Here is a 41497-nt window from a genome sequence, read left to right as displayed (position 1 = left end):
CCGGGCGATAGCCCTCGATCTCCAGGCGATGGGCCAGTGTGCCGCCGATGATCGCGTCGTCCTCGACGATTCCGATCGGAAGGTTGCTAGGCTGCATGATCGACCGGTCTCCGTGGCTGGAGCGGGATCGCGACGATGACCTGCGATCCATGCTCGTGGCGTCCGAGGGTGATGCTGCCGTCCAGCCGCGCGACGAGGCGGGCGGTGGTCCACAGGCCGAGGCCGCTGGTCCCCTTGGGCGGGGTCTCGGCGGGCTGGCCGGTGAGAATGTCGGCCATCGGGGCCGGCAGGCCCGGCCCTTCGTCGGCAATGACGAACACCAGGGCATCCTGGTCGTCCAGCCGCGCGGTCAGCCTGACCAGGCCGCCGGTCGGCGATGCGGCGCAGGCATTGAGCAGAAGGTTGAGCAGGATCTGGCGGATGGTGCCGCCTTCGGCCTCGACGCTGTCCGGCAGGCTGCTCTGCCAGGCGATGCGCAGCCGCCGGGCCTCGGCTTCGTGCTGAATCAGGAAGGGCAGATCCTCCAGGTCGCCGCCGGTCAGCCGGGAGGGATCGCCGCCGCCCTTGTAGCTGACGAGCGTGGCGCGCACGACGTTGCGGATGCCCGCCAGCCCGCGATGCAGGAAATCGAGCGACCGCCGACGGATCTCCGGGTCATGGCCATGGGCCTGCAGCGTGTCGATCGCGTTCAGCATGCCGCCCAACGGGTTGTTCACCTCGTGGGCCATACCGGAGGCGAGCTTGCCCAGCAGCGCCAGCTTCTCCTCATCGGCCAGCCGCGCCGCCAGGTTCTTGCGTTCCTCCAGCGCCCGGACCAGGTCGTTGAACTGGAGGAAGGCGTCGCTGAACTCGGCCCCGACCCGCCTGAATTCCGGTTCGGCGATGGCGACCACCTCGCCGTCCCTGGCCCGGCGCAGATGGCGCGCCAGGATGCCAAGGGGATGAACCATGCGGCCGACCAGCAGGTAGCCGACCGCGCCGAAGGCGACCGTCAGCGCGGCGTTGACCAGTAGCAGCGTCAGGGCGACCTCGCGCCGCACCGCCAGCAGGTCGGTGATGTCGATCTCGGCGAACAACCGGCCGATCAGGATGCCGCCTTCGCGTAGGTCGCGCGCGGCCCAGGCCCGGCCGGCACGCTCGTCGATGGTCAGGCTGCCCGGCACGAACCGGTTCTCCAGGGCGGACGGCATCGCCGTCTGGGTGGGGAAGCGATCGGGGTCGGACGAGGCAAGGATCTGGCCGTCGGGCGTGGTGACGACGGTGTAGAGGGCGCGCAGGCCGGAATACTGGCCCCGCGCCCGATCCAGCCCGTCGAACACTTCCCAGACGTCGCGCCGGATCACCGCCGGCATCGTCGCCGTCGACAGGCCGTCGAGGAAGGCGCCGGCCAGGCTCTGCAGATGGTTTTCCTGCTCGGTCGACAGGCGGGACAGCACCGCCTGCGACAGCCCCATGGCCGCGGCGACCACGATCAGCACGACGCTGAGCGGGACTTTGACCGCCAGGGGCCAGGCCGCGATGCCGCCCCTGAGCCGCCCGGGCATCACAGGCTCTCCCGCACCTGGGCATATTTGGCGGCGATGCCGTCAAACAGCGCCGGCTCGGCCGCGCTGAAGCCGTCCAGGCGCAGTTCCGCCAGCACCGTGCGGCCGAGCGGGTCACCGGCCATGCCCTGCAGCGCCGCGGCGAGCGCCGAGACACCCGGCTGGCCAGCGGCCGAGCGCAGGCAGGCGACGGGCGGGAAGCCCAGCCATTCCGAGCGGCGCAGCACCCGGGTGGCACCGACGAGGCCCGGCTCGGTCTCCTTCATCACCTCCCAGACATAGCCGTCGACCGACCCGCTCTGGGCCAGGCCCGCGGCCACGGCGCGGATTACGTTGCGATGGCCGTAGGTGAAGAACACCCGGCTGAAGAAACTGTCGGGCGTCGCGCCGAGATCGGCCAGCAGGCAGCGGGTGACGAGAAACCCGGAGTTGCTTTCCGGGTCCGAGAACGCATGGATGCCGCCGCGCAGGTCGGCAAAGTCACGGGCGGGCGCGCCCTCCCGCACGATGACGTAGGACTGGTAGAGCGGCCGGCCGCGGAACAGCGGCACCCCGACCAGGGCCAGGCGGTCGGCGTGCTGGACGAAGGGAAAACCGCAAATCCAGGCGGCGTCGAGCTGGCCGGTCAGCAGCAGCGCGGTGATCTCCTGGTAGGTGCGCCGCTTGACCAGCGCGACCGGCCCGCCGGTGGCCCGCTCGAGATAGGCCTCGAGGTTCGCCAGGAGCTGGATGTCGGAATCGAGGAAGACCGGGGTCAGGCCGAAGCTCAGCCCGCCGGCGGCGGCCGCCGGCCTCTGCCGGGCGATGGATAGCGCGCAGGCCACCACCCCGGCGGCCATCATGGCGCGACGGGTCAAGCCTGGCCCTGGTCGGGCTGCGGGTTTCTGCATCGCCCGCTCCGTTTCCTACCCCGGTCATGCCCGCTGTCACGGAACTGTCTTTTGACAGCCCTCGGACACGCGGCTATGCATGATCCATCATTTCTGTGATTATTGAAATATGGAAACGAAACAGGTCATCGCAGCGCTTGCCGCTCTCGCCCAGGAAAACCGCCTCGCGGTCTATCGCCTTCTGGTCGAACGCGGCCCCGCCGGGGAATCGGCTGGCACGATCGCCGCGGCGCTCGAGCTGCCGGCGTCGTCGCTGTCCTTCCACCTGGCGCAACTGCGCCATGCCGGGCTGGTGACGCAGCGCCGCCAGAGCCGGCAACTGATCTACGCCGCGGATATTACAGCCATGAACGCGCTGGTCGGATATCTGACGGCCAATTGCTGCGGCAATCCCACCACGGCCGCGCCGGTCTGTTGTCCCGTGCCGGCGGTCGCCGAACCCGTCGCCACCAAACGCGCCCGAGGCCGATCGTGAGCAACCACTACAACGTCCTCTTCCTCTGCACCGGCAACTCCGCCCGGTCGATCCTGGCCGAGAGCCTGCTGAACAGCATGGGCGGCGACCGGTTCACCGGCTACAGCGCGGGCAGCTACCCCAAGGGGCAGGTCCATCCGCTCGCGCTCGAACTGTTGGATGGCCTGCACCTGCCGACGGCCGGCCTGCGCAGCAAGAGCTGGGACGAATTCGCCAAGGCGGGGGCGCCGCCGATCGACTTTATCTTCACCGTCTGCGACTCCGCCGCCGGCGAGGTCTGCCCGGTCTGGCCAGGCAAGCCGGTCACGGCGCATTGGGGCATTCCGGATCCGGCCGCGGTCGAAGGCCCCGACGAGGTGCGCCGGAAGGCCTTCAAGGATGCCTTCTCGGCCATGCAGGCCCGCCTGCGGCTGTTCGTCAATCTGCGCCTCGAAGCGCTCGACGGCATGTCGCTGCAGCACGAGCTCGACGCCATCGGCAAGACCACGGCACCGACATGAGCGGCGCGGCCGACACGATCGGCACCCCGGCGCGCCCTGGCCTCGGCGTTTTCGAACGCTATCTGACGATCTGGGTTGGCCTGTGCATCGTCGCCGGCATCGCGCTGGGCCATTGGTTTCCGGCCGCGTTCCAGGCGGTCGGCCGGCTTGAGGTGGCCCAGGTCAACCTGCCGGTGGCGGTGCTGATCTGGCTGATGATCGTGCCGATGCTGCTGAAGATCGATTTCACGGCGCTGGGGCATGTCGCCGGCCAGTGGCGCGGCATCGGGGTGACGCTGTTCATCAACTGGGCGGTCAAGCCGTTCTCGATGGCGTTGCTCGGCTGGCTGTTCATCGGCTGGCTGTTCCGGCCGCTGCTGCCCGAGGCGCAGATCGACAGCTACATCGCCGGGCTGATCCTGCTGGCCGCGGCGCCCTGCACCGCGATGGTCTTCGTCTGGTCGAACCTGTGCGACGGCGAGCCGCATTTCACCCTGAGCCAGGTGGCCGTCAACGACGCCATCATGGTGGTGGCCTTCGCCCCGATCGTCGGCCTGCTGCTCGGCCTGTCGGCGATCACCGTGCCCTGGTCGACGCTGCTCCTGTCGGTCGCGCTCTACATCGTCATCCCCGTCGCGGTCGCGCAAGCCTGGCGCCGCGGGCTGATCGCCGCCGGCGGCCATGCCGCCCTCGACCGGCTGCTTGCCCGCCTCGGGCCGCTGTCGCTCGGCGCGCTGCTGCTGACCCTGGTCCTGCTGTTCGGTTTCCAGGGCGAGCAGATCATCGCCCAGCCCGGCGTGATCCTGCTGCTGGCCGTGCCGATCCTGATCCAGGTCTATTTCAACTCGGGCCTCGCCTATCTGCTGAACCGCTATTTCGGCGTGCCCCACTGCGTCGCCGGGCCCTCGGCCCTGATCGGCGCCTCCAACTTCTTCGAGCTGGCGGTCGCCGCGGCGATCAGCCTGTTCGGGTTCAATTCCGGTGCCGCGCTCGCCACCGTCGTCGGCGTGCTGATCGAGGTGCCGGTCATGCTGTCGGTCGTGCGCATCGTCAACGCCAGCAGAGCTTGGTACGAGCGCACGCCCCGCTAGGGGCCGACACCTCGCCACCCACGCAACACGATAATGAGGGGAACATGCGTCTGCTAGCCGCCACCCTGCTTGCTGTCTCGCTTCTGGTCGGCACCTCGGCCTGCGCGACCGATACGAAATCGTCGGCCTACGACAAGCCGGGCTTCACCACCAAGGTCGTCGACGGCCGGCTCTGGGTCTTCCGCAGCGACTCCAAGGAGCTTCAAAACTTCGAGAAGGGCGTCGAGCCCAGCCAGCTCGTGACCCGGATCGCGGCCGGCCCGGGCGGCATGACTCTCAAGTCCCCGGACGCCAAGATCCTGGACGAGTACCTCGCGAAGTAACCTGCGCCCGGGCCGGAGGCAGCCGGCATCGGCAATCCGCGATGCCCGTTGCCCCCGCAGCCCGGCCTGGCGGAGAATTCGCCTGAAGACAGTCAGGCGAGGACGAGACGTTGAAGATTCGCGTGGCCGAAACGGCCGATGCCGCGGCGATCCAGACCATCTATGCGCCGATCGTGCGCGAGACGGCGATTTCCTTCGAGGATGAACCGCCGATCGTCGCGGAGATGGCGCGCCGGATCCAGGACACCCTGGCCGTCTACCCCTACTTGGTCGCCGAGGATGGCGACCACCTGCTTGGCTATGTCTACGCCAGCCCCCATCGGGCGCGTGCCGCCTATCGCTGGTCGGTCGACGTGACGGCCTATGTCACCGAGGGCGCTCGCCGCGGCGGCGTCGGCCGGGCGCTCTACGGCGCCCTGCTCGAGATCCTGACCCGGCAGGGTTTCCATTCGGCCTATGCCGGCATCGCCCTGCCCAACGATGCCAGCGTCGCGCTGCACGAGGCAGTCGGGTTCGAGGCGCCCGGGCGTCTACCGTGAGGTCGGCTTCAAGCACGGCCGCTGGCACGACGTCGGCTGGTGGCGCCGGGCGCTAGCCCAGGCGACGCCACCGAGCGAGCCGGTGAGGTTTTCTGAGCTCGGCCGATGATTTCGGGGTTCAGCAGGGAGACCGGGGTAGCCCGGCGTTGCGCCTGATCTGGCGGGCGGCAATCGTATAGGCAGCGACGGCATTCATCAGCTACGGGCGCGTCCGAGGTTCAGGACATGCAGCAGGCCCGGGCGATAGTCGGCGGCTGGCACGACTGTCGCGCGCAAGCTGGGGTGCTTTTCAAAAAGTGCTAGCCGCTCCGTTTCGCTTTCGCCGTGAAGTCCCGCGAACAGCAGCTGGCATGCGGCTTCGGTGGCACTCTCACTGGCGGCAAGCGATGTTCTTCCGGCGTAGCGATTGACCAGCGTGTCCGCATCGTCGATCAGGGTTAGGGTTTCGAGGCTCAAGTGCATGAAGTCCTCGACATACGGGGCTCGCTGTTCTGGCTTGGGTCGCGGATCGAATTGCCAATGTGCCAGACGCTCGTTTCGGAACTTTGTGATTGCCTTGCAGGACTCAGACGCCCCCAGTGCGACGATGCGTTTTCGTAGCAGCGCTGCATCTACCTTGGTCTGTTCAGCCTCGGTCGCACCCCCCATGAATTCGGTGAATATATGCAGTTCGCGCTGGACCTCGGTATTGCCCATTGTCCGATGCAGCTCTGGCAGCGATGCGGTTCCTCTTGTAGTGTCCCAAAGCCTGGCGAGCAGCTGGTTTGATCCGATAATTTCGAGATAAATGAGGCGACGCAGGGTGTCGGCGGCAAGCGTCTTGTCCAGCGCTGGCGACGAGAACTTATCGCTTATCGCAACAAGCATGCCTCGCGCTTGTGCGAGCCAGCTTGCGCTGAGACGGATAGTAGCCAACAGATTGACCAGCCGACCCATTCCCCTCAACGGATTGCTACTTGATCCGGGTCGCGACGGCGTTTCAGCTTCGAACTCTTGTCGCGGGTCGTCGGCTTCATGGTCGCTTTGGGCACCTGCTTCGTCCCGGACTGTGGCCCCTGCGGTCGCCAGAAGCCGCGCCAGCAAGGCACCCATTTCCTGATCAATCAGGGCCAGATCCGTTGCCGGCGCCAGCAACCGCGGTGCCGGAGGTGCCGCGCGGTTCAACTCGCGCAGCCGCGCCACCTCGTCATAGGTGGGAGCACGATGAGCCTTCTCGGTATTGCAGGGCGAGCAGGCGAAAACCTTGTTGGACCAATCCTTCCGGCCGCCTCGCGCAATCGGAAAGACGTGCTCCTTCGTATAGAAGCGCCCGTCACCCTTGGGGTGACCTTTGCCGGCTGCCTGCCGAAGCAACGGTTTCTGGCAATAGAAACATTGGCCACCTTGCGCGTCGAAGCGCGCCGCCACCGCCTTGTCATCCAGTGCATTGCTGCGACTGCTGCCGTTTTTCTTCATGCCCCCTCTGGCCGCACATTCGGTGTCATAGAATCAGTTTTTACCGGCCGTTCGGGCTGACCACGTCGATACGAGAAACATTGAAATCGACCCCGCTAAATTGACCGCAAGTTCAGCATGTCGTGCCAAGGGCCTCACTGGCTTCTTTCCCTGGCCGTGGGAATCTCCAAGTTGGTTTCGAACGGCCGCCAGACCCCCGACCACAGCCTGGCAGCCGCCGAGGATCGTCTTGAAAACGGCTTCCGAATGCTGGTTCGGAGCCAGTCTCAGCGATTCCGCGGCCTTGGCATAGAGTTTCGGTAGGTCATCCCTCGACCCGTACGTCCCACCCCCCTCTTCGATGATGTGCTTGCAGACGGATTCCAGTAGCGATTTTGCCGCGGTGATCGCGCCGTCCGGATCGTTCCGCCGGCGCGCCAGCGCTTTTTCCCAAGCAGCGTGGACGCCACCCTCATCGAAGGACTTCAGCGCTTTTGAAATATCAGGGTCGGCCGGAGGTGTTCCGGTCGGCATCGACTGAACACCGTATGATGGATATCCGGACACCTGTCGTGTCACTACCAAGTGAAACCCATCGCGCTCCAGGATCGGGTTCAGGGCTTGGATAATGGCATCTTGCTCATTCTGGTTTCGGCGTTTCGGGTCAACCACGTCAGCCAAAAAGGCAAAAATCGTAGCTTGGGAGCAGTTCCGAAATCCTACGGCATCCAGGGTATCGCGATTGCTCCAGTCATCATGGTCAACAGCGTGCCGCCAGATTTTTTCCGCAAGCGATTCACCGAAATCGATAGGCCTTTCTATGCCCGGCCAGTGGGAACGCATCATCTCCACCAGCTCGAGGTCGCCTGATAGCGAGAAAGGTTCCAGGGCTTTCATCAGGTGCAGTCGCGTCAAGTCGGTCACAAGGCCGCCCTCGTTCCTGAGTTGTGCGACGGCAGCCTGCAGCTTGTCGGACCGGTGATCCGCCAGGACCCGCTCGGCGATCACGAGCACCTGCTCGTCGGAAAGATTTTTCAGGCGCGACAGGACATAGGTTTTCTTGCTTGCAAATGCCTCCTGGTCGTTCCCGGGCGCCAAGCCGTACCTCTCGCACGCTGCGGGCAACTCGTAAGACTTGGTCGGATAAAGTGCTTCTGCGACCAGATGCCTAATCTGGGATTTCATCCTTCGCCCCCCTTTTGCCGGCCGCGCGGCTTTTTATTATGCGGCACCCGTCTCGTTCGGCGGCAATCTAAAGGCCGGCGGCTTTTGTCATATTTACTCTGAACCGGCCGCGGCGGCGCTGATAGCGCCGCGTCATCTCCGCCGACGCATGCCCCATCTGTTTCTGGGCATAACGTTCGTCAATATCTGATGACGCAAAGCCAGCGCGAAGCGAATGACCGGCAAACATGGCTGATCGCTCGCCCTCCGACGCGTCGCCACGGATGCCGGCGGCGAGCGCCGTGCGCTTTACCAGGCGAGCGACGTGACGCCCGCTCAGGCGGTCGGGCAAGGCACGCATGCCGTCCTGCGAGATGCGCCGGAACACCGGCCCATGGGCAATCCGGCCAAGATGCAGCCAGGTCTCCAGCGCGCGAACAGGGCAGCTCAACTCGCTCGAGCCGCGGCCGATCTCGACCTCGCGCCAGCGCTCCCCCTTGCCCTTGATGGTGAGGAGCATCCCCTCCTCCAGGAGGGCCAACCAGCCGACGCCTTCTTCAGTCTCGCCGCGGCCGACATCCAGTCCGACGATCTCGCTGCGGCGAAGACCGCCGGCGTATCCCAGCAGCAAGATGCTGCGATCGCGCAGACCACGCAGATCGCGGCCGTCAATCTCAGCCATACGGATGACGTCTTCCGCCAGCACCGGCTCCTTGCCGACGGACGGGCGCGCGTAGGTGCGGCGGATGCCGGCAAGGACCTGGGCGATATGCGGGTCTCGCCGATCGATCACGAGGCCGCGCTGGGTGTAGTGCCAGCTCAGCCCGGCTAGGCGGCGCTCCAGGGTGCCTACGGATATCTGTTCGCCGGCGCGACCCGTGGCGCAAGCCGTGAGGTAGAGGCCGATCGTCGGCGGCGACGGCGGCAGGGCCGACAGCCCCTTGGAAGCACACCAGGCGGAGAAATGGCGCCAGTCAGCCCCGTACGCGCGCCGGGTGTTGGCCGATTGTGCTCGACGGGCGAACTCGCGGGCCTTCTCGGCGAGGGTCTCCAGATGGGAGAGCTCTGTCGGTGTCGCCGCCAGGGCGGGGAGGGTCTCGTCGGTCACCGAGAGGGTTCCGGGGCTGTTTTCGGCCTTTTCAGCCTATCCGAATAGGCTGCGGAAATCATGTCCGATAATTGAAACTTATCGGACATGTTCAGCTAGGAAATCGCAGGGCGGTTTGTCGTATATTTTTCACCTCAAAGCGCCCTCGACTTGCTACGATTCGAGCCGCCTTCCTTCTTGAAGTCGTTGCTGATGGATTTGCCGCATCCCCCGCCCTGGCTCCGTAGCTCCGGCGCCGGCGATCACGAACTCGATGCCGCATGCGTCGCCGGAGCAGCCCTGGCGCTGCTTCATGGCGCGGCAGGCGCCGATCTGCCGGGGCGCGGCGTCTGGCTCGATCGCCAGGCGCTGCGCGCTGCCGTCTGCTGTTGCGCGGCCGCCGGCCGGCGCGAGGGCGAGCCGGATATCCGTGATGCCGTGCATATGACGCCGACGGGCGAAAACCCGGGCCCGGCCGGCCGGCTCTACGGTTTCTGGCGCGAGGCGGCGCGGCGATCGCCCGAGCTCGATGACGACAAAGTCTCTGCAGGGCGGCGATTGCTCGGCCTCAGCCCATCCACCGCGGAGGATCTGGTCTCTATCGCGCGAGAGCTGGCGACCGGTGACCGGGTCGGGATGGTTGCGGCGGTCGAACTGACCGCTCGATTCGCCGCGCTGCCGGCTGAGGCCGAGCCTTTTGCTCTTTGGCTCGCCGATATCGTGCTGGCCCGTCGGTCGGGTTGGCCTGTCACCGTGCCGCTGTTCGCCTGCGCGCTCCAGCGACCGCGGGGCGGTGTTGGCCGCCTGGTTCGTCAGGAACGCGACACGTGGCGCCGCGAGGTGCTTGCCGGCGTCGCGGCGGCGGCCCTGGAGGGCCTTGCCCAGGCCCAGGACCTCGCGGCCCGGGCCAGCCGGCTTACGGCCGCCGTTCCCCGTCTGCGGGCCAAGGGGGCCGAACCGTTGCTCGCCGCCGTGCTGGAGCGGGATGCCGTCGCTCCGGCAGCCCCCATGCTGACGATGACGGCCCGCAGCCGGCGCCGGCTGTTCGACCGTCTTGTCGGCCTGGGTCTCGTTCGCGAGCTGACCGGGCGTCCGACCTTCCGCCTCTATGGGTTATGACTGCCATGAAAAAACCGGCCGTAGGTCGCCCGGCCCTCGATCGAGATCTCGCGCACCTTCCTGCCGAGCTGCGCTGGCGCGAATGGATGGGACGGGTCGAAGTCGTTATTTTCGCCGCCGGCGAACCGGTCCCCCGGCAGATCCTGACAGGGCTCGTGGGCGACGGCTGCAATCTCGACCTGCTGATCGACGACATCCGGGCTGAGCTGCAGCCTCGGCCGTTCGATATCGTGCCCGTCGCCGGCGGAGCCTGGCAGTACCGGACCCGGCCCGCCTTCGCCGATGTGATCGCGGCCGCGGCGATAGTGCGGCAAGCGGCCGAGCTTCCCGAGCTTGACGGGTTGGCGCTCATCACCGTGGCCTATCATCAGCCGGTTACCCGGGCGGAAGTGGGCCGGATCCTCGGTAAGGACATTCCCCGGGAAGTCTTCGCCCGGCTGCGCGCCCTCGATCTGATTGGCCCAGGCCCCCGCAGTCCATCGCCTGGTGCCCCCTATACCTTCGTCACGACCGACCGATTCCTGACGGTCTACGGCCTCGAAACCCTGCATGATCTTCCTGACATCGAGCGTCTACGCGATGCCGGCCTGCTTTCCAACGAGGACGTGCTTGCCGATCTCCTACCGCCGGACGACGACCCCGATCATGCCGGCGTCGACGACGAGGACGACGACAACTGATCAGGTTTCCAAATCTTTCTGACCCATTACGAATTCCCTATAGGCCTTGAGCAGGTCGTAGATGTTGCTAGGGCCGCTGGGCTTGGCCTTACGGCGCACTGGTGCTTTCGGACGTGGCCAGGAATCGTCGCTATCCGATGTTCGTCCATGGCTCTCGAGCAGATGGCGAAGATGCAGCTGCCATGGCAAAGGCGGCGCGCTCATCGGTAGTGTCACGGCAGGGCGTCGGCCCGTGCCACGGCGATGGTAAAGTGCGCGGCGAGCGTCCCAGCTCATGGTCGTCAACCGCACCGCTCGTCCGGGAAGTTGCAACAGCTGCTCCCGCAACCTGACAGAGTCCAGCATGCAGCTGCTCCTGCCTTGCCACGAGCTCGTTTCAACGACGGTCGCATTGAAATCGACCAGCGCCTTGATCGAGTGACTGAGCCGGCTCGCCGGCAAGCCAAGCCGATCGACCGGCGCAGACCTCAGATTCCAGCCGCATTGCCGGCAGAGATGGACCGGGTGGATCTCCTCTCCTTCCGGAATACCGACAGGTGCCATGCACAGCGGGCAATTGTCCCGCAGCGCAGTGTGGTGGATGCCGCAATGAAGGAGAGTTGCGAGGCGCCAGCTTCGCCGGAAATACGGACGTTCATCCTCGCGCCAGCAAGCGGGGCAAAACTGGAGCCAGCCTGGCTCCCGTTGATTTCCGTCATGTGGAACGTTGAGCGCCAGCGGCGTAAGCCAGTCTTGCATCATCAAGCTGTACAATGCTTGCGGCGTACGCCCGGTCTGATGGGAGAGGGAGTGGATCAACCAATCGGGGCAAGCATGATCGACTTGCCTGAGAGCTGGAAAATTCCGCACGCCGAGCGCTTTGCCGAGCTGCGGCAGAGATATACCATTCGCGAGGGCAACCGCATGCAGCCAGCTCGACAGCAATTCGTAGGACCGGGGACTAACCTTGATCGGCCAGCCGTAGGGCAAGACACTTTCGTAGCCGGACTCGAGAACCTCAACCACAAAATTTGCCATTATCCCCGCTCGCCATAGGAAGTTTCCCCGTGTCGCTCGTGGTGAACCACGGCGATCAGCTCATCCACCCATAGTGCCGCGGAGAGGGTTCAAGTTCGGCTAGGAAAAGGGCCGCCGCGCCGTACTAAAAAGTCCCCGTAGCTCTTCAGCAAATCGTACATACTGGTGTTGATCTCGATGTGGACGAATTTCTTGGTGAACGGCTGCGTAAGCAGCTGACGCTGTCGGGCCGGTCGCGGCCTTTCGTCTTCGGGATCGACCATCTCGATCATCTTGCCGGCGCGACCAGCGTTATCGAGCAGAAAGCGCCGCCATTCTCGCGCGGGCTCGTCCGCCGATGTCGGTAGGTACTGATTCAGGCTGAACATGATTTCCCGATAAAGAACACTGCGGCCCTGTACGCTCAACCTCGTCAGGTGTCCGGAGCCATAGCCAAAAACGCTGGTCGGCAAGTACAGCAGTTGCTCGCGCAGCCGTGTTCTTTCGATGATCTCGCCATTCAGTTCATACAGGAGAAGATCATCGATCGCGCGGCTGGATCGCTCGGCAAGCCGATCGAGCAGGCTCGGTCGCGCCCGGGATAGATCGTAACCGCACCGGCGGCAAAGGTGGATTTCATGCAGGACGTCGCCTTGGGGAAACCCGATGCCGAAGCGGCAGCGGGGGCATTGATCCTTGAGGGCTTTGTAATGCTGTCGGCAATGCAGCAGCGTCGCCAGCCGCCAGTGCCGCCGGAAGTAGGGGCGGGTGTCCTCCGACCAACATGCCGGGCAGTACTGCAGCCAGGTAATTCCACCGTGTTGCGGCGCGCGAGGCTCTTGCAGCAAAAGGGTTTCAAGCCGTTCGTCGACTAGCAATGCTGCTGCTAGGTGCTCTGGCAACCTCATCTCGCCGACCAGTAGATGCCACATCCAATCCGGACAGTCGTAGTCGAGCGTTCTCAGACGGGGGGCGCCGTTCAATCCCAAGAACCGCCCGAACTGGAGTAGCGAGATGCCATTTGCCAGCGTTACCGCATGCAACCAGCTCGACAGCAACTCGTCGGGTTGCAGCTTGAAGCGAACTGGCCAATCGCTGTCGACAACGTCCTCATATCCCTGTTCCAGGACCTCAATTGCAAAGCGGTCGCGATTTTCCACGTCAGACCAGCAGGTCGCGCACCGCGGCCGTGCGCCGTGCCGTCAGCAGTATGTACGACAACTCATCGAGGAGAGCCGGCGTAATACGCTCTTTGCCCGATCTGATCGCCCGGATTGCCGCCATTCCGAGGATCGATACGGTCTCGCCGATCAAGCCTTCCGAGAGCCTAAAAATTCGGGACGCCAACGGTTCATCCGAGATGTCGGAAGGCTCGGCCAGGGGGAGCGCCGACTCAAGGCTATTGAGCAGCTGGAGGTACTCTTCGTTGAACATCCAGCGGGGAACCGAACAAAGCGGGATGCGGCTCGCCATCTCCGAGGTGCTGTTGACGTAGTCGTAGATCTGGACCTCTCCGACCAGCACTGACGAGATATCATATTCCCGGCCCAGCCGGCGGAGATACGCGAAGATGCTCTCCACGTCCTGTCGTCGACCGCGCAATGCGTTGTGGAATTCGTCGAAGATCAGGATCCTCGGCTCAAGATGGGTCAGGAGCCGGTGAACCTGTTCGGCACGCCTTGCGACGCTCGCCGGCGCCTGGATGCCGATTGGCGCTGAGGGGGCCCGAAATGCGGTGATGATGCTGCCGTAGAAATGAGCGAGGCCGGCGCCCTCGCGGGTTTGCACGATCCACACTTTCTGTGGCGCGCGCGTCGCTTCGTTGCTCCGGATATGCTGAATGGCGAAGCGCTCGATCAGCATGGTCTTACCATTCGCATAGGGACCGACCAGCATCAGTCCCGCCATTCGTAGCGACGGAGGCCGTCTGATCAGCTCTTCGAGTTCAGCATGTGTTTTTATTGCGGCTTGATAGCCCACCCAACGGGGTGAGCGGATGAAGTAGACGCGTTCCTCGATCGATCGATTGAGATACTCGATCGCCTGATCGGAGAGGTGCTCGGTGAAAGACATTTCACCATTCCTCCATGGGAAGCCGCTTCTTGCTGGGCCGCGGTGACGGCAGCGCGGCCGGCGTTTCTGACTCCATGGCTTGGTAGGGCTTCGCCGCGGCAGCAGCATGTTGAGCGCGAACCTTATTGCGAACCTCTATTTTTTTTGCCGCGATGTTACGCGCATGCGCGGAATCGCTGATCGCCCAAATCTGGCGTTGGAACCGGACCTTGTCTTGTTCAGTCGTTCCTGATCGCAACCGGCGATCGCGGCGGTGCAGCGCATATTCCCAGAGAGTGATCTTTTCCACTGAGCCATCGCGGCGACCGACGGGAACGAACTCCTTCGTGTGCGGGTGATGTAGGTAGACTCGGCTGATATCTCTCGGATCATACCGGAAGTCGAGCTTGCCCAGCCGGTCGCGGTCTGGCACGAGGGGCCTGAGGACATCCCCGTAGTAATCTATCGCATTGATACTCACGCCCTGCGGCGTCAGCGAGCGTCGTTCGTTCGGCAAGAAATGCAGCAAGACGCGAGTTGGATCGTCGTTGTGCCGTGACGCATTGCCGATCGCTTCGAGCCAGGTCGCCTGGGGCACCATCAGGGTCTTTGCCGGGCAGCGGTGGTTATGGTGCAGGATCGCCAGCGCTACGCATCGTTCGAGTTCTTCGAACGTCAGGCATGCCTGGGTCGAGGCGGGATAGTCGCCTCGGTCGGCGACCGAATTACCGGTCCGCCCATAGAGCCCGCCGAGTATGCCATTCAGGATGCCTAGCAAACGCTCGATGATTCCACCGGTGTGGACATTCCCCCGGTTTCGCAGCCGGACCTTGATGCCGAAGTCCTCGCAGGCCTGTTTGAATAGCGCCGATCTGAATTCCGCTCCCATATCGACCAGCAGCACTTTGGGGCGGCCAAACATCGGCCAGTCTTTCGCCGCCATCCCCCGGGCCTCGAGCCAATCATCCTTCCGGCAAAGTGCGTGGGCCAGGCACAGCGCGACCGAGAGCCGGCTGGGCCGCTCGAGGGTGAGACAAAAACCGAGGACAGCGTGTGAGTACACGTCGGTAGCCACCGTCAAGTACGCGCGGCCGATATAGCGAGCGCCGCCGTCGACGACCTGAATGAAATTGATATCGCTGGGAGTATGGTCGGCTTGGACCACCGCAAGCGGTCGGGGCGCGGTGATATATCCAGGTCGCGGGATCAGGCGCCGCACCGCTGCTTCACCCCCGCGATGCTTCGCTATTTCCATGCTGCTGAAGACCACGGAGATACGCTTCGTGATCGAGTTATAGGCTGGCGGACGACAGCCTGCCTCTTCCGCGCAAGCGCGAATCTCAGCAACCACCGCTGCCAGCTTGCCACTTGCTGCCAGCTTGCCACTTTCCTGCGTCAACCATCTCTGACGCAGGGTCGCCTCGATGATGCCTTCAACCTTCGGATCCAGCCGCTGCCCTCGGGCAGAGGTCTTTCGAACCAGCGCAGACGCCATCCTGCCCGCCTTGTAGCGGCCGAGCAGCGTATAAACTTGGCGCGTGCTGATGCCCAGAGCTGCCGCGGCTCGCTGGATCAGCGGCGCTCGGGCACCCGTCCCCTCCAGGACTTCTTCCAGAACACGGGCGGTATGCTGCGCCCGAACCCGAGCATCGTCGGCAAGAGCGACGACGCGAACACCAGGCTTGTGCGCCATGGATGCCGCCTTCGGTAGCTCCGATGCGCCATTTTACCATCAAATTTCTTGAAGTCTTTAGCTGAAAAATTGAAGTTTATTAGTGAAAAATCGACCGAATAATCTGTCTAACAGGCTGATTTTCCTATGGTTTCATTGATTGAAGTTTTTAGCTGAAACCGACAACCTGCCGGACGACCCCTATGGGGATGACGATGACGAGCCCGCCTTCGGGCGGCTGGAACTCGATCCGGAAATCGCAACTATTCTGCCTCAAGATATCGAGCCTGTCGAGTTGGGCCGGCTGGTCGACGCGCTGGCGCGGCGCGACCAGATCCTCGAGGACGAGGCGATCGGAGACACCGCGACCTCCGGCGGCCTGGCTTCCTGCTACCTCGCCGACCTCTGCCGGCGCGAAGCGGCCGCGTCCGCGAGCCTCGACGGGCCGGTGGTGAGCCCGGCGTTGCTGGCTCTCGCGCGCTACGATCGCGCCGCCAAGCCGGTGACACGGGCGGTGAGCGCTGCGCTGGGCCTGGAGCAGGCCTGCCTCGCCGCGTCCTCGCCGATCGCCAGCAGGGATGTCGAGTGGGTCGCACGTCTGCTGCGCCTGGCGGTCGCGGCCGATGCCAGCTGGGACCAGCCAACGGTCGTGCGGCTGTCGCCGCCGCAACAGCTCGAAGTCGCCTCTTGGCTGGCCACCCTGCCCTCCCAGCCTCGGCCCGGCGATATCCGCGGCCTGGCCGACTGGCTGCTGCAGATCGAGCGCACCGGCGCCTTCACCGAGCTGAATGCCGAGCGCATCGCGCGGATCGAGCGTAGCCGGGACGACTACGATCCGCCGTCCCGGGCCATAGCCGACGAGCACCTCACATGGACGGAAGACGGCCGGCCGGTGCGGGAGCGACTGGCGCGGCTGCTGCTCCCGCTCGGCGCCGCGCGCATCCTCGGCAGCCGGCATGCGCCGCTGTTCGTGAGCTCGGCGCTGACGACCGGCATGGACCTGGTCGACTGGCGCCAGGCCGCGCGGCTGGAAGCGGACCCAGCGGAAAGGCGCCGGCTCGGCCGCACCGTGGGGCAGAGGGCCCTGCCCGTCTGGACCCGCCAGGTATTCTCGGCACTGGAACGATCGGCTGTCGCCGAGCTCCATCGGCTGCAGTTGATCCGCGGCCTCCGCCGACGCTGGACCGAGCGGCTGCTGGCCCGCCGCCGGAGCGCGGATGCGGCCGCGATCGTCGACCTCATCCTCAAGCGCCAGGTCTTCGCCGGCAACACGCTCGAAAGCGAAGTAGGCATGACCCGCCGCAATGCCAATCTGTGGATCGAGCTGCTCGTGGACGAGGGCATGGCTAGGCCCAACAGCCCGCGCGGGTTTCCGATTTACCGTGTGGAGCGCCTGCTCGGGGACAGACTCGTCCAGGCCACCTGATCGAGCGGGTTTGCCCCCGTGCTCCCAGATTGCCGGCGATCAGTGGCGCGATGTGCGACGTCGCACGAAACCGACCTCGAATCATCGACCTGCCCGTTGCACAAATTCACGTCGCGTAACTGAGATAGAATCCGAATGCCGTTTTGGCATCCTACAGCAATCAAATGGGGGGATTTGTAATGCGCAAGCGCTTTGCGGTATTACCGATGCTTCTTGTTTGCTTCGCGGCGGGCGCGGCCCGCCCAGCCAGTGCGCAGCAGGAAGTCTGCGAAATCCTGGCACGAAATCTCCAGCCGGAGATCCTTCACCAAGGCAGCTTCCTCGAGCGGCTCACGTGGCTCAAGTCGCTTGTTGCACGCGACGAGTTTTCCTTGAGCAACGAGCTTGCAGCGCTGCGAGAGAGCCAGGATCTGTTTGTGAAACAGACATCGATCGGCGCGATGGCAACGATCGTCAAGTGCGCGGAGGTTATAGCCGCAGGCAAGAAAGAAGGCGTGTTCGCGTTCCTCGAATTTGTCAACGACGCCTCGGACTACTTCGTGATCCGGGTCCAACGACGCACCCAAGGCAACGCAACATGGACAATTTCCGACATGGCCTTCAGCAGTCCCAAGGACCCGTTTCTTGAATGCCGGCCAGCGATCAACGTTGCGACCCCGCTGACGACGAGCCTGCAGACCGTGACGATAACCTGCCGGAAGTCGCCTGAGCTGTCGATGGCCGTGACTCTAACGAGCGACGCCGGCGGCTTGGATACCATCAAGGTCCGCTCCCGCGAGGATGAGCTGCGCCGGCTCACCGCCCAAGTCGGGGAGCTGGAAGCCCGCCTCGCGCAAGTGTACCGGGCGGGCGACATCGTCGCTTCGGTAATGACCGCCCGGCAGTTCACCGATCTGCACGGCCCAGGCTGGCAATTGTGCAACGGTGACGCCGCGGGCGGAAGCTTGATGGCGAGCACGGGGACTCCACGGCTTCCTGCCATGGCGGGACGCTATCTTCGAGGCGCAACCGCAAGTGATCTCGGGACTGAGCTTGAACGAAACGTTCAGACTATCCCCGTCCTGATGCACTACAGTGGTACCGACTGGGTCCGAGCAGTCAGTTCGAGCACAGGAGATCGGGAGTTCCTTGCGATCCACAACGGCAGTTTGAAAACGAAGGACATTGACATCGGAGGAGACGAAACCCGACCCAGAAGCTACATCGTGAACTTCTTCTGCCGGACTATGTGACCTGTTTCAGCGAAGACCGCAGCGACGGAGGGGCCCCTCGGGGCCCTTCATGTCGGGCACAGGCTATGTTGTGCGACGTCGCACGTTAAGTTGCGACTTTGTCAGCCATTGCGGCATGCGCGATACGGCACCGCGACTGAAGGAGAGCTCAGCGCCCCGGTAGAGCAGTTGGGGGACAGCCGCGTTTATGAGGACCTGCGTCTCCTTATCCGATTGTGCGACGTCGCCCAACGCCGACGGGGCCGCCCAACGTGTTCCGAATGTGGAGGAGCCTCACTTCGTGGGAAGCGCGGCCTTGCCGGTAACGCTTACGGTCTCGCGCCGTCATGCGTCCAGCGCTCCCGACCTGCGCCCTTCTCCCAGCCCACGCCTTGCATAGACCACCTGGTCTCACGACCGGCTCCGACATCGAAAGTGCGCGGTGATGCAGTTCAGCTGTAATCGATGCCCCGGGGGCGGACGGGCTTACCCATTGGGCCGATATAATCCGTTTCTGGGATGACCGCATATATCTGCGGAGAACGGCATTTCACGTGAAATGATCCGTGCGAGTTCCCGTTCCGCTGCTACACCGCGTCCGGGTCAGTGACCGGCCACGTGAGGTCGCAAATTGATAATTTGTCTTTTGAGTATCGCCAACGTGACCTTGCTCGCTGCCATAGCGAATAAGGGCAAAAGCGCGATAAGGATTATCAGAATCACCCCCGGGATGGTCATAAAATCTTCGTCACCATCCCTGACCGTGATGCTGATGAGGGTGCCCAGCGCATAGGCGAAAAGCACCACGGTAAGAGTCACATCCATCGTCACACCGTCTCGCGCCCGGAGTAGCCGGTCCCGAATTTTTCGCTCGCCATCCCCATTGCCATTGCCATTGCCATTGCCATTGCCATTGCCATTCGGCTTGGCTGCGATCGCAGCAGCGAGTTCCCGCTCCATGTTGTCAAGTGGCTCGAACCGCCGCAGAGAGATAACAGTGCTGAAGATCACCCACCCAACCAGCAGCTGACAAATCGATTGCCAGGCACTCATTTTCCCAAGGTGGTTTGCATCTAGCCGAATCAGCCCAGGGACATAAGTAAAGGCTCCGAAGGGGTTAAACCCTGCACAATAGATGCACCCGAAGAGCACAGTCACTAGAAAGAGGAGAAGCGCAAATCCAGGCCTACGGCATAGCCTTTGCCAACCAGCAATTATTTTTTTTAGGCACCAACGTAAGAACTCCATAGCCTCTTCAAAGGCCCGCAGAATCGAGTTGTCCATTGAACACCTGCCCCATCGCTTCACGTGAGATGACCAACTTCAAAAGATATTATCGTATCTCTGTCTGGCAACCAAAAAATGTGCTGAAAAATACCGTTTGGTGCGGCCACCAAACACTCCCTTAAAGACCCTCCTTGGCGGCATGCGGGGCTGGCCGCTTTATGTCCTTGCCTCACTCTACAACGCTAATCGCGCGATCCTTAGCTGACCCCATGCCCCGACTTCATTGGAGACAAAGCGGCATCATTTCACGTGAAATGAAGAGGATCGGGTGTGCTCTCCCCATGAAATTCCCTAGCAGAGAAGCGGTTTGCCGCCACTTATCGGGGCCGCAAAAAAAGAGGGGGCGCGTAGGCCCCCTTTTCACGTGAAATGATCGCCCCAGCTATTTGAGGAGATCATCAATAAGGGCGCGCGTGGCAACCAAGCGGGCCCGGTCCTGATCCGTGAGCGAGGCACCGCCAGCCTTACGCTCCCGAAGCAGGGTGAGCCCCTTTTCCGACGCTTTGGCGAATTTGTTGATCAGTTTCGCGAAAGTCAGTTCCCCCGACCGGTTCGCGGTCCCCGCCGCTCCACCCGGAGTCTTTCCTGCCTTCATCGCCTCGAGTTGCCGCACCGTCGAACCATCGATGGCAGCGCTCCACATCTTGAGCTGCAGCTCGACGTCACCCGCGTCGGCGATCGCGCGAAGTGCGGACGCGCTAACATCGCGATTGTGTTCGATCCCATCGAGGACCTCCTGAGGAAGCCGGAGAAGGGCGAGCGTTCGCGTAATATGCCCCTGGCTCTTGCCCACCATCGTCCCAAGTTGCTCGTGGGTGAGCCCCCGCGCCTGCTGGAGCTTTGCCAACGCCCGCGCCTCCTCGACCGGGGACAGATCCTCACGTTGCAGGTTCTCGATCACCGCAACCTCCGCGGGATCCAGGTCGTCACTGACGACGATGACCGGCACCAGCTCTAGCCCGGCGATCCCGGCGGCCCGCCACCGCCGTTCGCCGGCGATAATCGTGTACCGGCCTCCATCGCCCTCACGGACCAGGAGCGGCTCCAGTACCCCCAGCCCGCGTACCGTTGCGGCCAGCTCTTGGAGAGCGCCCTCGTCGAAATAGGTTCGCGGCTGCCCAGGATTAGGATCGAGAAGGTCCACTCTCACCTCGCGGTAGGACCGGCTTTCGTCGACCGCGAAAATGGAACTGGCACGGGCAACCGCTCCCTTCATGAGGCTCAGATTGCCGGTCTGCAGCTTACGCGACATGCTTTGAACCTTCCTGCTGGGGCAGGGCGGCGACCAGGGCCGCCACCACTTCCCGATAGGCTTCAATCCCGGCAATGTCCGGATCGAGCTGGATCGCGGGTTTGCCCGCGAGCGCCCCCTTGGGATAGCCCGCGGAGTTGCGCACCGGAGAGAAAAGGCGGCAGCGCGAGACAGCCGCCAACTCGGTCAGCTCCTCGAGAATCTTCTTGTCCTGCTGCCGTCTGGGCTGATGCGATGTCGGCAGGATACCCAGGACCTTGAGCTTGGGGTTGACCCTGCGCTGGACCTTGGAGATCGTCTCCATGAGCATCGTGAGCCCCATGAACGAAAGAACCTCAGTCTGCGAGGGGATCAGGACAAGATCCGCCGCATTCAGCGAACTGACGGTGAGCTGCCCCATGTTGGGCGGGCAGTCCAGGAGGATCACGTCATACGCGGTCCGGCATTCGCCGAGCTTTTCTCGCAACAGCAGCGTGCCATTGGGTTCCGCGAGGATTTCCGCGTCGGCATTCGCCAGCGAGATGTGGGACGGAAGGATGTCGATCATGCCTGCGCCGGCATCGATGTGGAGAATCGAATCGACCATCGCCCCGCTGCCGAAGAGAGCGTGGGTGAGGGTCAGCTTGGCGCGCTCTCGCTCGTTGACGTCGACCCCGAGATGAATCGACGCGTTCGCCTGAGGATCGCAGTCCACGACCAGCACGCGCAGGCCGCTCGTCGCCAGCAGGTAGGCGATGTTGACGACCGACGTGGTCTTCCCCACGCCGCCCTTCTGATTGACACAGGCCATGACCAGGCCAGGACGATCAGACACCGCAGGGATGCCTTTAACGCTGCCTGCGGACTGGGCGCGCAGGGCGCTGGAAATCATCTGCGGGATTCTAGCTGCCCCACTTTCCCAGCGCGATATCGTCGCGCGGTCGTATTTGCGATCGAACTGCCGGTTGAGCAGGTCAGCGAATTGCTGCTGGTCCTTCGATCCGCGGATTTCCCGCAGCTCGACGCCGGACATGACCTTATCGTCCATCATCGGTCCCCGTTGTCGGTGTTGAGAGTTGAGACTATGCTCAACTCACTTGACGAAATTGTCAACCAGTGCGAACTTGCCGGGGTCGAACGCCAAAGTCTCAAGCCTTGACGCGAGTCGCGCCGATCGGCCGGCCGCACAAGACAATCCCCAGAGAGTTTGACGCTAGCGAAATATTGCGTACTGAGACTTTGGCGTTCCTGGGCCAGAGAGATTGTCGTTAGAGCGCTGAGAGTTTGACGTGATCTGCGGGTTATCCACTGAGAGATGGTCGTTAGACCTATAATTATAACGCTTTTAACCCTTAACAACGGCGCGAGCGACAAACTCTCAGCATGAGGACTTGCCGCGCATCGGCTACCATGAAGCCGCATCGACTCGGGAGACTCGGCATGCAAGACGACAGCCGCACGGGCAACGTCCACCAGCTCGTCCTGGCCTACGGCACTGAGAGGGCCAGGGCGATTGCCGTCGATGCCGAGGAACGCAAGCTGATCGACCTGGCCTCCGAGATGCTCACGACCGAGGATAGCTCGTTCGGTATCTCGCACTCGGCGTTCTGCATGACAAGCTTCCCGCATCGCAATCTCAAGGACGAGGCCGCGGTTTGGATCCGCAAGAACGGCCGCGCATCGCTGATGGTCGAGCCGGGCAAACTGCTGATCAGCGGCGAGCCTAGACATTTCGGCGTGCCGTACGGGCCAAAAGCCCGGCTTATCCTGCTGTACCTGCAGAGCAGGGCCATCAAGACCAATAGCCGCTTCATCGAGCTTGGCGGATCGATGTATGACTGGATGAAGCGCCTCGAAATCCCCATCTGCGGCTCGAACTACAAAGCCATGCAGGAACAGGCCTTCCGGCTGTCCGCCTGCAGGCTGACGATTGGCTGGACAGGTGAGGCAAACAGCGTGGGCTTCCGCCAGGAAAACATCATTCAGGGAATGCTGCTCCTGCCGCCAGCCGAGCAGGGGCAACCCCGCCTGTGGAACGACACCGTCGAAATCACAGAATCGTTCTTCGATGCGTTGAAGAAACATCCGGTCCCGATTTCCGAGCGGGCAATCAAGATGCTGTCGGAGGCATCGTCCGCTCTCGACGTTTACATTTGGCTCAGCTACAGACTCTACAATCTCAAGAAGAGCGAGCGAATTTCGTACAACGCACTACGCGAACAGTTTGGCAGCGAGTACGATCGTCTGTTCGATTTCAAGCGGCGCTTCCAGTTTCCGCTCAAGAAGGCCCTCGCCGTCTACCCGGACGCGAAGGTTGATATCGATGACGACGGAATTGTCCTCCACCCGTCGCGGCCGGCAGTCGCCGCCCAGACCACAGTTGTTGCAATAGGCAGCGGCCGGCGCTGAAGGCGACTTGAGACTTTGACGTTCCTGTAACTTGCTACATCTGGCGGTCCGCCATCTGGTTTAGCCTGAGAGTTTGTCGTCATATCGCGACATCATGGTTCAATCCGGAAATAGCTGCGGCGCCACGGCTCCAGCATGACGGCTGAGATTTTGCCGTCCATTCAATCCGTCCGCGAAATCGACTCCCGCCAGCGGCGAGGCGCAGACCTCCCATGCGGACGACAAACTCTCAGGTCATCGGCACTTGAGACTTTGCCGTACCGTCCGCGGCTTCGCTGCGGCCTTCCCTTGCCGGACCATGTGCGTCAGGCCTGCCTGCTGCGCCTGCATACGACACCCACCAGGCACCTTTCGAGCGCCTCTCGGCAGCGGACGAGACGCAGGCCTGAGACTTGGACGCTGGTGCGGTTGGTACGGCACCAGAAATATCTGGGAGCCCCCCTTGAGACTTTGTCGTCGTGTCACACCCGACCTGGTTCGAGGCGGATTGAGCAGGCGAACGCCTCGACCTTGAGAGCGACATCGGCGGGGGGGCAGCCACAATGCCGCGAATGGGGACGATTGCAGCCAGAATGCCCCTCCCGGGGTGCCGGGCGGAGGGCAGGGCTATCGTGGCGCTCATGACAAGGGGCCCCGCGCCTCGAGCGCCAGCCTCGCGGTCCTCCTCAGCTCGGCGGCACGCTCGATGCGGTTTTTCAACGTCGCGATCAGGATGACATGGTCGATCGGCTTTTCGAGGAAACCGTCCGCCCGCAGCTCGAGCGCCCGGACCCGCGTGCGCTCATCGTGAAATGCCGTCATCATGATCACCGGTGTCCAGGTCAGCTCAGGGAACTGCAGCCGGATCTCGCTCAGGAACTCGTGGCCGTCGAGATCGGGCAGCCGGACGTCGCTCAGCACGATGTCCGGCCGCCTGATCCCGAAAAGCTCGATCGCGTCGCGGCCGTTCGCGGCGCTCACCACATCGAAGCCGCCCCGGACAAGTGCCTTCTTGAGCAGCGCCGCCAATGTCGGCTCGTCCTCCACCAGCAGCACGAGCTTGCCTGTGTCACCCATCGTCACGGTCTCCATTCTCAACTGATTCATCGGCTTCCACGGCTGGCAGCCTCACCTCGACCACCGTCCCGATACCTTCCTGCGAGCCCAGCGCGATCTCGCCGCCGTGCCGGGCCACGACAGCCAGCGCGTGGTGAAAGCCGAGCCCGGTACCCCGAATCAGTGTGGTGTTCTTGCCCCGGAAATAGGGCTCGCCCAGGCGCGCGATCTCGGTGGCGGGCACGCCAATGCCGTCATCGCTGACGCGGATGACCAGCGTTTCCGCGCGCTTCAGGACTTCGACCGCCACCACCGTCCGGCCATACTTCGCGGCATTGTCCACGATGTTAAGGACTGCCTCGGACAGGCGGCCGGGATCGGCGCAGCAGGGGAGGGAACCTGGGTCCGCTCCGAGTTGGAACTCGCGATCGGCATGGAGCTGGGCTACATCTGCAACGCAGCGCAGGACCAGCTGGCGGAGATCGATCGGACTGCAGACGATCTCCGCCCGCCGGTCGGCGACCACGTCGAGATGGCTCACCAGCATTTCGTTCAGGCGGCGCAACTGCTCGCCGATGATGCGGTAGTTGTCCTGGCGGTCAGGTTCGCGAAGATCGCCGCGTTGCAGCAGCTGCAGGGCTCCGTCGGCAATGGCCAGCGGCGTCCGGACCTCGTGGGACAGCACGCTGATGATGTTCGCGACGACCGTGCCGCCGGCGGCCGGCTCGTCGCGACCTGCCGGAACCACGGTGAGGCTGAGGTCCTGCATGCCGCCGACGGTGTCGTCCTGCCGTGATCGCTTATGGAGCCGTGCCGCGCCATAATCCATCCATCCGCCCCTTTTGCCCGCAAAATGCCCAGGGATGACGCCGGACGTCGCGCCAACGTCGCTGCCACCCGGGATTATTTCCCGACAGTCAGATGGATCTATGGCCAAAAGGTATCCGAACATATACTTTTCGTATATTAACCCAAGCCGAACTGAGCGAACTGAGACTTTGTCGTTGGGGGCCGTCATGAGGGAAGAACAGCCGCAACCCTCGGATCGCGAGGCTGAACTCGAAGCTAGGTTGGCCATTGCCCTCGCCGATCGGGCGCGGCTACGCGAGGCGGTCGAAGACGTATTGCACCGCCTGGCCCGCATTGCCGATTCCGATGCCGTCGACGCGGTCAACGTGTTGCGCTCGGCGATCGCCGAGGGCGAAAGTGCCGGCGACGATCGGGTCATCTGCTCGTTTCGTTGGGGGACATACGAGCAAATCACGGCCGGTCCCTTCGTCGGGCCGCGCGACCTCGACCTCGGCCCGCAGATCGAAAGGTTCATCGACCACCGGCACAGGGTGGCCGAGGCCGCGGGCGAGGACTTTTGCCCGCTGTCGGAAGGCGACTTCGTCGACTGGCTCCTGACCCAGGGCGTGCTTTCGCCGCTCGGCTGTCACGACCGCAGCATCGAAATCGGCGACAACCCGACCTACGAGCCCCGCCATTGGCCCGCGTGCCCCGTCTGCGGGGAGGGCAGGGGGGAGGAGACGATGGGGCCGGTGCATCACGGACGCAACTCGGCAATCTGGTTCCGGCGCTGCACCAGGTGCGACCACGAATGGAATCGGCATGAGGAGCCCCACAACGGGGACCGGCCGATGATCCCCGACGACGGGCGCGACGTTCCCGGCAGTTGCGTCCCCTATTCGATCGCCCAGGCGGCCGAGCTTCCGATGGAGGTCGTGCTGGCAACCTGCAGCCGTTTCGGCTGGCGCGAGGGGGCGGGCATGGACGGCGAGGCAGGGATCGCCGCCGCCGTCTCCATGGGGGTCGCCGTCACGGACAGCGCCTTGCGCGATCTCGGCCTCGCCGGCCGCGACAAGGTCACGCTGGGCGCCTTCCTCACCGCTGCCCGGGTTGATCGTCGCTACCTCGTCAGCGTGAAGGGCCATTGGCTGGCCGTCGTGAAGGGCGTGAACAGGGATGCCAGGGGCACTCGCCGGAGCGCACCGGTGCTCGCCGCCTGGGAAATCCGGCTCCCCGCGGAGATGGCCAGATGAACAGCCGGCGGCCGAGCCTGTGCAGGTACTAGCGGCAGCCCTGGTGGCGCTGCCGCGGCCTGCAGGCGCCGAAGCAGGTCGGTTTTCCCGCAATGCGGCCTACGAGGTCTGTTTCACCCCTCGGGAGGATTGCGAGGACTTGATCGCGAACCTGATCCTCCGCGCCGAGTTCGAGATCCTGATCCAGGCTTACAGCTTCACCTCGAAGCGCATCGCCGGCGCGCTCGCCGCCGTCCGTCGCCGTGGCATCACGGTCCGGGTGATCCTCGACGGCTCGAACCGGCATGATCCCTTCAGCGTCGCCGGGATCCTGGCCAGGGCCGGGGTAACGGTGCTGAGCGACGACCAGGTCGCCATCGCCCACAACAAGATCATCGTCGTCGACCGGGCGGCGGTCCTTACCGGCAGTGCCAACTTCACGCCGAGCGCCCAGCACCGCAACGCAGAGAACGTCCTTCTCGTGCATGGGGACCGGAAGCTCGCCGCGGCCTACGTCGGCAACTGGGAGATCAGGGCGGCCCTGGCCAGCCCGCTCGAGGCCGGCGGCGGGGCTCCCGGCCGATGATGTCCTCCGCCGCAACCGCTCGCCTGCCGGGAGAGCGCTGGAGCGACATCATTCCCCGGTCGATCGCGCGGATGATGACCGACGTGGAGTGGACGGACTTCTCTGGAAACCAGTGGATCGGCTGCACCAGGATCGCGGCGGTCGCCGGCGCCCTTTCCGGTTGCGACATCTGCTATGCCGCCTCGTTCGCCGAACAGCGGCTGGGCATGACCTGGGGCTCGGGCGCGCCGCGCCGGTTCATGAAAGGCTTCGCGGCGAGGATGGCTCGCCTGAACCGGCTGGCGGCCTCGACGGTCGCCATGCGGCTCCTGCCGGCGAGCTGGCGCTCCAGGCCGCCGGCGAACGTCTGGCCCGGCGTGACCGTAGTTCATGCGCTCCACTGATTCCGCTGGCACAAGCACGCGGACTATTGGGGCCATACCGGTCGCGCAGGGATATCCGCCGAGCCGTTCGTCGGCCGGCTCGCCGGCGTCCGGTTCGACGGTCTCTCCGGAATCGTGATCGGCGGGGCCAGCGGCACCAGGGATCCGGCTTACGCCTTCGGTCGGTGCTCGACGCGATCGACGCCTATGGCGAGGACAAGGTCTTCTTCAAACAGCGCGGCTCGTCCCTCGACGGCCGGTATGTCGGTAACAAGAAGGCGGCCGGGACGTTACTATTGGACCTATACAACACCCCTTGGCCACGCCATCGCAGCCCCGCTGCGCCCCGCTGCGCCCCGCTTGCCGAAGCCGGCTCCATGCCATCCCGGCCTGACCCTTGATGGCCGACCCCGGGCCGGCGCTGGGCCCAGCCCCATGGTGCAACTGAGACTTTGTCCACCTCTGAAGGCGCTGCCGCGTTTCTCCCGCTCAGTGCTTCCGGTGGGCCCTATCCCTTGCCTGACGGGCAGTCGACGGGGCAGGAAGGCTATGCCGGCGCAAAACGTCCTCGATCGTGATCGTTGCCGCGGCGTGCAACTGCTGCAGGGGCTTTTCCGGCCGGTAGCCGTCGGCGAGCGCCAGTTGCGCCAGGCCCTGCGCGACCGCCGCGGCGCCGAGTTCCGCCTGGCGCTCGGGAGGCAGGGCTCTCCAGGCCCGTTCAGCAGCTTCCAGCCCGGCCTCGGGAGAGGGTGCACGGATCACGGCTTCGACTTCCGGGTGAACCATCGCGGCCATGATCAGTATCATAGCAGCCTTAGAACCCATTATGCGCCTTATCGGGTTCATTTACGCTAAACCCTTGATTTTTCCAAGATTGCTAGCCGTTGCAAGCGGTCGGGTCGGTTGCTTATACCGATTCCATGAACGTGGGCGACGCATCGTGAAAGGACAGCAAGTGCGGGCGGCGCGCGTGCTGCTGGCCATCAGCCAGCAGGACCTGGCCGCGGCCGCCGGCGTCTCTGTCCAGACCCTGCGGGACATCGAGAACGGTTCGGGCGATCCCAGGCGGTCCTCGTTGACGGCGGTCGAGGACTATCTCGTCAGCTGGGGGGTCAGGTTCGTCGCCGATCCACTGGTGGTGGGCATGCCCGCAACATCCGACGATGCGGGACAGGCGCCGACCGAGGACGAGCGCGGCGCCCTCGGCAGGTAGCGGCGGTCAGCGCGGCCGCCGGCGTTTTCCCCTGCCTCCGGCCCGGCCCTGCAGGGCCGCCATTTGCGCCATCGCCGATTCCTCGACCTCGCCGTCGACGAGGTAGGGGATAAGCGAGCGCTCGTCGACGCGACGTTGCGCGATCATGATCGGAGGGATGGTCAGGCCCGAGTAGATCATCTCCTGGGCGGCGCCCGCCCTGAAGCTATGGCCCGAATAGCCCTCAGCGAGGCGTGCCAGGCGAGCCAGGCGCTTTGCCGTGTATTCGAGGGCCCGCGGGCTCAGGCGCCGGCCGACGGTGCCCCATCGATTCACCGAGCGGAAGATCGCGCCGGTCGTGATCTCGGCGGCATCGCACCAGGCATCGATGGCATCCATCGTGTCGAGGGCGACGTAGGCCTTGGCGCCGCGCCCGGTCTGGTCGGTCTTGCTGCGCCGGATGGTCGCGATGCCGTTGCCGTTCGTCGTCCGGACGATATCCTCGACATCGAGCGACATCAGCTCGCTCTCCCGCGCGGATAGATCGTAGGCGAGAAGCGTCATCGCCTTGTCCCGCAGGCCACGCAACGACTGATCCGTCTTGGCATGCATCGCAAAGATATGGTGTAGCCAGGCCCCTCGCGCATGCTTCTGCGCCGTGCCGATCTGGCGGGCCACGCGGCGCATCGCCAGGCTGACGTCGACGATCGCCGTTGGGGATGGGAGCCGCGCCGCCAGGTGCAGCCTGGCGATCGCCCAGACCCTGATCTCGATCGTCGCGTATTTGCAGTTCTCGGCCAGGTGGTCGATGTAGGCGACCACGGTTTCCCATTTGCCCGGGAGGGCAGGGGCCTGGTGGGCCGCGGCAAAGGTGAGCCAGCGCCGCAGGCCGGAAATCCAAGCGACGACCGTGTTCTCGGCCGAAACGCCGCGGGCGGCCACCAAATACGCCTTCAGCCGCTCGGCGATCTCCTTGTCGCCGGCAGCCGCGACCATCAGCAGCCGGTGCAGCTCCTCCTCGCGGTTGCCATCCGCCTGGTCGTTTTCCGCCTCGCCGTCGCTCAACGAACCGCTCGAATCACGCCTACCCCAGGGTCAAACTCATAGGGAAACTGCTCGCTCGCGTCTACCGGTGAGCGACGGTAAACCGCTTTATTGCGACGGTGGAACATCGACATTCATTGCAGCGGGCGGAGGGGGCGGAGGCAGTTTCCGCATATGGGTTTCGTTCCACCAGCAGAACTTCGGCAGTATGTGCCCCGGCGGCATTTGCCCAGGCCCCTGCCCGACAGGGTCGACTGAAATCCACCCTAACTATGGGAATGGTGGAGGCATATTGATGTTGACGGCCTATGTAGCAGAAGCGGGCGGCTGGATGTACCAAGCCGAGCGGTGGTGCAAGTGGAACTGAGAACTCTTGGGAATTGAATAAACCGCTTTATTGTGACTTAGCTACTTCCAGATTCCAGACTGTAGCCGCAGGAGGGGGCAGCTACCGGACGACCTGTACTGTGGAGGCCGGCGGCATGGCCTATGTGCTAGGTAACGCCTGCGTCCCTATCGCCTGCCAACCGAGCGAAGCGGAGCTTAAAGCAAGCAGTTGCAGCTACAGCAACCGTTTTGACACCTGCCCTCCAAGTGGTTGTTGGATGTATACCATTACCTGCGAAAGATGGTGTTCAAGATAGATTACCCTTTATCCACACCATATCGTGCACTGGTATGACGAATAGGTTGGATAGTAGTTTCCTGGCGTCCCCATCATTGCCACACCCTGGCAGGTCTTCGGCGCTCGCTGTGCTGCTCCGGTGGGGCAAGCTGGTGGGGTGCAAGTCGTGAACCCCCAGGAGCTATAGAACCCGTCGGGGCCAGCGGTGGCAACAGCCGGGTCAGAGTAGCCGGCTACAAATTGCAGAAATCCTGACGGGAACGCGTCATGGCATGTATGGGGGAACGTTCCGCCCCCTCCCGCGACCTGCTGATATTGCGAACTTAATGAGTCGCAATAAAGCGGTTTACCGCTACTGTCTCGAACTAGGCCGCCGACGTCTTCAGTGGCTGAACAGCTATCTCCGGCAGTGACGACCCTGGTCGATCGCAGGTACCCCGACGTCTCGATGTTTCCGCCCGCGGTGATGCCGGCAGTGGCAACGACGGCGCGCGCCCCGGTAATGTCGTGATTGCCCATGTCCAGGGCGGTTTCCATCCGGTTGAGCTCCGGCTGGCTGTCGACGCGGGTCCGAGACAACGCGTTGGAAGTCGTGCCATCCTGCAGGCGAAGGGATGCCGCCACTGTCCCGACGGGCAGGGCGAGCCCACTATCGGCGTAATTCGCTACGTTCTTCTGCCACGATGAAAAGGCGATCCGGGTTGGCGAGCCCGTCGTGATACCGCCGCCGTCGACATTCCGCTTCCGCAATTCCTTGGCGATCGACGCAACCTCGACGTCGTCGAACTGGCGGCCGGTCACCGCGACGAACGGGTCGAGCTGGCCGAGGACCGCGTCCCGCCGGATCACCAGGACCGGCGCAAGGCCCCCGTCGTTATATCCGGCAGGAAGGCTGCCCGCCGCCTGCATCATCGTCGGCGTGACGACCTGGGACACACCGCCGGCACCGACGATGGCGGCGTCGATGGCATCGCGATAGGTCGCAACATAGCGTTCCGACGCCGCGGTAAAGCTTGCGACCCGCTCGGCGCGTGCCGTCGTGATCGAGGGGATGATGTCGGTGATCGTGATGTAGCCGGAGATCTTGGTAAGCACGAAGGCGCTGAGGCCAAGCGCCACGATCGTGTCGAGAAGCGCAGACCCACGATCGTCGCGGAGCCGGTGCGCGAGACGCGGCCAGAACGGCTGGTTCAAGGTCTTCATGGACAGGCTCCTCGGCTATTCCAGGATGGTCACGATGACGGCTGTGCCGTCCGGTATCGACGCCGGTACCACCATCGTCGATGTTCCCCTCGGGGTTTGGACCACGCCGCCCCGAGCCACGCCGGCGCCGGCATAACCGCGCGAGTTTGAAGACAGGGTCCGGGCCAGCGCGACCGCGGGAAATGGCAAGGGATCGGTGGGATAGGTGGTGACGCGTCGGGACCCATCGGCATTGCTGTCGATCCGCGTCGACCACGCGACACGCGGCACATAGTCGGCCGGCGCGCCGGCGACGATTGTTGACGCGGGGATGATGCCGCGTGCGCCTGGGGCGCCGGCGGAATAGGCCTGTGCGCGTCGGTGGAAGAACCACATGTCCGGCCCGTAGGCGTCGGCGCTGACTTCGATCTGCTCGTGGGCGGGCGGCAGCGCGACGCCGGCGGCCGCGAGGCCGAACAGGGCCACCAGGCCGACAAGTCCTTTCATCGGCCGCTCCGCGGCCTCGGGCCCAGCCCGAGGTCGGCATGCCCGTGCTGGGCAAGCCGCGGCAGCGCCTCGAGCATCCCGCGCCTGACCGCTTCTCGGAAGGCGCAGCCGGACGCCTCCTCGCAGAAGAAGGCATCGGAGACCTTGAGCGCCCGGCCGCCGTCCGGCAGGTACTGCAGGTCGGTGCGAACGGCGCCGGCAAGCGCCTCCGCGACAAGAGTACGAGTCTGCTCGCCCCCGGATCGCGAAGCGTATGTTTCGAGCGCGGTAATGCCCGCGACCAGGTCGCCGCCGTGCAGCGTGGTCAAGACCGGTCGACCATTGAGCGCGGCCTGGACGGCCGCGGCGGCGCCGGACGGCGACCGGATCTCGCCGATGTAGAACACGTCGGCGCTGCTGCGGCGCGCCTCGTAGATCGCGTCGGCGAGTTCTTCGTCGCGCCGGTCGTACTGGCGGACCCAACCGCCTCCGGGATAGTCGCCGTCGATCGCCAGCTCGGGCGGATCCGACCAGCCCAGCACGAACTGGCCAAGAACGATCGCGACTTCGCGGGCGAGAAGGCTGGACATCGTGGTCTTGCCCGATCCGAAGGGCCCGACGACCAACAGCAGCCCGCCGCGGTTGCCCCCGGCGAAGTCGAGAACCCGGGCGACCAGGCCGGATGGGATCCCAAGCTCCGACAGTGCGGGCAAGGGCCACAGCGGCTTGCGGATCGCCCACGTGGCCCCGGCGTCGCCATCCCGGCCGCCAACCAGGGTGACGCGGTACCGAACCCTCTCGAACTCCACGGCGAAGAACCGCTGGTCGGCGCCGAAGGAGCGCGATGTGGCCTCGTGCTCCGCGCCTTGGCGGCCGTACTGGCGCTGGACGGCCGCCAGGAGGTCCCGCGCATGGGCCGCATACTCTGGCGGGACGGCCTGGTAGCGGGGCGTGGCCGACAAGCCCTTCATCCTGGCCTCGGATCCGTCCACCGGAAAATAGAGGTCGGTGAAATGAAGGGACGACAGACTTGCGGACACTTTCGTTCACCGAAACTCGAAGCGGATCGCGTTCGATGCATTCGCGCAGGCCGCGTATGCGACGTCGGCGGTGATCCCGGGGTTCATCGCAAGCGCCGTCGCCGCCGGCAGACCCTCGGCCGTCGATGCGACACGGACCGACACCACGTCGTTGGGAACCTTGGGCAGCTCCCCGATGCAGTCGGACTTCGGCACCCCCACCGTATCGATGAACACGGTCTGCCCGTTTCCGGTCAGAGTCGTCGCGCCGCCCCACATGTTCTGCAGGTTGGTGGTCCCGTTCTTCAGTTTCGACGGAATGCGCTCGGAGGCCAGATAGGGAGCCGAGCTCAGGGCGCCGGTGCCGTAGCCGCTGGGATTCGCCGTCCGCACCACGCTGCCCAGCGTCACGAGGTCGGTGATGAAGTCCGACCCGCGCAAGGTCGCCCAGGCGACCCCGATGAGGCCGAGCACGGTGATCACGCCGAATGCGCGCATGCCGTTGGAGGTGATCATCTCGAGCAGCGGCGAGCCAGCGTCATGGCGCAGGTGCCTCGGCCTGCCGCGCGCTGGCCGTGCCAAGCCGGTTTCGCTGGCGCTCACCATCGCGATGTTCGGGCGGACGGTGCTGTCGTTCATGATGGGAATCCTTCTATTGCTTTTCATGTGCTGTGGCTGAGCGAGGTGACGTAAACGGTGAACGCGAAATCGATGAGAAGGTGGTGACCACCAAGACCGGACGGTGCTGCCACCGGTAGCGCCGAGGATCAATTCGGCGGGCACGTTTCGCCGGCCGCGCGCAGCCTCGGTCATCATCTCCCGAGGCCGGAGGCCTGCTCGATGATCGCGTTCAGCCCGACGAACAGGAAAATGATCACGGACAGCGCAATGAAACTGAGTGTGCGTCCGAGTGATTTCGCGGCCGTTTTTATGCGCCTGATCTGCTGTTTTTTCCACCTGGGCAGCAGGCGTTCGAGTTGCTCGCCGAGATTGCTGGACTGCTGGTAGGAGGTGATCGACTTGATGAGCTGCGGATCCGGAAATTGATCGCCGGTCGCGTTCATTGCCGAACCCAGCGACTTTCCGGTCTGTTGCATGATGCGCTCGATGCGCTTTCTCACGTAGGTCGTGGAGCGCTTCGCGATGTGACCGAGAGCCTCCTGTTCATTGCCCGTCTTGTCGATCAGCAGGGAAAGTGCGTAGGCGAAGCTCGATGCCTCGATGATCTTGTAGACGTTGAACGGCCAGTACCGCTCCGCGGTTCGGGCACGACGCGGGCTGTCCCAGTTCGGCAGTGCCCACCTGACCCACAGCGCCGCGGCGATCGCCGCGATGCCGGCCGGCACCAGGCTGAACCGCACGACTTCGGAGAACTGGATGGTCGCCTTGGCAAGGCCGGTGAACCGCTGGACGGTCGACGCGCCGGTCTGCGCAACGACCTCGGGGATGAAAAAAGTTGTCATGAACACGACGACGCTGATGACGAGCACCAGCAGGTAGCCAGGGAACGAAAGCGATTCGAGGATGGCTTCCCGCACCTCTTGCCTGTTGTCGGCGATCTCGCCGGCACGCCGGAGCATGGTGGGAAACGCCGGTGTGTCTTCGCCGGCGGCGATAAGGGTGAGTTCCTGGGGCGGTATCAGCCCGACGCCGAGCTCATGAAGCTTCTTGGTGGCATTTGCCAGCGGTCGATACCAGCACCCCACAACCACGGCGATTGGCTCGGACAAGCTTGACCCGTTGTCGGTGACGTCAGACCAGATCTTCTCGAGCGCGGTGCCCATTTTTTCCCCGGTTTCGAGCTGGTGGGCCAGCAGATCGAAGAACTGCCAGCGCTCCTCGTCCCTCGTTCTGAACAGCCGAAGCTGATAGCGGGCATCGAGGCGCTGCAGGCGCGTTCCCTTCCAGCGGAGGTCGACGGGCTTCTTCTCGACCCGATGAGAAATCTTCGGCTGCGCGGAGGCTTCGGATCTACCGCCGCTCGGCGGCGGCGGCCGTGCCGCAGCGAGACGAAGGCGGCCCCGCGACGTGGCGGTCCCGGAAGCCTCGCTCTTCATGGGGTTGCCTCGAGGTCATCACCGGAAGTCGCGGGATCTTCGTCGATCATCCGGTCGGACTGCAGCTTCTTGAAGCGGGCATGGACAGCGGAAGGATCGATCGAACCGGCGAGCATCTGCGCGACCGCGCGGTCGAGCGACGTCATCCGGTTGACCTCGCCGTCGCGCGCATAGGCATAGGATTCAGCCTTCGAGATCAAACCCCGGCGAACGAGCGACATGAATCGAGCGTCCGTGCGCATGACGTGCGCCGCGATCGTCATGCCCTTGATACCGCGCAACGGGCGGGGCCTTGTGTCGATCCGGTCGCCGCAGCAGTTCCGGCAACCGAGTCCGCGCGCCCGGACCATGCTCATGTCCGGCGCAGCGCCGGAGACACGTGCACCGTAGGTCTCGATGCGCGCGACGATCTTGTCGTAGAGGTCGAAATGCTGGTCCTCGGTCATCCGGAACGAGCCGACGGCATGAAGCTCCGCCCGCCGGCTGCTCCACTCGGCTCGGGGGATGCTGCATTCCGGGCAGACCATCGGGAGCAGCCGCATATGGGCGAGCCCGCGCGTGACGTGGTGGTTGAAGACTTTCGTGTCCTCGAGGGCGAATTCCGCGCCGTTGAGCCGGAACGGCAGTGCCGCAGCAGATTCCGCGTGGAACGTGGAGGTGACGAACGTCCCGAAGTTGGCGAGGCTCATCGCGAGCTGGGCGGAACTCTTGTCTCGAATCTCGCCCATCAGCAGGAAGTCAGGATCCGCGCGGGCGATCCGCTTCAGGATCGCGTCGTACTCGCTTTCGCGGGCGGTGGCGTCGTCGGTGGCGGAGGCGTCGAGCGACAGCATGCCGACGATGTCGACTTCGTGCGGATCCTGGACACCGACGAACCGCTTGGTGCCCTCGTAGTGGGCGTAGACCGCTTCCAGCCAGCTTTTCAGAAGCGTGGTCTTGCCCGAGCCGGTCATGCCGGCGATCAGGGTCAGGCCGCCCTCTCCATCGGTCCCCAGTTCCATGAGCAGGTCCACCTGCGGCTGGGCGAGACCGAGCTGCAGCATTGATCGCCCGGCTGCAGCGACCGGATGGATGCGCATCGAACAGGCGATGCCGTCCTGTATCGGGAACGAGGTGAAGCGGCATAGTTTTATGCCATCGGGCAGTTCGAGCTTCCGCGTCGAGCGTTCCTCCACGCTCTGGCGCGTGAGGCGGGTCGACTTCGACGATTTCGTGTTGAACGACCCATCGCCGGAGTCGCCAAGGTTGTAGAGCGCCCGGATGATCTTTTCGCCGATCTCGGCGGCTTGTTCGCCGAAGCGCGGGTGGATCAGGGTGTTGACCCTGATGTCGATCGTCGTCCGGTTCGCGGCGTGCGAGACTTCGAAATGGATATCGGTCGCGCCGGCGGCGAAAGCGGCGCGGATGTATGAGATCCCGACCGCTGCCGGGTCGATGTCGGTCGAGTATTCGCCGGCGTTCGCCGGCGCCCGGTTGCCAGCGAGGTCTTTTGAACCGGACCGCAGTCGGTTCAGCTCGTCCATGTTGACTTCGAGGACGACGCGGACCTCGTAGCCGAGGCCCTTGGCACGCTGGACGAAGTCGCGCACATGCATGTCCGCCCGATGCCCCTTCAGCACGTAGAGCGTGCCGTCGTCGAACAGGGCTACGACGTTCGTGATCTGCGAGGAAAGTTGCTTCCACAGCTCATGGCCAGGGCGCGTCAGCAGCGCCGCCGAGACGAACTGGCCAGCCGCGTCGTCGGGGCGATCGTCGACGTTGGCATCGGGCAAGGCGGAAAGGGCCCCCATCGTCAACCGGCCGTGCGCGATCGGGGCGGCCGCGCCGCGGAGGGCTGCTGCGGCGGCGGCGGGGAGGGGCTGATCGTCACGGGACCGCCCGCGGGCGCGCCCGCGACCGGCCCGCCGAACGGCCCGCGGCCGCCGGGCACCTGCACCAGCTTGGAATCCGGGCCGGCAATCCGGTCCGAGATCTTCACCGTGCCGTCGGCGCCGATCGACCTGACGCTCCAGCGGTCGTCGATGGGATCTCCGGGCGCATAGCTGCGCACGCCGCCGCTGGTCCGCAGCAGGACATGAACGCGGCCCCGGAACCGGTCGATGCCGACCACCCTCAGCGCCGGGATCTCAACAGCGGCGGGCTTGGGTTCCGCTTGCGACGGAGCCGAGGGTCCGGTCGGCTGCGTCGTGCCGCGGGTATCGGCGTTTCCTCCGTCAGCCGCGGCCTTGTCGCGGCGCTTGCGCAGGGTGATCATCGTGAGGTCGTCGTTGAGGTTTTCGAGGCCGTCCAGGTAGGCCCTCGAAGGTGCCGGGCCACCCTTCGCGGGTGCCCCGGCGATCGAAGTGCCGGCCGACCTCGCCCAGTCCTGCGGATCGCCCGGACGTCCCTCGGACGGTCTCTCCGCCGGGCCCGCGGGCGCGGGCAGGGTATGGCCTTCCGGCAACGGCGGGACGAGCGCCGGCGGCGCAACGCTCGTCGCCGGCGCCGGCGGTGTGTTGCCCGGCGGGCCGGGCAAGGCAACTGCGGCCGGGCCGCCGGCGCCGGGCAGCGGCTGCGCCCAGGCAGGCTCTGCCGCGGTGATTGCCGAGGCGGCAATCGCGAGCAGGGCGAGCAAGGTGATCAGGCTGTCAGGAGCGCGCATAGACTTCTCCGCGAACGGTGACTTGCAGGCCGCTCTCCGCCCCCCCGACCTCGCCGGGCCCGGCGAGGTCGACCTTGACGGAGGTGAGCACGAGGCCGGGTATCTGCATCAGCTCGGACCAGTGACGCAGGCTGAGCGGGCCGGTCATCGTGACCGTGGTTGCCGCATGCTCACCGGGGCTCGATGCGGCTGCCCCAGGCAGTGCCGCCTGGCGCCCCGCGCGGCCGCCGTCGCCGATGGCGACCTCGATCGTATGCTTCCGCAACCGAAGGAGCCGCTCATACAGGAGCTGCCTGTCGAGGGGCTCTTCCTCCGGCCGGGAGCCGAGCGGGGGAAGGGAGGAGGTCACCCTGGCATTCCGGAGCGACGTATCCACGAATTCGATCGCTCGTGGTTGAAGCGCCGTGCGCAGCGCCTTCAGATCGTCTTCGCTCGGCGGCCGGACCATCTGGTACTGCGCGAAGGCGGCCCCGGTGCCGGCCGAGGGTTCGCACCCATAGACCGCGACGACCCAGCCGGCCGGCGGCGCGACGACGAGCCGCCCAAGCGCTTCCCTGCAGGTTCGCACGAACTCGGCAGGCGAGGGCGCCAGCATCCAGCCCGGCTGCAGGCGGATGGCCGCCTGGACCGGCGCGGCGATCTGGGGTGCCGGCCTGCGGAAGACCCTGTCGTTCAGCGTGATGATGGCGCCGACGGTGCAGACCGAGACCAAGACCCCGGCGGCGATCGCCGGGTGTCGCAGGGCCGGTCCGAGATTGCCGAGCCGACCTGGTGCCTCGAGCGGCGCAACGCCCTGGAGGCCGTCGAGCAGATCCTCGACCGGAGGCGAGGCACGAAAGAGGAGGGGGGTGAGCCCCCTCGCACTACGTTCTCTCGCGAGCTGCAGGCAGGCATCGCGCAGCTCCGGGTTAGAGATTCTCTCGGCAGTCAGGCCCTCGATCAGGTTCTCCGTGGCGTCGGTCGGCCGGGTCCATTCGATCGGCACGAAGATTTCGGCGCGATCCCCGACGCCCGCTCCAAACGACCTGATTTCGTCGAGCAGCCAGCCGAGGCCTGCGGCGGGACCGTCGAGCACGATGTCGGTGGACGGGACCACCATGCCGTCGGTCAGGGCGAGACCGAGGAAATCGCCGTCGGGCATCGGCCAGCACCCGAGGGCGTCGGGCGGCAGGATCGTTGCCAGAGCGGCGGCCCCTGCGTGCAACTTGCGGAAAAGGCCGGGACGCGTGGACTTTTCCGGCGGAAGGTCGGCCACCGCATATTGGCTTATGCCGTCGCGGCGCAGGCAGACCGCGTTTGCCCCCTGCCGTTTCAGCGCGTCGACCATCGACGCTGCCTGGTCCCGCAACGAGCCTTTGGCCTCGACCTCGCTGTCGCCGTTGTACCAGGTCAGGCCGAAGGCCCAGCGCCGGCCACCGAAGCGATGAACGACTGCGCGCTCCATGATCGGGTCAGCCGGCCCGCCGCGCCGCGACCGCCTGGTTTTCGCCCTGAGGCGCGGCGAAAGGGTCGATCTCGAGCAGGGTGATGATCGTGATCAGCCGGCGGCGCTGCTTCTGGCCGGAGATCGAGCCGCCGAGGAGGATGTTCCAGGGTGAGCCCGTGCCGCGCCCGTCGACGGAGTCTGTGGTCTCGTCGAGCCCGAGGCCGATGATCGAAGCGCCGCTCGGGACCATGGCGAAGGAGACGCCGCTCTGCTCGCCGATCGTGGGCAGCTGCTGCACCGACTGTTGGGAAACTTCCTTGTCAACTTTCAGGATCTGCCGGGTCGACTGAGCAAAATAGACCTGGATGCCGATCGGATCGATCGTCCTGGCCATGACCTGCAAGGTCTGGCCCTCCGTCAGGGTCTTGATGTTTTGCGTCGTGATCACCCCGACGTTCTGGACCGGCACGACCTGAGAACCGCTGACGATGTCGCGCCGCCGGCCGTCGAAGATCGGTACCACCGCGCCGTTTGCGGTGATGACCGAGGCAGTTTTCTGGACAGCGAGGTTCGTCGACGTCGAGAGAGCCTGCACATAATCGTTGGTGCCGGCGAATTTCTTGGCGACCGAAGACGCGTTCGCGGGCGAAGGCTCGATGAAGGCAATTCCGATGCTTCCCAGGCCTTCCACGCCCAGGGCCGGCGTCGGGCCCGCGAAGCGAAGCTTGAGGCCGGCATCGGCGAAAATCGTGTCGAGGCTGATGCCGAGGGCATCCTTGTCGTCAAGAGTGACGGACAGCGTGACCACCGATATCGAGATCTGTCGCGTCAGCCGGCGGTTCTCCGCGGCGATGTGCTGCTCGATCCGGGACATCGCCCGCCGGGTGGCGACGACGGTCACGTTGCCGGCGACGGGGGACAAGGCGATTGTCGAATTCGGCCCGGCAAGCGCCTCCAGCGTCGGTTTCAGCTCGCTCCAGTAATCCAGGCTTGCCGTCGTGCTTGTGCTCTGCGACGAGGAGCTCGAGCCGCCCTGGCCGGATCCATCCGAGCTGGCGGCGGTGCTTGAGGCCTGGCCGGTGCCGGACCCCGTCGAGGAGCCGCTCGTTGACCCGGCATCGCCGGAGAGCAGCGCCTTGACGGTCGAGGAGCCTGGCATCTGGGCGATGCTGAAGGTCCTTGTCACGCAGCGGCTGATCGCGATCACACTGCCGGTGTAGGACCAGTAGACGTCGAACCGGTCCGAAATCAGGTCGAGCAGTCCGGAGAGCGAGCCGTTGTAGTTTACGGTCATCGTGTCGGAGGTGGGCAGCGCGATCCCGGCGCCGGCCGCGAAGCCCGGCAGGTAGACCGGCAAGCTGCCGGGCCCCATCGCCCCGCCCTGGCCTATCGCCCCGCCCTGGCCTATCGCCCCGCCTTGGCCTATCGGCCCGGGCGCCGCCGCTTGCCCGACGGGAAGGTTGGAGGGTGGTGCCGCAGTGCTGCCGCGGCAGCCGGCGCTCGGGTCGGCGGCCCCGTCGGCAAGGCGGACCGGAATCGCGCTGCCCTGGGCGATCGCCGCCCCTAGATCGGCCAGCGACAAGGGCTCGTCCCTGGTGAGGGTGATGGCATTGGCCGAGCTGGCATGCCCTTCGACGTAGTCGGGGAGTTCCCGGTTCTGATCCCGCCTGATCGCGGTTCCGCCCAGGCGGGCCGATTGAAATACTTTCACCGGCGAGGTCAGTCCGTTCTGCGGAGACCTGGCCTGGGCGGCGAAAGCTCCGGCCCTAGCGTCCGCCGCGTTGATCCTGTCCTCGGCCTGCCGGGCCACATCGCACGACCCCAGCGCGGCGGTCATCGCCAACGTGGACAGAATGTACCCAAGCCTCGTGCGCATCTCGGTCCGCTCCGTGTCTGGTCGCGGAGCCGATCAGACGGCGGCTCGACGCTAAGACGCGGTGCGCTGCACGATTGTGAGAAGCGATCGGAAAAAAAGGAGACCACGCTGTTGGGACCGCCCCCGGGCCCACGCCCGGGCGCGGTCCGTGGACCGGCGAACCACGGCGCGCCCTCGGGTCCGCGGATTGGCCGAGGGGGTTCCTCGCCGGCCTGAACCTCGGGTGCCGCGTGGCACGGCGTCACCAGCCGTCCAGCGGGTGCCGGACGGCTTTCAGCGCGCTTAGGGCTGGCCCGCGGCCAACTCCTTCAAGATGCGGCGCAGATTCTTGTCGGTGACCCTGATGCCGGTGGCATCGCTCATCGTCTTGGCGATGGCAACGTAGCTGTGGCCGCGGTCGTGGGCTGCCTTGATCTTCTCTGCATTCGCGATGACCAGGTTCGCGGCAGCCGACCGTGCGCGGCGAGGCCGCGCCTCCAGCCCGTCCAGCGCCTTCGCCGCCTTTTCCGCTGCATCCGTGATGTCGGGGTTAGGTCGGCGGTCGGCGGACATGGGCTGGGAACATTCCCTCGAACTGATGGAGGCTGCGTCGCGGCCAATATGTCAGGCGGTTTGCCGGCTGTCGACAGCGCCGACCCTGCTGCTGCGCCTGCAGTGGCGGCTGGCCCAGAGAGCGCCGCAGAAACTGGTGCCTTTGACGGGCTCAATCCGGGCGAACTGCGTCCGCTCTGGTTGGGCATCGTTGACCTATGTCAGGGGCGCATCGCCCGCCTGGCTGGCCGCGCGCGTGGTGACAGAATGTGGGACATTTCCGGGACTTCAGGGCCGTTCCGACG

General features: G+C 64.9%; 41 protein-coding genes. 15 read left to right on the top strand and 26 right to left on the bottom strand.

The features are described from left to right. Positions 1-86 precede the first annotated feature (86 nt). Together KAY22_RS04625 and KAY22_RS04620 are read right to left on the bottom strand one after the other, a co-directional pair. On the bottom strand, positions 87-1544 hold the full coding sequence (locus KAY22_RS04625; protein WP_296620552.1) for a HAMP domain-containing sensor histidine kinase: 1458 nt from the start codon (positions 1542-1544) through the stop codon (positions 87-89). Then, positions 1544-2401, bottom strand: a complete 858-nt coding sequence (locus tag KAY22_RS04620) for a PhnD/SsuA/transferrin family substrate-binding protein (RefSeq protein ID WP_296620549.1) — start codon at positions 2399-2401, stop codon at positions 1544-1546. The genes KAY22_RS04625 and KAY22_RS04620 overlap by 1 nt, the downstream gene beginning before the upstream one ends. 142 nt (positions 2402-2543) lie before the next feature. Here KAY22_RS04620 and KAY22_RS04615 point away from each other — a divergent pair, with 142 nt between their 5' ends. From KAY22_RS04615 to KAY22_RS04595, 5 genes are all read left to right on the top strand, one after another. Further along, a complete protein-coding gene (locus KAY22_RS04615; RefSeq protein ID WP_296620547.1) occupies positions 2544-2909 on the top strand; it encodes a metalloregulator ArsR/SmtB family transcription factor in 366 nt (121 codons plus the stop codon). Then, positions 2906-3409 (top strand): arsenate reductase ArsC, encoded by a 504-nt coding sequence (locus KAY22_RS04610; protein WP_296620544.1) that lies wholly within the window; start codon positions 2906-2908, stop codon positions 3407-3409. Before KAY22_RS04615 ends, KAY22_RS04610 begins: the two co-directional genes overlap by 4 nt. Continuing rightward, positions 3406-4479, top strand: a complete 1074-nt coding sequence (gene arsB, locus KAY22_RS04605) for an ACR3 family arsenite efflux transporter (protein WP_296620542.1) — start codon at positions 3406-3408, stop codon at positions 4477-4479. Before KAY22_RS04610 ends, arsB begins: the two co-directional genes overlap by 4 nt. 44 nt (positions 4480-4523) lie before the next feature. Then, positions 4524-4802: a hypothetical protein gene (locus KAY22_RS04600; RefSeq protein WP_296620539.1), complete on the top strand. Its 279-nt coding sequence runs from the start codon at positions 4524-4526 to the stop codon at positions 4800-4802. Between the two features lie 110 nt (positions 4803-4912). After that, complete coding sequence (locus KAY22_RS04595) at positions 4913-5341, top strand: GNAT family N-acetyltransferase (protein WP_296620538.1); 429 nt, start codon at positions 4913-4915, stop codon at positions 5339-5341. Positions 5342-5536: 195 nt separating this feature from the next. Here the strand turns inward: KAY22_RS04595 and KAY22_RS04590 are convergent, their stop codons facing one another. The 3 genes from KAY22_RS04590 to KAY22_RS04580 form a co-directional block, all read right to left on the bottom strand. Further along, complete coding sequence (locus KAY22_RS04590; RefSeq protein WP_296620536.1) at positions 5537-6796, bottom strand: HNH endonuclease; 1260 nt, start codon at positions 6794-6796, stop codon at positions 5537-5539. A 33-nt stretch (positions 6797-6829) separates the two neighbouring features. Beyond that, entirely contained in the window at positions 6830-7960 is a 1131-nt protein-coding gene (locus KAY22_RS04585) for an abortive infection family protein (RefSeq protein WP_296620533.1), read from the bottom strand. Between the two features lie 67 nt (positions 7961-8027). Next, on the bottom strand, positions 8028-9047 hold the full coding sequence (locus KAY22_RS04580) for a tyrosine-type recombinase/integrase (protein WP_296620530.1): 1020 nt from the start codon (positions 9045-9047) through the stop codon (positions 8028-8030). A gap of 192 nt (positions 9048-9239) precedes the next feature. Here KAY22_RS04580 and KAY22_RS04575 point away from each other — a divergent pair, with 192 nt between their 5' ends. Next, positions 9240-10145 (top strand): DUF1403 family protein, encoded by a 906-nt coding sequence (locus KAY22_RS04575; RefSeq protein ID WP_296620528.1) that lies wholly within the window; start codon positions 9240-9242, stop codon positions 10143-10145. Between the two features lie 5 nt (positions 10146-10150). After that, a complete protein-coding gene (locus tag KAY22_RS04570) occupies positions 10151-10825 on the top strand; it encodes an SMC-Scp complex subunit ScpB (RefSeq protein WP_296620526.1) in 675 nt (224 codons plus the stop codon). Here the strand turns inward: KAY22_RS04570 and KAY22_RS04565 are convergent, their stop codons facing one another. The 4 genes from KAY22_RS04565 to KAY22_RS04550 form a co-directional block, all read right to left on the bottom strand. Continuing rightward, positions 10826-11842 (bottom strand): TniQ family protein, encoded by a 1017-nt coding sequence (locus KAY22_RS04565; protein WP_296620523.1) that lies wholly within the window; start codon positions 11840-11842, stop codon positions 10826-10828. 89 nt (positions 11843-11931) lie between these two features. Next, entirely contained in the window at positions 11932-12981 is a 1050-nt protein-coding gene (locus KAY22_RS04560) for a TniQ family protein (RefSeq protein ID WP_296620521.1), read from the bottom strand. A 1-nt stretch (position 12982) separates the two neighbouring features. Beyond that, complete coding sequence (locus KAY22_RS04555; RefSeq protein ID WP_296620519.1) at positions 12983-13894, bottom strand: TniB family NTP-binding protein; 912 nt, start codon at positions 13892-13894, stop codon at positions 12983-12985. 1 nt (position 13895) lies between these two features. Next, positions 13896-15566 carry a Mu transposase C-terminal domain-containing protein gene (locus KAY22_RS04550; RefSeq protein WP_296620516.1) on the bottom strand — a complete coding sequence of 557 codons (1671 nt, stop codon included), beginning with the start codon at positions 15564-15566 and terminating at the stop codon, positions 13896-13898. Positions 15567-15705: 139 nt separating this feature from the next. Here KAY22_RS04550 and KAY22_RS04545 point away from each other — a divergent pair, with 139 nt between their 5' ends. After that, on the top strand, positions 15706-16971 hold the full coding sequence (locus KAY22_RS04545; protein ID WP_296620514.1) for a hypothetical protein: 1266 nt from the start codon (positions 15706-15708) through the stop codon (positions 16969-16971). Between the two features lie 179 nt (positions 16972-17150). Then, positions 17151-18203 carry a hypothetical protein gene (locus KAY22_RS04540; protein ID WP_296620511.1) on the top strand — a complete coding sequence of 351 codons (1053 nt, stop codon included), beginning with the start codon at positions 17151-17153 and terminating at the stop codon, positions 18201-18203. Between the two features lie 582 nt (positions 18204-18785). On the opposite strand, the gene KAY22_RS04535 is transcribed toward KAY22_RS04540, so the two are convergent. From KAY22_RS04535 to KAY22_RS04525, 3 genes are all read right to left on the bottom strand, one after another. Continuing rightward, positions 18786-19466, bottom strand: a complete 681-nt coding sequence (locus KAY22_RS04535; protein ID WP_296620510.1) for a hypothetical protein — start codon at positions 19464-19466, stop codon at positions 18786-18788. A 385-nt stretch (positions 19467-19851) separates the two neighbouring features. Next, complete coding sequence (locus KAY22_RS04530) at positions 19852-20721, bottom strand: ParB/RepB/Spo0J family partition protein (RefSeq protein WP_296620508.1); 870 nt, start codon at positions 20719-20721, stop codon at positions 19852-19854. Further along, on the bottom strand, positions 20711-21751 hold the full coding sequence (locus KAY22_RS04525; protein WP_296620506.1) for an AAA family ATPase: 1041 nt from the start codon (positions 21749-21751) through the stop codon (positions 20711-20713). Before KAY22_RS04525 ends, KAY22_RS04530 begins: the two co-directional genes overlap by 11 nt. Before the next feature lie 389 nt (positions 21752-22140). On the opposite strand from KAY22_RS04525, the gene KAY22_RS04520 reads away from it, so the two are divergent. Then, on the top strand, positions 22141-23109 hold the full coding sequence (locus tag KAY22_RS04520; protein WP_296620503.1) for a replication protein RepA: 969 nt from the start codon (positions 22141-22143) through the stop codon (positions 23107-23109). Positions 23110-23727: 618 nt separating this feature from the next. On the opposite strand, the gene KAY22_RS04515 is transcribed toward KAY22_RS04520, so the two are convergent. Beyond that, on the bottom strand, positions 23728-24180 hold the full coding sequence (locus KAY22_RS04515) for a response regulator (RefSeq protein WP_296620501.1): 453 nt from the start codon (positions 24178-24180) through the stop codon (positions 23728-23730). Then, positions 24158-24973, bottom strand: a complete 816-nt coding sequence (locus KAY22_RS04510; RefSeq protein ID WP_296620499.1) for a HAMP domain-containing sensor histidine kinase — start codon at positions 24971-24973, stop codon at positions 24158-24160. The genes KAY22_RS04515 and KAY22_RS04510 overlap by 23 nt, the downstream gene beginning before the upstream one ends. A gap of 187 nt (positions 24974-25160) precedes the next feature. Here KAY22_RS04510 and KAY22_RS04505 point away from each other — a divergent pair, with 187 nt between their 5' ends. From KAY22_RS04505 to KAY22_RS04495, 3 genes are all read left to right on the top strand, one after another. Then, positions 25161-26186 (top strand): hypothetical protein, encoded by a 1026-nt coding sequence (locus KAY22_RS04505; protein ID WP_296620497.1) that lies wholly within the window; start codon positions 25161-25163, stop codon positions 26184-26186. Positions 26187-26325: 139 nt separating this feature from the next. Continuing rightward, on the top strand, positions 26326-26751 hold the full coding sequence (locus KAY22_RS04500; protein WP_296620494.1) for a phospholipase D-like domain-containing protein: 426 nt from the start codon (positions 26326-26328) through the stop codon (positions 26749-26751). After that, on the top strand, positions 26748-27134 hold the full coding sequence (locus KAY22_RS04495; RefSeq protein WP_296620492.1) for a hypothetical protein: 387 nt from the start codon (positions 26748-26750) through the stop codon (positions 27132-27134). Before KAY22_RS04500 ends, KAY22_RS04495 begins: the two co-directional genes overlap by 4 nt. A gap of 468 nt (positions 27135-27602) precedes the next feature. On the opposite strand, the gene KAY22_RS04490 is transcribed toward KAY22_RS04495, so the two are convergent. Next, positions 27603-27920 carry a hypothetical protein gene (locus KAY22_RS04490; protein ID WP_296620489.1) on the bottom strand — a complete coding sequence of 106 codons (318 nt, stop codon included), beginning with the start codon at positions 27918-27920 and terminating at the stop codon, positions 27603-27605. Positions 27921-28053: 133 nt separating this feature from the next. Between KAY22_RS04490 and KAY22_RS04485 the strand changes: the two genes are divergently transcribed. Continuing rightward, positions 28054-28326, top strand: a complete 273-nt coding sequence (locus KAY22_RS04485; protein ID WP_296620487.1) for a helix-turn-helix transcriptional regulator — start codon at positions 28054-28056, stop codon at positions 28324-28326. A gap of 6 nt (positions 28327-28332) precedes the next feature. On the opposite strand, the gene KAY22_RS04480 is transcribed toward KAY22_RS04485, so the two are convergent. The 11 genes from KAY22_RS04480 to KAY22_RS04430 form a co-directional block, all read right to left on the bottom strand. After that, positions 28333-29370: a tyrosine-type recombinase/integrase gene (locus KAY22_RS04480; RefSeq protein WP_296620485.1), complete on the bottom strand. Its 1038-nt coding sequence runs from the start codon at positions 29368-29370 to the stop codon at positions 28333-28335. 631 nt (positions 29371-30001) lie between these two features. Continuing rightward, positions 30002-31177 carry a shufflon system plasmid conjugative transfer pilus tip adhesin PilV gene (gene pilV / locus KAY22_RS04475; protein WP_296620483.1) on the bottom strand — a complete coding sequence of 392 codons (1176 nt, stop codon included), beginning with the start codon at positions 31175-31177 and terminating at the stop codon, positions 30002-30004. A gap of 15 nt (positions 31178-31192) precedes the next feature. After that, complete coding sequence (locus KAY22_RS04470) at positions 31193-31663, bottom strand: hypothetical protein (protein ID WP_296620482.1); 471 nt, start codon at positions 31661-31663, stop codon at positions 31193-31195. Next, positions 31660-32682, bottom strand: a complete 1023-nt coding sequence (locus tag KAY22_RS04465) for an ATPase, T2SS/T4P/T4SS family (RefSeq protein ID WP_296620480.1) — start codon at positions 32680-32682, stop codon at positions 31660-31662. Before KAY22_RS04465 ends, KAY22_RS04470 begins: the two co-directional genes overlap by 4 nt. Before the next feature lie 6 nt (positions 32683-32688). Beyond that, positions 32689-33300 carry a type 4 pilus major pilin gene (locus KAY22_RS04460; RefSeq protein WP_296620478.1) on the bottom strand — a complete coding sequence of 204 codons (612 nt, stop codon included), beginning with the start codon at positions 33298-33300 and terminating at the stop codon, positions 32689-32691. 173 nt (positions 33301-33473) lie between these two features. After that, positions 33474-34718 carry a type II secretion system F family protein gene (locus KAY22_RS04455; RefSeq protein ID WP_296620475.1) on the bottom strand — a complete coding sequence of 415 codons (1245 nt, stop codon included), beginning with the start codon at positions 34716-34718 and terminating at the stop codon, positions 33474-33476. After that, positions 34715-36508, bottom strand: coding sequence for an ATPase, T2SS/T4P/T4SS family (locus KAY22_RS04450; RefSeq protein WP_296620474.1), 1794 nt, complete (start codon positions 36506-36508; stop codon positions 34715-34717). Before KAY22_RS04450 ends, KAY22_RS04455 begins: the two co-directional genes overlap by 4 nt. A gap of 2 nt (positions 36509-36510) precedes the next feature. Continuing rightward, positions 36511-37359, bottom strand: a complete 849-nt coding sequence (locus KAY22_RS04445; protein WP_296620472.1) for a hypothetical protein — start codon at positions 37357-37359, stop codon at positions 36511-36513. Next, complete coding sequence (locus KAY22_RS04440; protein WP_296620470.1) at positions 37346-38803, bottom strand: hypothetical protein; 1458 nt, start codon at positions 38801-38803, stop codon at positions 37346-37348. Before KAY22_RS04440 ends, KAY22_RS04445 begins: the two co-directional genes overlap by 14 nt. A 7-nt stretch (positions 38804-38810) precedes the next feature. Further along, positions 38811-40661: a secretin N-terminal domain-containing protein gene (locus KAY22_RS04435; RefSeq protein WP_296620468.1), complete on the bottom strand. Its 1851-nt coding sequence runs from the start codon at positions 40659-40661 to the stop codon at positions 38811-38813. 282 nt (positions 40662-40943) lie between these two features. Continuing rightward, entirely contained in the window at positions 40944-41213 is a 270-nt protein-coding gene (locus KAY22_RS04430; protein ID WP_296620467.1) for a hypothetical protein, read from the bottom strand. On the opposite strand from KAY22_RS04430, the gene KAY22_RS04425 reads away from it, so the two are divergent. Then, positions 41212-41497: hypothetical protein (locus KAY22_RS04425; RefSeq protein ID WP_296620464.1), on the top strand; the 286-nt coding region annotated here is incomplete at its 3' end. The genes KAY22_RS04430 and KAY22_RS04425 overlap by 2 nt on opposite strands.

The sequence above is a fragment of the Rhizorhabdus sp. genome (assembly GCF_018006725.1).
Classification (GTDB): Bacteria; Pseudomonadota; Alphaproteobacteria; order Sphingomonadales; family Sphingomonadaceae; genus Rhizorhabdus.
This window is presented reverse-complemented; position numbering and strand designations above follow the sequence as displayed.

Bases quoted from the DNA above. Each gene is read 5' to 3' on its own strand.
- KAY22_RS04625 (WP_296620552.1), bottom strand. From the start codon at position 1,544: ATGCCCGGGCGGCTCAGGGGCGGCATCGCGGCCTGGCCCCTGGCGGTC.
- KAY22_RS04615 (WP_296620547.1), top strand. From the start codon at position 2,544: ATGGAAACGAAACAGGTCATCGCAGCGCTTGCCGCTCTCGCCCAGGAA.
- arsB (WP_296620542.1), top strand. From the start codon at position 3,406: ATGAGCGGCGCGGCCGACACGATCGGCACCCCGGCGCGCCCTGGCCTC.
- KAY22_RS04600 (WP_296620539.1), top strand. From the start codon at position 4,524: ATGCGTCTGCTAGCCGCCACCCTGCTTGCTGTCTCGCTTCTGGTCGGC.
- KAY22_RS04590 (WP_296620536.1), bottom strand. From the start codon at position 6,796: ATGAAGAAAAACGGCAGCAGTCGCAGCAATGCACTGGATGACAAGGCG.
- KAY22_RS04585 (WP_296620533.1), bottom strand. From the start codon at position 7,960: ATGAAATCCCAGATTAGGCATCTGGTCGCAGAAGCACTTTATCCGACC.
- KAY22_RS04575 (WP_296620528.1), top strand. From the start codon at position 9,240: ATGGATTTGCCGCATCCCCCGCCCTGGCTCCGTAGCTCCGGCGCCGGC.
- KAY22_RS04570 (WP_296620526.1), top strand. From the start codon at position 10,151: ATGAAAAAACCGGCCGTAGGTCGCCCGGCCCTCGATCGAGATCTCGCG.
- KAY22_RS04565 (WP_296620523.1), bottom strand. From the start codon at position 11,842: ATGGCAAATTTTGTGGTTGAGGTTCTCGAGTCCGGCTACGAAAGTGTC.
- KAY22_RS04555 (WP_296620519.1), bottom strand. From the start codon at position 13,894: ATGTCTTTCACCGAGCACCTCTCCGATCAGGCGATCGAGTATCTCAAT.
- KAY22_RS04550 (WP_296620516.1), bottom strand. From the start codon at position 15,566: ATGGCGCACAAGCCTGGTGTTCGCGTCGTCGCTCTTGCCGACGATGCT.
- KAY22_RS04540 (WP_296620511.1), top strand. From the start codon at position 17,151: ATGCGCAAGCGCTTTGCGGTATTACCGATGCTTCTTGTTTGCTTCGCG.
- KAY22_RS04535 (WP_296620510.1), bottom strand. From the start codon at position 19,466: ATGGACAACTCGATTCTGCGGGCCTTTGAAGAGGCTATGGAGTTCTTA.
- KAY22_RS04530 (WP_296620508.1), bottom strand. From the start codon at position 20,721: ATGTCGCGTAAGCTGCAGACCGGCAATCTGAGCCTCATGAAGGGAGCG.
- KAY22_RS04525 (WP_296620506.1), bottom strand. From the start codon at position 21,751: ATGATGGACGATAAGGTCATGTCCGGCGTCGAGCTGCGGGAAATCCGC.
- KAY22_RS04520 (WP_296620503.1), top strand. From the start codon at position 22,141: ATGCAAGACGACAGCCGCACGGGCAACGTCCACCAGCTCGTCCTGGCC.
- KAY22_RS04515 (WP_296620501.1), bottom strand. From the start codon at position 24,180: ATGGAGACCGTGACGATGGGTGACACAGGCAAGCTCGTGCTGCTGGTG.
- KAY22_RS04510 (WP_296620499.1), bottom strand. From the start codon at position 24,973: ATGGATTATGGCGCGGCACGGCTCCATAAGCGATCACGGCAGGACGAC.
- KAY22_RS04505 (WP_296620497.1), top strand. From the start codon at position 25,161: ATGAGGGAAGAACAGCCGCAACCCTCGGATCGCGAGGCTGAACTCGAA.
- KAY22_RS04495 (WP_296620492.1), top strand. From the start codon at position 26,748: ATGATGTCCTCCGCCGCAACCGCTCGCCTGCCGGGAGAGCGCTGGAGC.
- KAY22_RS04490 (WP_296620489.1), bottom strand. From the start codon at position 27,920: ATGATACTGATCATGGCCGCGATGGTTCACCCGGAAGTCGAAGCCGTG.
- pilV (WP_296620483.1), bottom strand. From the start codon at position 31,177: ATGAAGACCTTGAACCAGCCGTTCTGGCCGCGTCTCGCGCACCGGCTC.
- KAY22_RS04470 (WP_296620482.1), bottom strand. From the start codon at position 31,663: ATGAAAGGACTTGTCGGCCTGGTGGCCCTGTTCGGCCTCGCGGCCGCC.
- KAY22_RS04460 (WP_296620478.1), bottom strand. From the start codon at position 33,300: ATGAACGACAGCACCGTCCGCCCGAACATCGCGATGGTGAGCGCCAGC.
- KAY22_RS04455 (WP_296620475.1), bottom strand. From the start codon at position 34,718: ATGAAGAGCGAGGCTTCCGGGACCGCCACGTCGCGGGGCCGCCTTCGT.
- KAY22_RS04450 (WP_296620474.1), bottom strand. From the start codon at position 36,508: ATGGGGGCCCTTTCCGCCTTGCCCGATGCCAACGTCGACGATCGCCCC.
- KAY22_RS04445 (WP_296620472.1), bottom strand. From the start codon at position 37,359: ATGCGCGCTCCTGACAGCCTGATCACCTTGCTCGCCCTGCTCGCGATT.
- KAY22_RS04440 (WP_296620470.1), bottom strand. From the start codon at position 38,803: ATGGAGCGCGCAGTCGTTCATCGCTTCGGTGGCCGGCGCTGGGCCTTC.
- KAY22_RS04435 (WP_296620468.1), bottom strand. From the start codon at position 40,661: ATGCGCACGAGGCTTGGGTACATTCTGTCCACGTTGGCGATGACCGCC.
- KAY22_RS04430 (WP_296620467.1), bottom strand. From the start codon at position 41,213: ATGTCCGCCGACCGCCGACCTAACCCCGACATCACGGATGCAGCGGAA.